Here is a 52,648-nt window from a genome sequence, read left to right on the forward strand (position 1 = left end):
GCCGGTGTTCGGATTGATTTGACTGCAAAAGAATTTGCACTTTTGCATTTATTATCCAAACGGGTCGGACAAGTTTTGTCCCGGCCGTTGATTGCATCGCAAGTCTGGGACATGAATTTTGACAGCGACACGAACGTGGTGGATGTCGCGGTACGCCGTCTACGTGCAAAAATTGACGACCCCTTCGAGGTCAAACTGATCCATACGATTCGGAGTATGGGCTATGTGTTAGAAGATAGGCAATGAAGATCAAGAACTGGTCTCTCACAACTCAGCTGGGGGCGCTCTTCGCCTGCATCTCGGCAATTGTATTTTCAGCCTTAGGCATCTATCTCTATCAAGCACTCGCAGCACAGCTCCAGGCACGGGATGATGCAGACCTTGTTGACCGTATTGTGTTCATAAGGCATATGCTTGAGGAAACACCGAGTGTAGAATCGATTCGTGTGGATCCACACCGCTTTTTAGATGCGGTCGATTTGCATGGCGGCTTTTTGCTCGTTATGCAGGCACAAAACGGTGAAGAATTAACCCGCAATACCAGTGAACGTTCATTTATGCATGCCAATGGCGCTGTGCCGGCTGAGACGATGCCAGAGCCATCTCATGTACGTGCTGCGCCAGGGCATAGCGAACCCAACCTAAGGGCCATCGCAGCGCTAGGTACTGTTGGTTCGACAGGTTCCGTGGTGCAAATCACGCTCGCCCGGAGCGAAGAGAGTCGCGCAGCTGTTCTATCTGCATACAAGTTAAAAGTTCTTGCTTCAGGCTTCTTTGGTGCTGTGCTAACAGCCCTACTGGGGTTTCTGCTTGTGCGTCGCGCGTTGCACAAAGTGAAGCTCTTCGCGCAGCAAGCTCAGCAAGTCAGCGCGCACAATTTGGAAGTGCGCTTGCATGCAAAATCAGCCCCGAAGGAATTCCAGATACTGGCTGATTCGTTCAATGAGGTGCTTGACCGCTTGCAAAATAGCTTTAATAACCTTTCCCGGTTCGCAGATGACCTGGCACATGATTTGCGTACGCCGCTCAACAATCTGATGGTGCAAACAGAAGTTGCCCTGTCTCACCCCAGAGAATCGGAGGAATATCAAAACCTGCTCTCATCTAACTACGAGGAGTTTGGCCGTCTAGCTAGAATGGTGGAAAGTATATTATTTTTGGCACGGGCTGACCATGACCAAGTTTTGCTAGCAACTGAACAGCTTGACATGGATGTTGAGCTGACGCGAATCGCCGAGTATTTTGAAGGGCCGGCATCCGACGCCGGGATATCAATCATCGTCATTGCCACTGGTAAAGTGCTTGCTGATGGACTCCTACTTCGCCGCGCGGTGAGCAACCTTGTATCGAACGCCATTCGGTACACCCAAAAGGGTGAAACCATCACGCTCAAGGCGATAGCTGACGACGACGGGGCCGTGGTTTCCGTTTCCAATCCTGGCCCAGGCATCATGCAGGAACACCTGCCGCGGCTGTTTGACCGATTCTACCGTTCCGATAAATCGAGGTCCAGTACGTCAGCCTCCGCTGGCTTGGGTCTTTCAATCGTCAAATCGATCATGACGCTTCACCATGGCCGCGCCAGCGTCATGAGTGAGCTTAGTGGAGTTACTCAATTCACGCTTTTTTTTCCTGACACGACACCACCGAACGAAACAGTTAAGCGCTGAAAATGGATTTTCGAGGACAGAAATCTTGTGCTCAGTGGTTAGCTACCCGAGCTGCAGTTCCCAGTACCCCACATCAATCCACTGATCAAATTTACGGCCAACTCGCTTGAACATGGCCACTTTCTCGAATCCCAGGCGTTCGTGCAAGGCGACGCTACCGTCGTTGGGCTGTGCGATGCCGCCGATGACCACTTGTAACTGCCGTTCACGCAAGTCATCGATGAGCGCGCTGTATAGCTGCCGGCCGATGCCCTGGCCCACACACTCGTGCGCCACGTAGACCGTCGATTCGACCGAAAAACGATAGGCGCTACGGGCACGCCAGGGCGTTGCGTATGCGTAGCCGACTATCTCGCTGTCGCGTTCAAAGACGTACCACGGCAACTGCGCACCCACAGAGACGATGCGCTGGGCCATCTCATCGATAGCGACTATCTGCTCTTCAAACGTGATGGTGGAACTGCTGACGTAATGGTTGTAGATCGTGGCGATCGCAGCAGCATCGGTGGTAGTGGCAAGTCGAATCATCAGCGGGATCCATATAGACGTGAAGTGGCAGGAAGCAGCCCGGCCGCAAACTGCGCACGGCGACCAGAAGTGTCATTCTAGCAATAATCCTTCATATGTGGCCTCACGGCGCATTGCGTTGAGTAGGATCGCGCAGGAATGCCGGCGAAGGCCCTGTACCTCCCGAGCGGGCCCGCTCCCGTCCTGCGGCGTCGGCCCACCAGATCAATTGGGAAAAAGTGCGCTCAATATAGGATACCCAACGCGTACTATCGACTTCAGGCGCAAAGCTGCCATCGGCAGAAAAAACAGTATGTGCGGACGGAATATGGATCATGGCCGACACCGGCAAACAGCCCAGCTCGGACAGAAACGTACGCATACCGACCGCTGCCCGCACGCCACCCCACTGCCCTGCCGAATAAGTCACGATGGCGCTGGGCTTGAAGGAAAACAGGGAACTGCCAAAGTGGTTCAGTAAATGCATCAGTGCCGGACTCATTGAATGATTGTACTCAGGACTGACCATCACATACCCATCGGCGCTGGCAATTTCACTGGCCAGATGCTCTAGCGGCAGGGGCGCCCGCCCCTGTGCATAGGAAAAGTGCGGCTTGAACACGTCACCCAGGTCGTAGTCGAGTGGATCGATGAGCTCCACATTGTGGCCATCGCGGCTGCACTGCGCCGCGCAGGCCTTGGCGACGCGTTCGCCCACGCGCGCTGGCAGGGGCGGTGTGCTGGTGCGAATAGAACCGAGAAACACCAGAATTTTCATCTTCATTTTAACCTTTTCAGCCAAAACCTCGGCTATGTCATGGTGCAGTGACGGCCCGAGAAGCGGGCCAACGTGAAAACAGCCTATTTGCTTGGCGTCTCGTGATCCATGGCCGCTTCGGCGAGGACGCGTACTTCGGCCGGCAGGGATTCCTTGCGTTCGCTATAGCGGCTAGTCAGGTAATCCGAGCGATCGCGCACCACCAGGGTGAATTTATATAGCTCCTCCATGACGTCGACCAGGCGGTCGTAGTACGGCGACGGCTTCATTCGGTCGTTGTCGTCGAACTCCTGGTATGCCTTGGCAACGGACGACTGGTTCGGGATGGTCACCATGCGCATCCAGCGGCCTAGTACGCGCAAGCCGTTGACGGCGTTGAACGATTGCGAGCCGCCCGATACTTGCATAACAGCCAGGGTGCGCCCCTGCGTGGGACGCACGCTACCCATTTCCAGCGGCAGCCAGTCGATCTGCGACTTGAACACGCCCGTCACGGCGCCATGGCGTTCCGGGCTGCACCAGACCTGGCCTTCCGACCACAGCGACAAGGCGCGCAATTCCTGTACCTTGGGGTGGTCAGGGCTGACGCTGTCGACCATGGGCAAGCCGTGCGGGTCGAAGACCCGTGTTTCAGCACCGAAGTGCTTCAACAGGCGCTCCGCTTCCAGGGTCAGCAAGCGGCTGAACGAGCGTTCGCGCAGCGAACCATACAGCAGGAGGATACGCGGCGGGTGCGTGGCCACCGTCGGCGGCGTAAGTTTATCCAGGGTCGGCGTATCGAGGTGCGCGGCGCTGATGTTGGGCAAGTGATCAGTGAGCTTATGCATGTGGCACCACCCGCTTTCCTTGTGCATCGATGACCGCCTCGCCATCTTCTTTGACAAACCCGCCCAGCTGCGGCAAAGGAAGAATGTCGAGCACGACCTCCGATGGGCGGCACAGTCGCACGCCGAGCGGCGTGACCACGAAGGGACGATTGATGAGGATGGGATGTGCCAGCATGGCGTCCAACAGGTTCTCGTCGCTGATTTGGGTTTGGTCGAGGCCCTGTTCCAGGTAAGGCGTCCCCTTCTGACGAATGGCCTCACGCACACTCAAGCCAGCACGGGCAATCAAATCGGCTAGGGTCTCGCGGGTTGGCGGTTGCTGCAGGTATTCGATGACCTGCGGCTCGACACCAGTATTGCGGATCAACGCCAAGGTGTTGCGCGAGGTACCACAGGCTGGATTGTGATAAATAGTGATATCCATAATAGATCCTTTGGTTAAAAACTGAGGCGCAGTGCCAGCGCCGCCAGGGTCACCAGCAACACAGGCAAGGTGAGGACGATGCCGACGCGGAAGTAGTAGCCCCAGGAGATGTGAATCTTCTTACTGTCGAGAACATGCAGCCACAACAGGGTCGCCAGGCTGCCGATCGGGGTAATTTTCGGCCCCAGGTCACTGCCAATGACATTGGCATAAATCATCGCCTCGCGCACGGCGCCTTGCGCCGAGGTCGGATCGATCGACAAGGCGCCGATTAGCACCGTCGGCATATTATTCATGATCGAGGACAGGACCGCCGTCAGCATACCAGTGCCCATGGCCGCGCCCCACACGCCATATTGGGCAAAATAATTGAACACGCCAGTCAGGTAGCCGGTCAGCCCCGCATTGCGCAAGCCGTAGACGACCAGGTACATGCCCAGCGAGAAAACGACAATCTGCCATGGTGCATTACGGATGACTTCACGCGTAGGAATTACGTGGCCTTTGGCAGCGACAGCCAGCAACAGCACGGCGCCGACGGCGGCCACGACACTGATCGGCACGCCCAGGCTCTCCAGCCAGAAAAAGCCGATCAAGAGCAGCGCCAGGACCAGCCAGCCAGCCTTGAAGGTCGCCATGTCGCGGATCGCGGCGCCGGGGCGTTTGAGCTGGGAGACGTCATAGTCTTGCGGGATGTCCTTGCGGAAAAACCACATCAGAGCAAGCAGGGTCGCTATCACTGCCACCGCGTTGACCGGTACCATCACAGCCGCATACTCGGCAAAGCCGATCTTGAAATAGTCGGCCGAAACGATATTGACCAGGTTCGACACCACCAGCGGCAGACTGGCCGTGTCGGCGATAAAGCCGGCCGCCATCACGAACGCCAAGGTCGCCTTGGCTGAAAACTTCAGTTCCAGCAGCATGGCGATCACGATAGGTGTCAGTATCAGCGCGGCACCATCGTTGGCAAACAACGCAGCGAAAGCGGCACCCAGCAGGACCAGCAAGACGAACAACTTGCGGCCGCTGCCACCGCCCCAACGTGCCACGTGCAGCGCGGCCCACTCGAAGAAGCCGGCCTTGTCGAGCAGCAGGCTGATGATGATGACGGCGATAAACGTGCCGGTGGCATTCCAGACGATGTGCCAGACGACGGGAATGTCCGACAGCTGGATGACGCCAGCCAGCAGCGCGACGCCAGCGCCGATGGCCGCGCTCCAGCCAATACCCAGGCCACGCGGCTGCCAGATAACCAGTACCAGAGTCGCCAAGAAAATCAGGAAAGCAGTCAACATACGCGTGCCTCCTTGGGGACTGCCGGGGCAAAGACACTGGAAATGTTGTCGAGTTCAGCTTTCAGGCGTACCGGGTCATGCCGCAGTTGCTCTAGCGGCAAGGCGAAGAAAGCCTCGATGCGTGCGCGCAGAATGCCATACGTCACCCGGAAAGCAGCGTCCTTTTCTGCGTCCGTCCCCGTGACATGGCCGGGATCGTCTACACCCCAGTGGCTTCTAAGCACTGGGCCCAGGTAGGCCGGGCACGTCTCGCCAGCGGCGCTGGCACACACGGTGATGACGATATCGGGCACGGAAGGCAGAGCGTCCCAGGACTTGCTGTAATACCCCAGGGTCGATATCTGCTCTTTGGCCAGCAACGCCAGTGCTCCTGGGTGCAGCGCCCCGGCCGGATGACTGCCTGCGCTCAGCGCATGCCAGCCTGCCGGCGCCAGGTGATTAAATGTGGCTTCAGCCAGGATAGAGCGGCATGAGTTGCCGGTACACAAAAAAAGAACGTTCATGATGTTATCGAAAAATAGTGAAAATTAAGGCATGCCCGTCATCTACGGGCATGCCGGGGCGCACGTCCGCTAGACGGCGCTTTGGCCGATTGCTTTGATCTCATGCTGGATCGCATTTTTTTCTAACATGTGCAGCGGCAAGCTGACGAAGACGTTCATTCGGGTCATTATCTGACGGAACACCTTGTGAAATACCGCGCGCTTTTCTTCGTCGGTACCGGTGGCTGCAGCCGGGTCTTCAAAGCCCCAGTGCGCCGAGAGCGGATGGCCTGGCCAGTAAGGGCAGACCTCGCCGGCGGCGTTGTCGCACACAGTAATGATGAAATCCATGTGCGGTGCGTCTGCGGTACCGAATTCATCCCAACTCTTGCTGCGCAGTTTGTCGAGCGGATAGCCGGTCGCTTCAATTTGCTCAATGGCGAATGGGTTGACGCTACCGCCCGGGTGGCTGCCAGCCGAAAATCCGCGGAAGCGGCCTTTTCCCATGGTAGAGACAAGCGCTTCTGCCATCACGCTACGGGCTGAGTTGCCGGTACAGAGGAACAACACGTTGTACACTTTTTCGGTCATGACGACTCCTTTAATCACTGCGTTGGTGGGGGGGGCGATTCAATTTGTACGTTTGGATTCATGCGGCATCACAGGCTGCGCCTTGCGCAGTAGTGCAAGGCGCGCCGCCGCAGCAGTTTTCGGTCAAAAATCCGATCAGGGCATTCATGCTGTCGATATGCGCGGCGTAGATGACAAAGCGTCCATCTTGGCGCGGCACGATCAGGTCCGCGTGCACCAGTTCCTTCAAGTGAAATGACAGGGAAGATGGCGGGATGCCCAGCTGTTCGGCAATCTTCGTTGCCGCCATCCCTTGCGGTCCGGTCTGGACAAGCAAGCGAAAGATGGCCAGGCGTGACTCCTGGGCCAGTGCCGCCAACGCAGCGATGACATTTTTAGTTTCCATGTGCACTCCTTTTAATTTCATAATTCCATAATTCCATAATAATCGAAATATGAAATTAATGTAAACCTATTTTTATGCGCGTCTATGATTCACCTTGGTACGGAACTCTTGTCGTCCGGGTCTCCTCCAGACGTATCGACATACCAATTAGCTGAATCTTCGTACTCAGTGGCAGAGGTGTGTGTCTCTCAGCAAGTTGGAAACTTTGGTATCGCACGTATCTGGCGACAAACGACTTATCGAGAGGTAATAAGCTGCTCAATCAAATGGCGGTAGCAAAGGCGATTGGCTGATAGCGCTTAAAGCGAATGCTTGGCGGCTGCAACGACGGCATGCCTATCTTCACACTCGACCTACTCTTGATAAACCATTGCTGCGCCTAGCATGTTGCCGCAAGAAAGTCGCGGTTCCACTTCGAACCTACTACCTTAATCAAATTATTAAGGTTTCTGTAATGTAAATGTAATGTTTCCGTCATTCGGGTGTGCGGGTCACCTACGTAGAATAGCTTCATCGGATCCGCAACCTCATTCACCCGCACCTGAAAAATAAGGACATCCCAATGAAATCCCTCAAAGCAAACATCATCGTCGTTTTCGCTGTCATCGCGCTCAGCCCCCTCGCCGCGATGGCACACCAAGGCGAAATGCACTCGAATCCTGCGTTTGGCAGTGCTGCTCCGGCGCCGGCCGCCACGCGCACTATCACGATTTCATCGACTACGAAGTATGTGAATGTCGCCCAGGGCGACGTCGTCAAGTTTGATGTGGATGGTAAGACGTTCACTTGGCAGTTCGATACACTGCGAGCCAATTCGAGCTTTGACTTTTCGGCAATTGCGCCGTCTGGCGTGAATACCCACGGCGTACGTGTGTATGTGGCACCTAACCCGACCTACGCCAACTAACTACATGTACGTCCGCCAGTGTACTGCTGGCTCATGAAGTTACTGAGATTTGCGGGACGACCAGTGCAGATGAAAGATGACCCATTGATCGCCCTGTTTTTCGAGCAAAGCTGTTTCTGTGCCGAGTAAGTGCACATTTTTGCCCTGGAATTGTCCTGTGGTCTCTGTTTCCTGCATCACGACGGCCAGGTTTCCGTCAATACGTTCGTTTTGTTTTAGGACTTTGCTTTTAGTGGCCTTAGCAAAGGCGGTATCGGCTGGCAGGTGATGGCCAGCGTATTCATCACGTGAACGTTCAACATGCCCAGATTCGTAAATTTTAATTTCCGGGCTAAGCAAAGTGCTCGCCTGCTCGGACTTGCCGCTGGCGAGTGCTTCGTGAAATGCAGCAACAGTTTCAGTTGGTGTGGCGGCGTATAAGGGAAGACTGAATATGGAAATAGCAAGAAGGGAAGTCAGTTGGCGCACGAGGTCTCCAGTGTTTTTGTTTATATGATGAATTGCAGTGGTGGAATTAAATCAGCGGGCGGTGATTGTGGCAAGGTGGAAGTGAAAATACTCTGGCAAACTGAAATTCGCTTGACCTTCCGTTCATTGGAAGGTGTAGCGTGAGGAAGCAATTTCATTTCGGGTGGTTCGGGAAATGTACAAGCAACTCGGTTGACCATCACAGGGAAGATACTGCAGATGAATTTCATGCTGACGCACATTGTAAGCAACCTGGCCCAGGTAAGGTGCAGGACAGCGTACGCCTTGCTTTACCTTTGGAGGCAACGCCATGGAGCTGACAATGGTCATTACTCGTTCCTCGCGCCCCTTGAGCTCCCTTCACACCACTTTCCCCGCCGCTTGCTGAAATCATGCACTGGCGTTCGCCTCATATCGTGCTGTATCCACCCAATTACCAGTCAATTTTGAAAGAGAATCATGCAACGCTTCCACTTATTGCTTCTGGCAACGGTTAGCTTCTCGCCGGTTGTCTATGCACAATCCGCTCAGCCCGCTAGCACCACTGCGGCGGTGACAGATGCCAATGCCACGGTGCCGCCGCTGAAATATGTCTCTGCTTTTGCTGATGTTAAGCCGATTGGGGAGCCCCAAACATCTCCAGATAGGGCCTGGATTCAGGCAAATCAAGAAGTCATCAGTGGCTCTCAGCATGGCACTCAGGGGGACATGTCGATGGAAATGGCGCCCGGTACAAAAGGCCAGGAAAACCCCAAGCCGCCTTCGGCGAGCGATCCGCACAAGGGCCATCAAATGAACATGAAAGGCAAATAGCATGAAGCGATTATCGTTGCCGACACCCAATCGGGTAGCCACTGTATTCGGCGTGGTATTTCTTGCAGGTTGTGCCAGCTTTTCACCGGATGGTGGCTTAAATGATGTCTCTCGGCTAACGCAAGAGCGGATTGGGCAAGTCAAGCCCTTCACGAAAGAGACTCTGAAAGACAGCCAGCAGTCCAATACACAGGTGCAGTCCTTGCTGTCCGCACCACTTACGCCTGAATCTGCTGTCCAGATTGCGCTGCTCAATAATGCAGCCCTGAAGGTCTCCTTCGCTGAATTGGGGGTCTCGGAGGCTGAGTTTGTACAAGCTGGACGGATGCGCAATCCAAGTTTTAGTTTTGGCCGCGTCAGCGGCGGTGGCGACGCTGAAATCGATCGCAGTGTGATGTTTGATATTGCGGGCCTGCTGACGCTGCCCACGCGTCGCCGCATTGAGCAAGGACGCTTTGAGCAAGCCAAGTTGCTAACAGCTGCTCAGGCTGTGCAGTTGGCGGCAGAAACCCGTCGGGCATATTTTATGGCCGTTGCGGCGGCCCAATCGGCCGCTTTCGCGGAGCAAGTGCGTGGTGCCGCCGAGGCATCATCGCAACTCGCCGACAGCATGACCAAGGTTGGAAACTGGAGCACACTTGATCAGGCCCGTGAGCGTGCGTTTTACCAAGATGCGTTGACACAATTAGCGAGGACCAGGCATGAAGCAACAGCCACGCGCGAACAGCTCATTCGCCTCCTGGGCCTGTGGGGAGAGCAGCAAAATTTCGTCCTGCCGGACCGATTGCCTCCTCTGCCGGAAAGGCCGCAGGAAATGAACAATGCGGAAGCACAGGCAATGTCGCAACGCCTCGATATGCTGTCGGCCCGCCGCGAAACCGAAGCGACGGCCGCGGCACTTGGCTTAACAAAGGCAACTGGCTTCATCAACGTTTTTGATGCCGGCTACGCCAATAAGAGTACGACAGGCTTGCCACGCGAGAACGGCTACCAGATTTCCCTTGAATTACCGATCTTCGATTGGGGTGGCGCCAAGGTCGCACGGGCGGAAGCGCTTTATATGCAGTCCGTCCATCGCACCACCGACACCGCCGTGCGGGCGCGCTCAGAGGTGCGTGAGGCCTACTCCGCATACCGCACTAGCTATGACATCGCCCGTCATTATCGCGACGATGTTGTGCCGCTGCGGAAAAAAATATCCGACGAGGTTCTGCTTCGCTACAACGGGATGCTTGCCAGCGTATTCGAATTGCTGGCGGACTCGCGCGAGCAACTGGTGAGCGTGAATACCGCCATCGAAACCCAGCGCGACTTTTGGATAGCGGAAACCAAACTTCAATCCGCCATCAACGGTGGAAGTACGAACGATACAAGGGCCATGCCATGATTTCACGTAGAGACTTTTTCAGAGGTGCCGGTGCTGTAGCGGTGAGTGCCGTTGCCGTTAGCAAGGCTGGTGCCGCGTCATTGCCTGAGGCGATGTTGATGGACAATGCCAAGACACACATTCCCCCGGGGCCCCCCACTGGACGGCCCTACAATCCGGTCGTGACCCTGAACGGCTGGTCATTGCCATGGCGCATGAAAAATGGCGTAAAGGAATTCCATCTGGTGGCCGAACCCGTGGTGCGTGAACTTGCACCAGGAATGAAAGCCAACCTGTGGGGCTATAACGGTCAATCCCCAGGTCCGACAATTGAAGTGGTCGAAGGTGACCGTGTGCGTATTTTCGTGACCAACAAGTTACCTGAGCACACCAGTGTTCATTGGCATGGCCAGCGACTGCCGAACGGCATGGATGGCGTCACGGGCCTCAATCAACCAGGTATCGCTCCTGGAAAGACTTTCGTCTACGAATTCGAGGCCAAACGGCCAGGTACGTTTATGTACCATCCCCACGCCGACGAGATGGCCCAAATGGCGATGGGGATGATGGGCTTCTGGGTGACCCATCCAAAGGATCCTTCGCTCCATGCGGTGGACCGCGATTTCGTCTTCCTGCTCAACGCGTACGACGTAGAGCCGGGAAGCTATACGCCGAAGATCAACACCATGCTGGACTTCAACCTGTGGACATTCAATAGCCGCGTCTTCCCCGGCATTGATTCATTGCCGGTGCGCCAAGGTGACAAGGTACGTATCCGTGTCGGTAACCTGACGATGACGAATCATCCTATTCACATTCATGGCCATGAATTTTTCGTTACTGGTACGGATGGCGGCTGGACTCCACCAGCGTCGCGCTGGCCTGAAGTCACCACCGATGTCGCCGTTGGACAAATGCGCGCCATCGAGTTCGTCGCTACCGACCTGGGTGACTGGGCACTTCACTGCCATAAATCCCACCATACCATGAATGCAATGGGCCACTCGGTACCGACAATGATTGGCGTCAACCATCGCGGGGTTGCAGAGAAAATTAACAAAATCGTTCCTGAATATATGGTGATGGGCGACAAGGGCGGCTCCATGGGAGGCATGGAAATGCCTTTGCCCGACAACACTTTACCGATGATGTCGGGCGAGGGTCCGTTCGGTGGGGTTGAGATGGGGGGCATGTTTACCGTCTTGAAGGTGCGCAAGGACCAGAAGCGCGGCGACTACTCCGATCCTGGCTGGTACAAGCATCCGGCCGGAACCGTAGCATACGAGTGGACGGGCGCCCTTCCTGAGCCAGAACGTGCAACTAACGCTGGGGGGCAGTCGATGCCAACGATGAATAAACCCAATATTGAAGTTACTGTTCGTAAACCGACCGGACATAGCGGTCACTAATTTTTTAACTGAAAGGAAACATCATGAAAAACCTGCACAAAGTTGTATTGGCAACCTTGATTGGCCTGTCTTCCGTGGCAACCACCTCCGTGGCGTTCGCCCAGCAGCTGAGCGCCTCCGCGACGCAAGACGCGATGAGCGAAGGGGAAATTAAGAAAGTGGATAAGGACGCCGGCAAGCTGACCATCAAGCATGGTGAGCTGAAGAACCTGGGCATGCCAGGGATGACCATGATGTTCAAAGTCAAAGAGCCGTCAATGCTCGACAAGGTCAAACAAGGGGACAAAGTACGTTTCGTCGTGGAAAAAGTTGGTGGCGCACTCACGGTCACCTCCATCGAGGCAGTAAAGTAAATTTAACAACGAAAGTAGAAGATGAAGACCCTGCGGAACATTATTCTTGCCACGTCCATATTGGCGGCAACGCTGGCTACCCCATTTGCATTGGCACATGCGAGCTTGAAGAGCTCCAATCCCGAGGCGGGTGCCTCCCTGGCAGTTGCACCGAAAGAGATTGCGCTGACCTTCAACGAGAAGGTGGAAGAAGCCTTTAGCACGATCGTTCTGGCCGATGGCGAAGGCAAAACCGTCGCTGCAAACAAGGCAAAGGTCGATGCCGCAAATCCAGCCATCTTACGCTTGGAAGTAGCAACATTGAACGCTGGCGCCTATACCGTGACCTGGGCGGTTGCCGGACACGACGGACATCGTCGCAAAGGCGACTTTAAGTTCACGGTGAAATAATTGGATGCAGTCTCGCTGTTGCAAGTCAGTTCAGCTTTACTTCTGAACCTCGGCTTTACCTGGCTCGTCGGATCATGGTTTGCACGTTACTGGATGCGTTCCAGTGGCGTTGATCATGATCATTTCGAGCCCGCGCTGCGCAAACTTGACTTGATGGCGGCGGCAATCAGCACGGTTGCCAGTGCATCAGCACTATTGAGCGCGACGGCGGTCATGGGAGGTGTCGGCCTGCGCGAAGCGTGCCCGATGTTCTGGATGATGGTGTCTACAACCGACTACGGACATGCAGGCTGCGCCATTATTGTGGCGATGCTTGTTCTCTTTTTTGTGCGATTAGCTGGCGGAGTCGGCCGCAGCAGCGATATTGCAGTCGTTCTACTTTTGGCTGTTTTTTCTGTAACAAGGGCGTCCATGGGGCATGCGGGAGAGGAAGGCTTCTGGACTATTCCGCTAGCGGTTGAAGCGATTCATTTTTTTGCCATCGGCCTATGGACTGGTGCGGTGATGGTTACCGGCTGGTTTGTTCTTCATGAGGCGCGGGTACGGAAATTTGATACGGGTAGCACAGATCAGTACCTCGAACTGATGTCCCAGGCAGCAATGCTTGCAGTAGTTGCCATTGCCGCCACTGGTATTTACAGCGCCTGGCACCGTGTGGGGAGCTCAGAGCATCTTGTTCATACCACCTATGGCATCACCTTGCTGGTCAAAGTTGCAATGGTCCTCCTGGCTATCGCCTTGGGCGGCTACAACAAATTTCTTGGACTGCCTGCCGCCTCCCGCTCCTTGCGCGGCGTCACTCTGGTGAGAGTCGTTTTACAAGTGGAAACCTTGCTACTGCTCGGTGCACTGTTTGCGGCGGCAATTCTTACCACTCAACAACCACCTACCGCGATGTAATGCCGCGACGGTTTTCTACAAGGGAGTACGATATGAAAAAGATGACCTTAAATGCAATTGCAGTAATGTTACTGGCCAGCTTGAGCACTTTCAGCAATGCTGCGGTACCGGATAGCAGCCCAGTAGCACATAGTGGCCACCAGCATGGCGCAAATGAGCAGAGCGCATCTCTTGTGGGCAAGGCGGGCGACCCGAAAAAAGTGACGCGTACCGTCACTGTCGATATGAACGACAGCATGCGCTTTAGCCCAGCGTCTATTGCCGTGAAACGGGGCGAGATCATTCGCTTTGTCGTCAACAATTCCGGCAAGATCAAGCATGAAATGGTCATTGGTTCTGAGAGCGAGTTAAAAGAACATGCCCAACAAATGGCAAAGTTTCCGGAGATGGAGCATGCGGAACCCAATCAAGTGACCGTGACGCCTGGAAAATCGGGAACCATCGTTTGGCAGTTCGACAAAGCCGGCAAAGTGGAGTTTGCTTGCTTACAACCCGGTCACTTTGAGGCCGGCATGAAGGGGCTGGTAGTAGTCTCCGCCAAGTAGATGACTTCGTTCGGCGGGAATGTTCAATTCCCGCCATTGTCACCATAGCTGGTTCCACCGTAGGCAAAGAAACAGGCGAATCTGCCCAAGGAGTGATTCATGAGTAGAACTGACGCCGAGCATCATGCGCACGAGCATCATCACGACACCCATAGCAAGACCGGGCCTGGCAATACGATGAAGACAGGGGAAGAAAAACCATTCATCGATCCTGTATGCGGCATGCGCGTTGGCGCAAATCCCGAGCAAGAAATCACCTACAAAAGTATGGTCTACCACTTCTGTAGCGGGAAATGCATGGCAAAGTTCAACGCAGCGCCAGATTCCTTCATCGATAGAGCGAATGCGGCGCCCAGCCCCGAGCACTCGCCACAGCAGGGAGCGGTCTACACCTGCCCCATGCACCCCGAGATACGCCAGCCTGCACCGGGAACTTGCCCCATTTGCGGCATGTCGCTCGAACCTGAAATGCCGACGCTAGATGAGGCGGAAAATCCGGAGTTAGTCGATTTTCGCCACCGTTTCTGGTGGACGCTGCCTATGACCCTGGTGGTGTTCCTGTTGGCGATGTTTGGACATGTGTTCCTTGAAATGGGGCTGCCAGGCCAGAACTGGATTGAATTTGCATTAAGCACACCTGTCGTACTGTGGGCCGGCTGGCCATTTTTCACGCGCTGGGCGCAATCGCTGGCACGCATGAGCCCGAATATGTGGACTTTGATTGGTTTTGGCGTAATGGCTGCTTATGGCTATAGTGTCGTCGCCACCATCGCACCGGGCCTCTTCCCACTTACCTTTGCTGCACATGGCCGCATAGGCGTCTATTTTGAAGCAGCGGCAGTCATTGTTTCGCTCACGCTTCTGGGACAGATACTTGAGCTGCGCGCACGTTCCCAAACTTCCGCCGCAATCAAATCCTTACTTGGTCTCGCTCCAAAGACGGCTCGACGCATTCAGGACGATGGCGTCGAGGATGACATCCCGCTCACGCACGTCCACGTTGGCGACAAACTCCGTGTCCGACCTGGTGAGAAGGTGCCAGTGGATGGCGTAGTGCTTGATGGCGAGAGCTCGCTCGATGAGTCAATGCTGACTGGCGAGCCCTTACCTGTGACAAAGCGTCCCGGAGACACGTTGATTGGCGCAACGATCAATACCAGTGGGAGCCTGATTATGCGTGCCGACAAAATCGGCAGCGACACGATGTTGTCTCAAATCGTACAAATGGTCGCGCTGGCGCAGCGCTCCCGCGCGCCTATGCAGCGACTCGCCGATAGTGTCGCAGGCTATTTCGTGATCGTGGTCGTGGCCATAGCGCTACTGACCTTCGTGTTATGGGGAATGTACGGCCCTGAACCGAGCTGGGTCTTTGGTTTTGTAAACGCCGTTGCAGTGCTGATCATTGCTTGCCCATGTGCATTGGGGTTAGCCACGCCGATGTCCATTATGGCTGCCACTGGCCGCGCCGCCACCCAGGGCGTGCTCTTTCGGGATGCTGCGGCAATAGAAGACCTCAAGAAGGTCGACACACTGATTGTCGACAAGACGGGCACCCTCACTGAGGGTAAGCCTTCCTTTAACAGCGTGGTCGCAGCGCCTGGATTCAAGGACGAAGACGTCCTGCAAATGGCGGCGAGCATAGACCAGGGCAGCGAACATCCTTTAGCGCACGCGATCGTCAACGAAGCTAACAGGCGAGCACTGGTGCTAACCAAATCTGACAGTTTTGAGTCCGCCAGCGGTATTGGCGTACGCGGCACGCTTGGCGGGGTACACATCGCACTGGGCAACACCGCGCTGATGGATGCTGACAAAGTCGATTGGCGGCCGCTTGCTGAGGTCGCTGAACGCCTGCGGACAGAAGGTGCTAGCGTCATGTATCTATCCTCTGACGGCGTTTTGGCTGGACTGATTGCGGTGTCGGATCCCATCAAGGCAACGACGCATGAGGCCATAGAGGGCTTGCGCGCTGACGGGCTGACCGTGATTATGGCTACTGGCGATGGTGTCACTACCGCACGGTCCGTGGCCGAAAGGCTAGGCATCGCGGAGTTTTACGGCGAGGTAAAACCACAGGACAAATTGGCCTTGGTAGAAAAACTGCAAAAGCAAGGCAAGGTGGTCGCGATGGCCGGTGATGGAATCAATGATGCCCCCGCACTGGCAAAGGCTAACGTTGGCATTGCCATGGGTACCGGAACAGACGTGGCCATCAATAGCGCTCACGTAGCACTAGTAAAAGGAGATCTGCGTGGGATTGCTCTTGCCCGGCGAATCTCAGTCGATACTGTGCGCAATATGTGGCAAAACCTGGGCTTCGCCTTTATCTACAATGCATTGGGAATTCCCCTGGCTGCCGGCGTGCTGTATCCATTTACTGGCCAATTGCTATCGCCGATGATCGCCGCGTTAGCGATGAGCCTGAGTTCCGTGTCTGTCATTACCAATGCACTTCGGTTACGCGGCACCGGCCGGCCTTAACCTTTGACTATACCTAACACCTTCTTGCCCGCGTTGTAACCCTTGCTATCAGCCATGTCGATCGATCCGTTTGGGGGGTAACCCATCGCGCAGCCCCCTCTACGACTCCGGTCCTTGCCGCGCGGCGCTAGCGCCGTCGCTGGGGCAGCGTTCGCACGAGACGAAGCAATGACCGTTCCAGCCGCGCATCATCTCCGTCGCGCTGCGCGAAGACCTCCAACGCACGCAACAAATGCTCAGCAATGGCAAGATCCTGCTCGCGGCATGCACGCTCGAAAACCGCCGATACTTCATCTTCGAGCGTACGCTTCATAGGGCTCATGTCGTCCTCCATCGCGCAGTCAGTACCTATCCTGCGCCCCAACCGGCCAATGCCGGAATGACAAATAAATAGGCGTTGAACATATATCTCCACGCTCTGTGGTCGCGAGCCAATGCGCACATAAAAACGGAAGTCGGAACCCGCCCATTGTGCCAGTGACTCCACTGCGGTAACGACATAATTCTTAATCGTACTTGGAAAATCGATGACAACCCGGACGGTGGCGACCGCTCCTGATGGCATATGCCATCAGGAGCGATCGCATCCAGACTTCAGAATCGCGTTACTTCTTCATCATTTCCTGACAATCCTTCATCATTTGATCCATTTTTTCGTGCATTTTCGGATCCATTTGATGATCCGTTTTTGGGGCCATCTGGTGATCCATTCCAGCTTGCGGGGCTTTATTGGCCTCTCGCATCATTTGCGCCTGTTTGGCCTTGCGCCCTTGTTCAATCAGTTGCCAGTCGGGACCGGCGAAGGCGGGAAATGCAGTGCTAAGAGTGCTGATACAGAGCAGCGTAAGTAGTAATTTTTTCATGATAATTCCTCAGTAAACCAGTTTGATGTACGTGTCTTCATCCTCGTCATCACGTGGCTAATTCAACCACCGACAATACAAAAACCGCAGTGCAACTACGGGAACTTCTGAAATGTCAGAAAAAAATCTCCCGCTATCCGTTTGCGAAACATAACGCATCGTGACTGGGGTAGCACCCGGATCCAGGTTGTCGCCGCTTGCTTTTTGCACGGCAAAAGGTGGACCGATACAGCACATGGCACAGGGCTGGCAATTCGTCATGGTCATTGGCTGCGCGATCGCTGCAGATGCGCGCAGGTCAATTTGTAGTGGAAGCGCCTGCACATGGCTGCGCCAGAGAAAGCCGAGCAACACAGCCGCGCACTTCACGAAAAACACGAAATGCTTAGTCGAGCGGTATGTGCCAAACAGTCTCATGACGGCTAAGCCTCCTCTGCCAATGCGGGGCTAGCTGCGCGAATCTGACGCCGACGTAGCAGCAGATAAACCGCAGGGACCACAAACATGGACAACAGCGGCGCGGTGATCATGCCGCCCACCATCGGCGCGGCGATGCGCTGCATGACCTCCGACCCGGTACCGGTGCCCAGCATAATCGGCACCAGGCCGGCGATAATGACCGCTACCGTCATCGCCTTGGGGCGCACGCGCAAGACCGCACCCTCACGAATTGCATCGAGCAAATCGGACTCACTAGCGTTACCGTTCGCCAAACGTTCGTCCCAGGCATGTTTCAAATAGAGCAGCATGATGACGCCGAATTCGGCCGAGACGCCCGCCAACGCAATGAAGCCAACGCCGCCGGCGACCGACAGGTGATAGTCAAGCAGCCACAACAGCCAGATGCCACCGGCCAGCGCGAACGGCAGCGTTGCCATGATCAAGGCCGCTTCATCGAAGCGCTTGAAGGTCAGATAAAGCAGCACGAAAATAATGAGCAAAGTCGCTGGCACGACGATTTTGAGTTTTTCGGTGGCACGCTCTAAATATTCGAACTGCCCCGACCATGCAATGGAGTAACCCGCCGGCAATTTGACTTCCTTGGTCACGACTTGCTGCATGTCGTGCACGGTCGAGCTCAAGTCACGATCGCGAATGTCGACATACACCCAGCCTGACAGTCGGGCATTCTCACTCTTGAGCATCGGCGGTCCGTCGTCAATGCGGATCGCAGCGACATCACCCAGCCGGATTTGCGCACCGCGCTCTGTCAGCACCGGCAACTGGCGCAGCTTCTCGACTGAGTCGCGCACCTCGCGTGGATAGCGCACATTGATCGGGAAACGCTGCAATCCTTCGACAGTTTCACCGATATTGTCTCCGCCGATCGCCGCCGACACCACGCTTTGCACGTCTGCAATATTCAAACCGTAGCGGGCAGCCGCGTCGCGATCGATGTTGACGTCGATGTACCGTCCGCCGTTCAGGCGCTCGGCCAGCGCTGAGGAAACACCCGGTACTTTTTTGACTGCGCGTTCTATTTCACCTGTAATGCGGTCGATTTCCTGCAAGCTAACGCCTGCGACCTTGACGCCGACCGGGCTTTTGATACCGGTGGCCAGCATATCGATCCGGTTGCGGATCGGCGGTACCCAGATGTTGGACAGCCCCGGCACCTTGACGATGCGGTCCAGTTCCTGCACCAGTTTGTCTGGCGTCATGCCGGCGCGCCACTGATCGCGCGGCTTGAACTGGATCATGGTTTCAAACATTTCCAGCGGGGCCGGATCAGTGGCGCTCTCGGCACGACCGGCTTTGCCGAAGACGCTTTGTACTTCGGGCAACGTCTTGATCAGCCGGTCGGTCTGCTGCAACAACTGCGCGACCTTGCCGGCCGACAGACCGGGCAACGCCGACGGCATGTATAGCACATCGCCTTCATCCAGAGGCGGCATGAATTCGCCGCCGAGGCGGCTCATGGGCCAGATCGTGATGGCCGCTACCAGCGCCGCCGCCAGCAAAGTCAGCTTCGGGAAACGCAGCACGACATCGAGCAAGGGGCGGTATAGCGTGATCAGGAAGCGATTGAGGGGATTCTTTTGTTCATCAGGAATCCGGCCGCGGATCAGATAGCCCATTAAAATGGGAATCAGTGTCACCGCCAAGCCAGCCGCCGCCGCCATCGCATACGTCTTGGTAAAGGCCAGCGGCGAAAACAGGCGCCCCTCCTGTGCTTCCAGGGTGAACACGGGAATGAACGAGAGAACGATGATCAAAAGCGAAAAGAACAGTGCTGGCCCGACCTCAGCCGCAGCGTCGCCAATGACACGCCAGTGCTCATTGCCCTTCAGCTGTTTACCCGGATGGGCGTGATTCCAGCCTTCAATATGCTTATGGGCATTCTCGATCATCACCACGGCGGCATCGACCATCGCACCGACGGCAATGGCGATACCGCCCAGCGACATGATATTGGCGTTGACTCCCTGATAATACATGACGATAAAAGCGATCAGGATACCAATCGGCAACGTGATGATGGCCACCAACGCCGAGCGCAAGTGAAACAGGAATAGCGCGCAAACCACAGCGACGACAATGAATTCCTCGATCAGCTTTTCTTTCAGGTTGCTCACGGCGCGCTTGATCAAGCTCGACCTATCGTAGGTCGGGACGATCTCGACGCCTGGCGGCAGGCTCGCTTTTAGCTTTTCCAGCTTGACCTTGACGGCATCGATGGTTTCCAGCGCATTTTTCCCGGAACGCATGATGATCACGCCGCCAGCAACTTCGCCCTCGCCATTCAATTCGGCAATTCCACGCCGCATTTCCGGCCCGATCTGGATGCGCGCGACATCGCTCAGCCGCACCGATACGCCAGCGTCAGTCGTCATCAAGGCAATCTTGCGGAAGTCGTCCAGCGACTTTAGATAACCAGAGGCCCGTACCATGTATTCTGCCTCGCCCAATTCCAGCACGGAACCGCCAGTTTCCTGATTGGCTTTCTGCACGGCATCAATGATTTTGCCGTGCGGGATGTTAAAGGCGCGCATCTTATCCGGATCGAGCACGATCTGGTACTGGCGCACCATGCCGCCTATGCTGGCCACTTCCGAGACGTTGGGCACCGCTTTCAACTCATACTTGAGAAACCAGTCCTGCAAGGCGCGCAATTGCGACAAATCGGTCTTGCCGCTACGGTCGACCAGCGCATATTCATAGACCCAGCCGACGCCAGTCGCATCTGGTCCAAGCGCGGTCTTTGCCTGCGGTGGCAGGCGTGACTGCACCTGGTTCAGATATTCCAGCACCCGTGATCGCGCCCAGTATGGATCGGTACCGTCTTCAAACAGAATGTAGACGAAGGAGTCACCGAAAAACGAGTATCCGCGCACCGTCTTGGCGCCCGGCACTGACAGCATGGTGGTGGTCAGTGGATACGTTACTTGGTTCTCGACGATTTGTGGCGCCTGCCCCGGATAGCTGGTGCGGATAATAACCTGCACGTCCGACAGGTCGGGAATCGCGTCGAGAGGCGTGCGCGCCAGTGACCATATGCCCCAGGCGGTAATGAAAACAGTCGCCAACAAGACCAAAAAACGGTTGCCGATAGACCAGCGAATCAGTTTTGCGATCATTTCGCAACTCCCGCGTGTGCCTTCATGCCATCCATGGGTTTGTTCTCGGTTTTAGGTACACCTGAGGTTGGCGCAATGGCCACGATCTCAAAGCTGCCATCTTCGCCTTGCTTGATGTCGAAGGCGACTCGGTCACCTATGCCGATATTGCGCGGCAACCCCTTGAAAGGTACTTTGAAGCCCATCGTCATCGCCCCCCACTGCAGCGACGTGATAGGGCCATGCGAGATGGTGATCTCATCCTTGCCGATCTGTTCGACCGTGCCTACCCCATGGTGGCGCGAGGGTACCTTGTCTGCCTCCGAGGATTGTGTATCACTCATGCGTGTCGTCGTTCCTTTCAAACTGGCCTCGGAATCGATCAGGAACTGCGCCGAGACGACCACTTTCTGGCCGGCGGACAGGCCCTTGCGGATTTCGGTGAGACCATTGCCTTCGCTGCCGAGCTCCACATCGACGGGCATAAACTTGCCGCCCTCCTGGGCAAGCATGACAACGCTGCGTGTACCAGTCTGGATTACTGCCTCCGATGGCACCAGCAAAACATCGGCGCGACTGTTTGACGCGAAGGTCAGTGTGGCAAACATGCCGGGCAACAGCTGAGCGCCGGGGTTAGACAGCTCCACACGGGCTTTCAGGGTTCGCGTCGCCACATTAACTTCCGGCAAAATGGCATTCACCTTGCCCTTGAAAATACTTCCGGGTAGCGCTTGCACACGCGCTTCGACGGCGTCACCGGGGCGAACCTTTGCCGCCACGCTCTCGGGCACTTCCGCGTTGACCCATACTGTCGCGTGCCCATTGATGCGAAACAGGGGCGCACCAGCGGAGACGGTCATTCCTTCGCGGGCGCCTAGCTCTGCGATCACACCACTGATGGGCGCTGAGACCGTCAGGCGAGGATGGACCTTTCCACTCGATTCGATGAGCCGGATTTGCCCCTCATTCATACCAACTAGTCGCATGCGCTGGCGGGCGGCATCGACCAGGGATGCTGTCTCATTGCCTTGCATACGACGGCTCGCCAGATAGTCTTCTTGTGCCGCGATCCAATCAGGAATATACAAATCAGCCAAGGGTTGCCCCTTTTTCACCGGATCGAGCAGGGCACGCGCATACAGTCGCTCTACAAATCCACCGCTGCGCGCCTGCACCAGTGCCACGTCACGCTCGTCATAGGTGACGTTACCGACGGCAACCAAGCCGGCGGACATCCTTCCGGATGTGACGAGCGCTGTGCGCACTCCCAGGTTTTGCTGGACCCGCGGGCTGATCGTGACATTACTGTCCTCACCATCTCCCCCAGCATAGACGGGTACCAGCGGCATATCCATGAACGGTGACTTGCCAGGTTTGTCAAACTTCTGGCCCGGTACCATGGGGTCATGCCAATATAATGGTTTCTTGTTGACAGCACTCCCGGCGACTGCTGCGTTGCCGGATGACGCCTTGACGTCACCTGTAGATACTGCCTCATGTGCTTGTCGTACACCAAACTGGTAACCGGCATAACCGACCGCTGCAAGGGATCCCGCAAGTACCAGGACGAGTAATTTCTTATTGTTCATTTGAATTCCTGCTGGCTATGTACTGCGGAAATCTGCGCGATTGCGGTGTCGGGAAAGAGGAAGCGAAGCTGTGCCCAAAACTGTGCTGTATTCATCTGCAGCTGCAGTAACTGAACGTGCATGTCAGCACTGTTACGCCTGGCAGCGAGCACCTCGGCCAATGAGGCTTTACCGCCACGATAGGAGGCCAGGACCGCCAGACTTCGCTCGTCGGCAAGTGGCAATAGCTGGAGCGCGTAGCGCTCGCTACGTTCTTGGCCACTCCTCCATTCGATGAGCAAGGCTCGGATGTTTGCGGCATCTTCTCGCAGCAGTTCGTCGCGTTCGCTCCTGGCCTGTTCGACCAAGGCGAGTTTGGAGCTTAGCTCGCGATCCTGCCGGTTCTTGCGATCCCACTGCAATGGCAGGGACAGGCCGATGGAGACCATGTTTGAATAGGCCGCACCGCGCTGCTGGAAGGCGAACTCGATACTCCAGTCCGGGCGTCGGTTCGCTTGCGCCAGATTGACGTCCGCCTGGGCGGCTTCTTCCTGCCGATTCAACACCATGACCTGCGGGCGGTGCACCAGTTCAGTGTCGAGAACAACCGGGTCCAGAGGGATGGTGCCCAGGTCGGGCATGCCAGCCTCGGCAAGCTCGCCGCTGCTGCCGGTCCAACGCGCCAGCATGTTTTTTGCCGTATTGAGGTCACGTTCCACCTGGCTGACTCGGTCCTCGATGGTTAGCAAGGCGGAACGCGCTGCCAGCACCTCGGCCTGGCTACCACGCCCACCCCGGTAGGCAGCAGCAGCAGCGTCTATTTCCTGGCGAGCAAAGGCCACTTGCTCTGTTAGTACAACTGATATTTTTCGTGTGTAGTAGACGTTGAGCCAGGAGATCGCCGTATCACGTTGAATCGTGGCGAGCATGGCATCTTTTTGCGCCTGCGCCTTGTCGGCTTCGCGCTCAAGGCGAGCTGAACGCCAGCGCAATTTATCGGAGCGTGTCAATTCCTGCGAAATGCCGATGCGCCGCATCGTCATAAAATCCCCGCTCAAGCTAAAGCGATCGGTGCCACTTAAGGGCACATTATCGATACCGACCTTGAGAGTGGGATCGGGGCGCTGCGCCACTGCTACCGCCATTTCGTGTGCGGCGACAGTTGCCTGGTCCTGCGCATGAAGTTGGCGCGAGCGGGCGACAGCCTGCTGCAGCGCCTCGGTGAAGGTGACTGGCTGGGGGGCCGCGCGCGCATCATGAACGAAGGCCAGCAGCGGAACAGTAAGGGCGAGAGTTAACGCCGTCTTCATGAATGGGTGAAGGCGGACGACGCGTGCATGCGTATGCACGGTGTACGGGATTGACATGGCAGCTCCAGAATGCGATGGGAAGCAACGCCTTGTCGAACCCGACAAGGCGATGGCGATCTAGGCAGTCTGGAGTGTTAAATACGGAAACAGCAATGGCGGATAGCGATAGGCGGTGCCGTTGGCCTCGCCAAGGTAATGAGCAAAGGAGGTTTGGCTGTATACACTACGGGAGTGTCATAAATAGCTAACGTCAGAAGCAGGACAACAGGTACGAAAGATGGGTGGTCGGCGACAGGCGTCTTGTCCAGCGACTGCCTGGACGCATCCCCCACAGCATAAATTTGACACAACGTCGACTGATCAGTGTCCATGCCGGCGCAGTCTGTCATCGCGGGCATCGCAGACACCCCAACGCCTGCGGATATAACGGAACTACCGACTCCCATCGGTACGCCAGGGCATAGGTATGAAGCGACCGCATGCTGCATGAACAGCATGCTAAGTATCGCGACAAGAGCCGTGAACAATCGCACTGTGCGGGAGGTCTTCATAAACTATCTATACGGATGATATTCGTAGCCTAGGTTGTATCAAACCAACTGTCAAGCTATTGCTATGCTGTCACTTGACCGTGAGCAAGTACGGATCCGAATGGCAGATATTATCACTATACGCATTACCATAATGGGAAGGTCAATCAAAGACATATGCTTTACGTTTAATTGCTTGACAAAAAACTTGCAATCGATGCACCATTTCCAGCAATTCCTTCGCTGGACCGGTGTCGACTGATTTCAATGACGAATATCCATGAAACGGCTTATCCACGCCTGAAACAAGAGTTCACTGAGCAGGAGCTCGGGGCGATCTACACGCCTTCGCGCGCACAAATTGACCATATCTTCACTCTGTATCGCCAAGCATCGCATCGTACTTTTTTGCTGATCCAACTTATGCTGTTGCAAAGGCTTGGTTATTTCGTCCCCTTGTCGAGCGTCCCGTCTATCGTGGTGCGGCATATCTGCGAACATAGCGGTCTGCGCGTTCCGGCAAAACGGGCGCTGGCGCAATATGATCAGTCCGGTAGCAAGACAACACACCAGCGCCGTCTGCGCGGGTACGTGGGGATCCGGGTGATGGACTCGTCCGATGAATACTGGCTGGAAGATCAGGCCCTGCAGGCTGCCCATACCAAGCAGGAGCTACCCGACATTATCAATGTCCTGATTGAAGAGTTGGTCCAGCGTCGCCTGGAACTGCCTGGATTCACCTACTTGTTCAGGCTGGCTCGCCAGTCCCGTACCAGCGTCAATGACGGCATCTATAAGGTGGTGGCTGGCCGATTGCCAACTTGCGTGGTCGAGCGTTTTGAACACATGCTCACTGCGGGTGAGAACCTGCGCATATGGGATAGCCTCAAACGCGAGCCGAAGCAGCCCAATGTGCGTGCGGTGACGGATTTCCTGGCCCACATTGACACCATGATCGCGCTGGCGCAGGATCTGCCCAATACCGAGGCCATCGCCGCAACCAAGCGTGAACAACTCGTTTTGGAGGCGCGTGCCCTGGATGTGGCGGAAATGCGGCGGATCAAGCCACTCAAGCGCCACACCCTCATCGTGCTGCTGATTCAAAGCCAGTTGCAAAAGGCAATGGACGATATCGCCGAAATCTTCATCAAGACCATCCGCAGCTTGCATAACGGTGCCGAGGAACGGTTGCGGCAATATCACCTGCAGCACGCCGAACAGATTGAGCGTTTGATCGGACAGTTCCGCGAAGTGCTGACCGTCCTGAGCGACGAGGGCAGCGACGAGGAGCGCGTCGCTAGGGTCGAGCAATCCCTCGACGGGGATCTGGGGGCATGGATCACTGAATGCGACGAGCACATGGCATATGCTGGCAATAACTATTATCCGTTCATGCTGGTCGGGTATGTTGGCAAGCGCAGCCTGCTCTTCAAGTGCCTCGAAGCGCTCAGCCTGAAATCCAGCTCCCAGGATCAGAGCCTGCTGGCGGCGATCGCCATCATCCAAAAGCATCGCTCCAGCCACAAGGAACAACTGCCAGCGGCAGAAGGTGCGCTACCTGAATTGGCACTGGACTGGATGTCCGATAAGTGGCGCAAGCTGGTTTTTGGCCGAGTCGCAGCCGATGCCCCAGCGAGCGTGCATCGCAAGTATTTCGAACTTGCCGTGATGACGCAAGTCATGGATGAACTCAAGTCGGGCGATCTGTACGTCGAGCATAGCGGCGACTACGATGATTATCGCAACCACCTGGTGGACTGGGAGCAATACGAGCGTGAAGTGAAAGCCTATGGTGAACTGGTAGGGCTGTCGGTGGAAGCTCCGGCGTTTGTCGCGCAATTGCGCGACAAACTCGGCAGTCTAGCGCGCGACGTTGACAGCCGATTCCCGCAAAATAGCCTTGCCGATATCGACGAGAGCGGCATTGTGATCCGTCGCATGGAGCGTCCGAAGCCGCCGCCCGAACTTGACGCCATCGAGCAGATGGTCACCAATGAAATGGATCCGGTGAGCATCCTTGATGTGTTGACCGAGACTGAAAAATGGTTGGACTTGCATAAACTCTTCGGTCCGTTGTCCGGCTTCGAGGCCAAAGTAGACGATCCGCGCAAGCGCTTTATCACTACGTTGTTTTGCTATGGTTGTAACTTGGGCGCCACGCAGACCGCACGCTCGATCAAGGGCCTGAGCCGCAAGCAGGTGGCCTGGCTCAATCTCAAGCATGTCACCGAGCAGCGCCTGGACAAGGCGATCGTCAAGGTGATCAATGCATACAACCGCTTCGCATTGCCACGTTATTGGGGATCGGGAAAGAGCGCGTCGGCCGACGGTACCAAATGGAACATTTACGAGGCTAACCTGCTTTCCGAATACCATATCCGCTACGGTGGATACGGCGGCATTGGCTACTACCATGTGTCCGACAAGTACATCGCGTTGTTCAGTCACTTTATTCCATGCGGCGTCTATGAGGCGGTTTACATCCTCGATGGGCTAATCAACAACCAGTCGGACATCCAGCCAGATACGCTGCACGGCGATACCCAGGCCCAAAGCACGCCTGTCTTTGGCCTGGCTTCGCTGCTGGGTATCGACCTGATGCCGCGCATCCGCAATATCAAAGATCTGGTGTTCTTCAAGGCGGACAAGGCCGACCAGTATGACAATATTGGTAGCCTGTTCCGTGGATCGATCGACTGGGAACTGATCGCGCGTCATATGAAGGACATGCTGCGCGTCGTTATTTCCATCAAAGCGGGCAAGATTGCGCCATCGACGATCCTGCGCCGCCTAGGGACCGCTAGCCGCAAGAACAAGCTCTACTACGCGTTCCGCGAGCTCGGTAGGGTACATCGGACAATGTTCCTGCTCAAGTACATCAACGACGCAGAATTGCGTCGTACCATCCATGCAGCAACCAACAAGAGCGAGGAATTCAACGGCTTCATCAAATGGTTGTTTTTTGGGGGCGAAGGCATCATTGCCGAAAACGTTCGGCACGAACAGCGCAAGGTTATCAAGTACAACCAGCTCGTTGCGAACATGGTCATCCTGCACAATGTCCATGAGATGACGCGGCTCCTCAAGACAATACAGGCAAAGGGATATGTGCTAACGGAGGAGGTGCTTCGCGGCTTAGCGCCATATCGGAAAGGGCACATCAACCGATTCGGCGAATATATGCTGGACCTTGAACGCGAGGTAGCCCCGATGAATTATAAAGTCGAATTTACCAAATAAATCAATTGGTTAGGTCGTTTTTTGCGAAAAAAACTGCAATCCCGGCCGGCCCTCTCTTCGGCGGCACGCTGGCCGCCTGCGGCGGCAGCGACGGCGCCGGTGCAGGCGCAAGCCGGCTGCTGGCCGCCTCGACGGAAGCGGTCGCCTGCTATACGCCATGGAACAGCGCCACGGCCTACAACGGCGGCGGCAAGGCCAGCTACAACAACGTCAATTACACGGCCAACTGGTGGACGCAAGGCAATAACCCGTCGACCAGCAGCGGCGGCGCCGGCAGCGGCCAGCCATGGACGGCAGTGGGAGACTGCGGCACGCCGACACCGACTCCTACCCCAACCCCGACACCAACGCCAACACCCACCCCGACACCGACACCAACGCCAACACCCACCCCGACACCCACCCCGACACCAACGCCAACACCGACGCCGACACCCACCGGCCTGGCGAAACACGCGCTGATCGGCTACTGGCACAACTTCACCAACCCCAGCGGCGCCACGTATCCGATCAGCCAGGTCAGCGACGACTGGGACGTGATCGTCGTCTCGTTCGGCGACAACGCGGGCGGCGGCAATGTCAGCCTGACCATCGATCCGGGCGCGGGCACGGAAGCGCAATTCATCGCCGACGTGGCCGCCAAGCGGGCGAAAGGCAAGAAAGTCATCCTGTCGCTGGGCGGGCAAAACGGTTCCGTTTCCGTCGGCAGCACGGCCGAAGCGACGAATTTCACCAACAGCCTGTACGCCATCATCACCAAATACGGTTTCGACGGCATCGACCTGGACCTGGAAAACGGCGTGGCGCAAGGCGCGGCCATCCAGACCTATCTGCCGATCGCCGTGAAAAACCTGAAAGCCAAGGTCGGCAGCAGCTTTTACCTGTCGATGGCGCCGGAATGGGTGTACGTGGAAGGGGGCTACACGAGCTACGGCAGCATCTGGGGCGCCTACATTCCCATCATCAACGCCTTGCGCAGCGAGCTGACGGTGCTGCACCCGCAGTACTACAACAATGGCGACATCTACACGCCGTACGCCACGGGCGCCATCAAGGCCGGTTCGGCCGACCAGCTGGTGGCCACGGCGCGCATGCTGATCGAAGGCTTTAATTATGGCGGCAACACCTTCGCCGGCCTGCGTCCGGACCAGGTGGGCTTCGGCGTGCCGTCGGGCCGCAGCTCGGCCGGCTCGGGCTTCACGACGAACGCCGACGTCAGCAACGCCCTCAATTGCCTGACGCGCATGCTCAATTGCGGCACCATCAAGCCGCTGCAGGCGTATCCGGACTTCCGCGGCGTGATGACGTGGTCGATCAACTGGGACCGCTACGATGGCTATAACTTCTCCGTGCCGACGAAGACCGTGCTGAAAACCTTGCCGTAAGGGGCATTGCCCGACTGCGCATGCGGGCTTGGCCGCTCACATGCGCAGCAGCGCCGCACCCAGCACGCGCATCTGCAGCGCGATGCCCAGGCGCAGCGCCTCCCCTCCCCCGTGCGCGTGCTTGATGCCATCGATGGCGGCCACCAGCAAGGCGGCCACTTGCGCCGCAGTCGCGTCCACCCGGCGCAGCGCGATATCGCCCGCCGCTTCGGCCTGTTCCAGCGCACCGGCCAGCGACGCCGCCAAGGTCGCCCGCGCCGTCAAGGTGACGTCGGCCGCCAGGGTCATGTTAGCGTCGAACAACTCCTGCCCATGGGCGCTCGCCGCAATTTCCGCCATCAAGCCTTGCTGGAACGCCAGCAGCGCCGTTTCGATGCGCGTGAACACGGGGCCGGATTCGGCCAGTGCGGCCGCCACTTGCGCCATGACGGTGGCATGGGCACGTGCGGAGCCGGCGCGGAACACGTCTTCCTTATTCTTGAAGTGCAAATACAGCGCCGCGCGCGACATGCCGGCCGCCTGCGCGATGTCGAGCATGGACGTCTTGCGGTAGCCGTAGCGGCAAAACACGGCCAGGGCCGCATCGAGGATCTGCTGGCTTTTAGGGGTATCGATCATCATGCAGGCATGTTGACACTATGGTCATATAGTGTCAACATGACTTTTTGACAAAAACCGTCAAAGTGTCAATCACCTACCCGAACAGGACTGCCATGCACGATTTCAATGCCGCACTGACTGAAGAACAGCAGATGGATCTGCTGCGCCACACGGAGCGCAGCCGCGTGCGCGCCCTCGTGGCCGCCGATACGCAGGCGGCGCGCGCCCTGCATGCCGATGACTTCCAGCTGATCACGCCCATCGGCAGCATGCTGTCGCGGGAACACTACCTGGGCGCCATCGCCTCCGGCCACATGCGCTATCTGAGCTGGGAGCCGGAAGCGATCAGCGTGCGCCTGTACGGCACGGCCGCCGTTCTGCGTTACCAGGCGCAGCTGGAAATCGTCTTCGCTGGCCACGCCGTGCCGCGCGCCCGCTACTGGCATATGGACAGCTATGAGTGGCGCGATGGACGCTGGCAAGCCGTCTGGTCGCAGGCGACGGCGGTTGCCTGAACTGGCGCTCGCATCATTGCGAATGGATGTCTTTCCTATGATAGTTTTAAACTATGAATTCGGTTGAAATATTTCACTTCCTTTTGTAAATGAGAATCGTTACTATCTAACTCAAGGATAAGCGAATTCAACGGAAAGGAGCGTCCCTTGTTCACAGCCATCAAAACATTCAGCCAGGTGTGCACGCACATGTCGATCGCCTTCGGCCTCGCCTATTTGCTGACGGGTTCGCTGGCACTCGGTGGCCTGGCCGCCATCATCGAACCGATCATCAATGTCGCCCTGCTGCCCTGGCATGAAAAAGCCTGGCACGCGATCCGCCGCCGCCATGCGGCCAGCCGGCTGGGCCTGGCCGCCCTGGCCGGCGAAAAACTGAGCCAGACGGCCCTGCACATGGGCGTGGCCTTCGGCGTCATGTACTGGGCCACGGGTTCCATGGCCTTCGGCGGCTTGCTGGCCGTGGTCGAGCCGATCTGCAACGTGATCGTGCTGCCCTTCCACGACCGCTTGTGGGAAAAAGTCCGCTTTCGCCTGGAAAACCGGGGTGCTGCGCGGCTCGCGGCGCTGTAATCGCCCTTCTTAATTACCCGCCCACACGGGCGGCCGCCTTGGCCCCCACGGCGCCGCCCGCTCCAGCTGGCCCGCCAGGCGCAGCAAGGTTCCATCGTTTCCATATCCGGCCATGAACTGCATGCCGATCGGCAAGCCATCATTGGACATGGTCAGCGGCACGGACATGGCCGGCAAGCCCGCCACATTGGCCAGCGGCGTGTACGGCGAATGCTCGAACAGGCGCGCCGTCCAGCCCAGCCCGTCGAGCTGTTCCTCCTTTTCTCCATAGCGTCCCAGCGGCCACGGCACATCCGGCAGGGTGGGCGTCAGCACGACGTCATACTGGCCGAACAGGGCGCCGGCCTGGCGCGTGACGGTATTGCGCACGTCGAGCGCGGCGACGACATCGACGGCCGACACCGTCTGCCCATACCGGTAGCAGGCCAAAGTGGCTGGTTCCAGCGTATCGAGCGACGCGGTGCGCCCGCTTTCCTGCGCCAGGCCGTCTATCCACGGCACCAGGTTGGCGCACCAGATACCGGCATTGGCGTGCACGAAGGCTGGCCACGACACGCCCAGCGCAGGCGGCACCTCTTCCACGTGGTGGCCCAGGCTTTCCAGCAGGCGCACGGTGTCTTGCAGCGCGGCATCGACGGCAGGCACGGGACGGGCGCCATTGCAGGCCGCGCGCTGCACGCCGATGCGCAGCTTGCCCGGCGCCACGCTTACCTGCGACAGCCAGCTGTGGCCGGGCGCAGAGGTCACATAGGGTTCGCCCGGCATGATTGCCTGCACGCAGTCGAGCAAGGCGGCGCTGTCGCGCACGGTGCGGCTCACGCCCAGCTGCACGCCCAGGCCGCTGAAGATTTCGTCCATGGCGGGGCCGTTCGATACGCGTCCCCGGCTGGGCTTGAAGCCGAACAGGCCCGTCGAGGCGGCCGGCACGCGGATGGAACCGGCCGCGTCCGTCGCATGGGCCAGCGGCACGATGCCGGCCGCCACGGCCGCCGCCGCGCCGCCGCTGGAGCCGCCCGCGCTCAGGCTGACGTTCCACGGGTTGCGCGTGGCGCCATATAAAACGGGTTCCGTGGTGGTGGCAAAGGCCATTTCCGGCGTGCTTGTGCGGCCGAAGGTCGCCAATCCCGCCTTGCGGAACTGCGTCATCAGGTGGGAGTCCAGCGCGGCGACATGGCCGGCGCCCAGGCGGCTGCCCGCTTCGCTGCGCCGGCCCGCCATGGTGACGGCCACATCCTTGATCAGGAATGGCACGCCGGCGAACGGCGCCGCGTGGTCGATGGCAGTCAGATCGGCCGGCCACAGCTCGACGACGGCATTGATCTGCGGGTTGACGGCGGCGCAGGCGCGCTGGGCCGCGTCGTGCAATTCGGCGGCGGACACGGCGCCCTGGCGCAGCAGCTGGGCCAGTCCGAGTCCATCAAAGCTTGTATATTCATGGAGTTGCATCAGTTAGTTCCTGTAAAAGGTGAAGAATAGAAGTCACAGGAACCACTGTAGGGCTTGCGCTATCATAGTGGAAATGAATAGTTGATATACAAGGTATAGCCATGGACAATTTGCGCAAGCTGGATTTGAACCTGCTGCTGACCCTGAACGCGCTGCTGATCGAGCGCAACGTCACGCGGGCGGCCGCGCGGCTGCACCTGAGCCAGCCGTCCGTCAGCGTGCAGCTGGGCAAGTTGCGCGCCGCCTTCGACGATCCGCTGCTCTTGCCCGGTCCGCGCGGCATGCTGCCCACGGCGCGGGCGCTGGCCCTGCTGGCGCCCTTGCAAGCCGTGCTGGCCCAGCTGGAACAGGTCTTGCAGCCGGAAGCGGCCTTCGATCCGGCCACGGCCCAGGTGCGCTGGAATCTGGCGGCCGCCGACGCCGCCGAATATGCGATTTTGCTGCCCATGCTGCCCGGCCTGCGCGCGCAGGCGCCCCTGTCGCGCATGGCCGTGTTCGAAGCCGTGCCGGCGCGCATGGCGCAGGACCTGGAAAACGGCCAGGTCGACCTGGGTTTCCTGGCGCAGGAAGAAGCGCCGCCCGGCTTGCGCCACCGCACCTTGTTTACGGAGCACTACGTGCTGGCGGGCCGCCACGGCCATCCGCTGCTGCAATCGCCGCCCGGCCTCGACCGGTTCTGCGCGCTGGAATTCATCGTCGTCTCGCCCAACGGCGGCGGCTTCCGCAGCAAGGTCGATACGGCGCTGGAACAGCTGGGGCGCACGCGCCAGGTGGTGCTGTCCGTGCCGCATTTCCTGATCGTCCCGCCCTTGCTGGAAGCGTCCGACATGGTGGCCCTGCTGCCGTCGCGCCTGCTGAAGAATGCGCTGGGCGCGCTGCGCACGTGGGAGCCGCCCGTCGCCCTGCCCGATTACGAGATGGCCATGGTCTGGCACGAGCGCATGCACCTGGACTCGGCGCACCGCTGGCTGCGCGAGCGCATCCTGGCCAGCTTGCAGGCGCCCCTACACGATTTTCCGCTATAAAACACTAGGGAAGATTACCTAGTTGTTCGAAAGAAATTCCCAATGTTCGCCGTGGTGAGGACTGCGTAAGCTGGCGCGGAATAATAAAGGGTCACCATGAACGCCATTTCCATCCCCCACCGCGGCGCGCGCCGTCTTCCCGTTTCATCCTTTTCGATCACTTCCTGGCTGGCGGCAGTGCTGCTGGGCATGCTGGTCTTCAGTGCCGGCGCCTGGGCCGCGCCCGCCAACACCCCCGCAGCCTCGGCCGAGCTGATCAAGCGCGGCGAATACGTCGCCCGCCTGGGCGACTGCGTGGCTTGCCACACGAGTCCGAACGGCGCCGCCATGGCCGGCGGCCTGGAACTGAAAACGCCGTTCGGCACCATCTACAGCACGAATATCACGCCCGACGCGAAGACGGGACTGGGCACCTACACGTTTGCCCAGTTCGACCGCGCCATGCGCAAGGGCGTGGCGGCGGACGGCCACAACCTGTATCCGGCCATGCCCTACCCTTCCTACGCGAAGATCACGCCCGACGACATGCAGGCGCTGTACGCCTATCTGCAGCGGGGCGTGGCGCCCGTGGCGCAGCAAAACCGCGAAACGGACATGAAATGGCCGTTCAGCATGCGCTGGGGCTTGTCGCTGTGGAATGCCGTCTTCCTCGACGACGCACCGTTCAAGCCCGACAGCGCCAAGTCGGCCCAGTGGAACCGGGGCAGCTACCTGGCGCAAGGCCTCGGCCATTGCGGCTCCTGCCACACGCCGCGCGGCGTGGCTTTCCAGGAAAAGACCATGGGCCAGGAGGGCGGCAGCGGCAAGCTCTACCTGTCCGGTTTTACGTTTGACGGCTGGCATGCGGTGAACCTGCGCAATCTGTGGACGCCGGGCGACATCGTGCAACTGCTGAAAACGGGCCGCAACAGCTTCGGCACGGCGGCCGGCAGCATGACGGAAGTCATCACGCACAGCACGCAATACTTCACGGATGCCGACCTCGACGCGCTGGCGCAGTACCTGCACGGCTTGCCGGCCAGGGAGGGCGCGGCCGTGCCGCCGAAGAAAACGGCGCCCGTCGTGGCCGCCAGCAACGATGCGCTGTACAACACGCGCGGCGGCCTGGGCTACCTGCAGTTCTGCGCCACGTGCCACCGTCGCGACGGCCGTGGCGTGGACAACATCTTCCCGCCGCTGGCGCAGAACGACTCGGTGCAGTCGAAGGACGCCACCACGGTCATCCATATCGCGCTGACGGGCTGGCAGTCGGCCGTCACGCAGCACTCGCCCCGCTCGTTCGGCATGCCCGCGTATGACCGCCTGTCGGACACGGAACTGGCGGAAATCCTCACTTTCGTGCGCGGCAAGTGGGGCAATCAGGGCGCGCCCGTCACGCCCGCGCAGATCGCCAAGGTGCGCAAGGAGCTCAAGCTCAAGGCGCCGGACGCGGGCGGCTTCGTCACGCCCCGCTTCGCCGCCCTGACGGCCGAGCCGAATGCCAGCCAATTGATCCACGGCATGCAGCTGATGACGGAAACACGCGCCCGCCTGCCGCAAAACGTGGGCAACGACCTCAATTGCAGCAGCTGCCACCTGAATGGCGGCACGGTGGCCGGCGGTTCGCCCTTCCTCGGCATTTCCGCCTTCTTCCCGTCGGAAGCGCCGCGCGCCGGCAAGGTCATCAGCCTGGGCGAGCGCATCAACGGCTGCTTCCGCCGCTCCATGCACGGCAAGCCGCTGCCCGTGGACGGCCCCGACCTGCAGGCGATGGTCGCCTATATCGACTGGATGAAGGGCGCCACGCAGGCCGGCGACAAGGTGGCGGGACGCGGCGTGGCGAAGATCGACCGTAACCTGCTCCCCGATCCCGTGCATGGCAAAAAAGTATATGCCGAGCAATGCGCCGTCTGCCACGGCGCGAATGGCGAAGGCATCCGTGGCGCCAACGGCGTCGTCGCCTTCCCGCCGCTGTGGGGCGAGCGTTCCTTCAATATCGGCGCCGGCATGGCCCGCACCTATACGGCGGCCGGCTTCGTCAAGGCCAACATGGTGATGGGGCATGGCCAGAAATTCCCGCTGGGACAAGGCAACCTGTCCGACCAGGACGCCGTCGACGTGGCCGAATATTTTACGCACATGCCCCGTCCTGACTTCCCCGACAAGGTCAAGGACTGGCCCAAGGGCGGCAAGCCCAAGGATGCGCGCTACTGAGGCGTGAATTTCCCGGGCGGCGCCCTGTCGGACGCCGCCCGCCTGTGATACGCTGCTGCCTACATTACACAGGAGCGACGCATGCACACCGACAGCGGCCGCGCGGACGCCGTCCGCCAGCAGGCGGCCCCATCCGACACCTGGCTGGGCAAGCTGGGCCCCGGCCTGATCACGGGCGCGGCCGATGACGACCCCAGCGGCATCGCCACGTATTCGCAGGCGGGCGCCCAGTTCGGCTTCGGCATGCTGTGGACGGTGTGCCTGACGTTTCCCCTGATGCTAGGTATCCAGGTCATCAGCGCCAAGATCGGCCGGGTCAGCGGCCATGGCCTGGCGACGAACATCCGCCGCCACTATCCGAAATCGCTGCTGTACGCCATCGTCGGCTTGCTGCTGCTGGCCAATGTCATCAATATCGCCGCCGACGTGGCCGCCATGGGCGACGCCCTGACCCTGATCATCGGCGGCCCCACGCATGTGTACGCCGTCGGTTTCGGGCTGCTGTCGCTGCTGCTGCAAGTCCTTATTCCGTATCAACAGTACGTGCGCATCCTGAAATGGCTGACCCTGGGCTTGCTCGCCTATGTGGCCACCGTGCTCACCGTGCACGTGCCCTGGGGCGAAGTGGCGCTGCGCACCGTCTGGCCCCAGTTCGCCTGGTCGGCCGCCTCGGTCACCATGATCGTGGCCGTGTTCGGCACGACGATCAGCCCCTATTTATTCTTTTGGCAAGCGTCGCAGGAGGTGGAAGACTTGCAGGCCGATGCCAGCGCGCAAGCCTTGCGCCGCGCGCCCGAGCAGGCGCCACGGCAGTTCCAGCGCATCAAGATGGACACGGCCATCGGCATGGGTTTTTCCAACCTGGTGGCGTTTTTCATCATGCTGACGACGGCCGTGACCCTGGGCGCGCAAGGCATCACGCATATCGACACCTCCGCCCAGGCCGCTTCCGCCCTGCGTCCCATTGCCGGCGAATTCGCCTTCGCCCTGTTCAGCCTGGGCATCATCGGCACGGGCTTGCTGGCCATCCCCGTGCTGGCCGGTTCGGCCGCCTACGCCATGGCGGGCGCCTTTCACTGGAAAAACAGCCTGGAACTGGCGCCCCGGGCCGCCAAGAAGTTCTACGGCATCATCGTCACGGCCACCGTCATCGGCGCGGCCCTGTGCTTTTCGCCGCTCGACCCCATCAAGGCCCTGTACTGGAGCGCCGTCATCAACGGCGTCATTTCCGTGCCCATCATGGCCCTGATGATGGTGATGGCCTCGCGCCCCGCCATCATGGGCACGCTCACCATTTCGCGCCGCCTGCGGGCGCTGGGCTGGCTGGCTACCGTCGTCATGGCAACGGCCGTGCTGGCCATGTTTGCCACCATGGCGCTTTGACGCCTACGCCGCCTTCGGCTTGAGCATGCCTTCGACGATGCCCAGCACGGCCTGGCGCGGCAGCATGCGCGGCAGCCAGGCCAGCAGGCGGTTGGGCCGGCCCGCCACGTGGCTGCTGCGGCCCCGGTCCAGCGCCAGCAGCGCTTCATCGACGACGTCCTGCGGCGCCATGCGCTTGCCCACGGCCGCCTCGGGCGCGGCCACCACGTCAAAGAAGGCTGTTTCCGTGGCGCCAGGGCACAGGGCCAGCACGCGCACGCCGCGCCGGCGGTTTTCCGCCCACAAGGCTTCCGAGAACGACAGCACGAAAGCCTTGCTGGCGCCGTAGACGGCCATGTAGGGATCGGGCTGCAGGGCCGCCGTGGACGCCACGTTGATGACGGCGCCCCGCCCCAGCGCCAGCATGTGCGGCAAGGCGCAGTGCGTCAACTCCATGAGGGCCGTGCAATTGACGGTGATTTCAGCCGCCTGGCGCGCCAGATCGATGCCCTCGAACCGTCCATGCGTGGCGAAACCCGCGTTATTGACCAGCACGTCGGGCGGCATGCCCAGCGCGCAGGCCTGCGCATAAGCTTCCCTGGCGGCGCCGGGCAGGCTCAGGTCGGCAACCAGCGCGTGGGCGCGGATGCCGTGACGTTGGGAAAGTTCGCTGGCCAGGCTGTCGAGCACGGCGCCCGAGCGGGCCAGCAGCAGCAAATGCGCGCCGCGTGCGGCCAGGGTTTCCGCAAAGACGCGGCCGATGCCGGACGAGGCGCCCGTGATCAGCACGGTCTGCTTGGTGTAATTGAAAGCGGTCATGGCAGCGGTGTGGAGTGAATGAGGTTTTCACTGTAAACTGTGGTCTTTAGTCCACGGTCAAGGGGAATCGATGCGCATCGGAGAAATCACCCGCCTGACGGGCGTCAGCAAGGACACCGTGCGCTTCTACGAGCGCCAGGGGCTGCTGGACGAGGCGCCGCAGCCGGGCCTGACGAACAACTATAAAGAGTACTCGGCGCAGGCACTGCGGCGCATCGAGCTGATCGGCCACGCCAAGGCGCTGGGCTTTACCCTGAAGGAAATCGCCGAAGTCATTGCCGTATGGCAGGAAAACGCCCTCGATGCGGCCACCAAGCGGGCCATGCTGGAAACGAAGATCGCGCAGATCGACGACAAGGCCCGCTCGATGGCCGTGCTGCGCGCGGGACTCGTCGATGCGCTGGCCAAGGTGGAGACGGGCTGCGACGATGGCGTGGCGGCCGCAGGACATTTACAAGGATAATCCATGACTTATTACACGCAGTACCGCCACCTGGCGCTCGAGGGCGCCAAGCCTGCCCCCACGGCGCAGCAGCTCGCCGCCATCGAAACCCTGCTGGAAGCGAAGTTGCCGCCCGCCTATCTTGCTTTCCTGCAAGCGGCCAACGGCGCCTGGTTCGACTACACGACGGATGTGCCGGACGGCAAGGGCGGCGTGGAAAAAATGGGGTTCAATACCTTTTTCAGCGCGGACGAAGGTGATTTCTGCGATGAAACCTTGGTGGGCGAAATCCGCGCCGCGCGCCAGCATGCGGGCATGCCCGTGAAAATCCTGCCCTTCGCCCGCGATGGCGGCAATTCCATGCTCTACCTGGACCTGACGGACGAAGGCGGCGGCCGCGTGCTGGCCTATGTGCAGGAGTTGCCGGACTGGACAGGCAAGCGCGCCCACGGCCTGATGGAACTCGCGCCCTCGTTCGACGCCTGGCTCGACAGCCTGTATATCGACCGCGACACGGTGCTCGATGAACTCGAACACAGCGTTTCCGAGCCCTCGCACCTGGATGCGATGGCGCAGTGGCTCGACATCGGCATGCCCGCCTGGCGCCGCGATGCGGGCATCGCCGCCTTGTTTGCGCTGAAACAAGTCGAACTGTGCGCCAAGGAACAGGACTAGTCCTACCGGGAGCATCGAAAGTGTCCTATGGGTGTGCGCGGGCTGCCGGCTTAACATGGTCTTCAGCTTGCAGAAAACCCCACCCTTGAAAGGATTTCCCATGCGTATCTCCACCACCAGTTCCCGTACCGCGTCCCTGAAAAGCGTGGCCATCGGCGCCGCCGTGGCCTTATTGAGCGGCATCGCCATCAACAGCATCGCCGCCGCCGCGCCTGGCGCGTATGACAAGCAATTCCTTGGCAAGGCGGCCGATGCGGGCAGCACGGAAATTGCCGCCAGCAAAGTGGCGCAAAGCAAGAGCAGCAATGGGGACGTGAAGAAATTCGCCGATGCCATGGTCACCGAGCACACGAAGGTGGCCGATGAACTGAAACAGCTGGCCAGCAGCAAGCAGATCGAGGTCAGCGACCGGCCCGGCAAGAAGCAGCAGGCGCTGATCGACAAGCTGGGCCGCCTGGAAGGCGCGCAGTTCGACAAGGACTATGCGGCCAGCATCGGCGTGGCCGCGCACACGGATGCCGTGAAACTGTTCACGGACGCCAGCCAGAAGGCCAGCGATCCCGACATCAAGGCCTTTGCCGCGAAGACCTTGCCAGCGCTGCGACATCACCTGGAAATGGCCCAGGCCTTGCAGGCGGCATTGGCAAAATAGACGGCCACGCGGGGAATACTTGTCGCACGTGCTGTACGGCAAGTATTCCCGCTCTTGGCATACAATGCTGCAATTCCGTTTCTGGCTCCGCCATGACCTCATGCAGCTCCTCAAGAAAACCGGCCTGATCGCCGCCGCCCTCCTGTTCGCCATTCTGCTGGCAGCCTGGCTATTCATCAAGGTGGCGGCGGCGCGCAACGCCACCGTGTATGCCCAGCAATGGAACGATCAGCGCACGTGCGTGATCAAGACCTACGTGCCCCATTATGGCGACGGCGTGCCGCAGAACATCGTGCGCGCGCTCAGCACGTCCACGTTTTTCCGCGTCTACCACAAGGATGGCACCTTGCTGGAAAGCACGGAATGGGTGCTGGACATGCATGAAGACGGCATCCTCGACCATGCGCGCTGGGGCCAGAACCAGACCCGCGCCATCTATCCGACGGACATGGGCGACGAAGGCTGGACCTTGCCCGCATGCGCGTGAACGGCGAGCGGCCATGCAAAAAATGAAACAGAAGGGACTGCGCGGCCCCTGGAGCGACGCCCTCTACCTTCCCACGCTGCACCACTTCCTCGGCCCCTTCGACGTGTACGACCGCGAAGAAACCCTGGGCGTGGAGCTGGACGCCTGGGACATGAACGACCCGGCGCAGCGCGCGGCCCTGATACGGCGCGACATCAGCTCGCAATACAAGGAACTGAGCTACCGCCACCGCCACGCGCTGGTGGCCGTGCTGGCGCAGGCGCTGCAAGATCCGCACTATGATTTCCAGGCCATCCTCGAGCATGATCCCGAAAGCACGCACGCCCTGCCCGCCCGCTGGGATGAGATGGCCGACCCGCGCGCCTTTTTCGCCGATATCTACCGGCTGGTGCAGCAAGACTGGCACGAGGACCTGGCGCGCGCGGCGGCGGAAGACCCGTCCGACTGGTAGTTGCGGCGCTTGCGCCACACTATCGCCACGATAGCCTGGGGCCGTACTTTGCCTCTATAAACCTGGTCGCGGCAAGTGGCGCGCCGTGTTGCAAAAACGCCCCACTCAAAAAAAATCTGTTGCACCAGCGCATGCCCGCCGGCATCGCGCTACCATGCACCGACGGCACTGCGCCAGCCGCCGTTTCACCGCACCGGTTCCCCACCGGCTTTCCTCTGCCGCACTTTGAAGGAGACTGTCATGCCCAAGTTCGCCCCCGCCCTTTGCCTGTCGCTCATCGTTGCAGCAGCTGCGCTGCCCTGTGCCGCCGGCGCTGCCGAAGGCGGCGCCACGCGCGCCGACGCCGAAGCCATGGTCAAGAAAGGCGTGGCCTACATCAAGAGCGCGGGCGACGCCAAGGCGTATGGCGAAATCACGGCCAAGGCGCCGCAATTCATCCTGCACGACCTGTATCTGGTCGTCTACAAGCTCGACGGCACGGTGGTTGCCCACGGCGCCAACCAGAAAATGGTGGGCAAGAACTTGATCGAACTCAAGGATATCGACGGCAAGGCCTTCGTCAAGGAGAGAGTCGAGCTGGCCAAGAGCAAGGGCACCTTCTGGCAGGAATACAAGTTCACGAATCCCGAAAACAAGAAGATCGAACCGAAGGCCATGTACTGCGAAAAGCTGGCCGACACCGTCGTCTGCGGCGGCATCTACCTGTAGCCAGCCGCCGCGCCGCCAGCGCCGGGATGGTTTTCCGCTCTCTTGACGATATGGGCTACGATGAAAATCGCACACAAGATGTTGATCGTTCCGGTGGTCGCGCTGGCTTGCCTGCTGGCCATGGGCGCCTTGTCCTATTTCGCCATGCAGCAGAACGAAAGCCGCATGCGCGAACTGAAAGACGTCACCCTGGCGGCGGAACGGCTTGCCAACCAGCAAGCCATTGCCCTGGGCCAGGTGCATGCCGACGTATATGCGAAGATCGCCATCGCCGCCAGCCTGTCGGATGAGCAATTCAAGCAATTCGGCGCCCAGACGGACGCAGCTGAACGCCATCGCGCAGGGCTTGACGGAACTGAGGAAGTTTTCCGGCGCCGCCACGGAAGCGGCCCAGGCATTGCCGGCCATCGAGCGCTACCGGTCCAGCGTGGCGCAGGCGCTGGACCTGGCCTCGATGGACCCGAATACGGGCGTGGCCGCGATGCAAAATGCCGCCACCCACTATCAGCAGGTGCGCGGCCAGTTGCGCCAGGTGCTGCAGAACCTCGACCACCGCACGGCCGACGCGCTGCAGGAAACCAAGCATGCGGGCCAGCGCGCGGGCTGGCTGTCGCTGGGTACCATGGCCATCGGCTTTGCCCTGCTGGCCCTGATCGCCACCTGGGTGGCGCGTTCCGTCGTGCGCCCCATCGACGAGGCGTGCCGCGCCGCTGAAAGCCTGGCCGCCGGCGACCTGACCACGCGCATCGACGCCCGGGGCGACGACGAGGTGGGCAAGCTGTCGCGCGCCCTGGCCACCGTGCTGAAGAACTGGAACACGGTCTTGGGCGACATACGCCAGGCCGGCTCCACGATCACGACGGAAGCGAGCGAAATCGCGCTGGGCAATGCGGACTTGTCGGCCCGCACGGAGGCGCAAGCCAATTCCCTGCAAGAAACGGCGTCGTCCATGCATGCCCTGACGGACACCGTGCGCGAAAACGCCAGCCACGCGCACCAGGCCAACCAGATGGTGCTGTCGACGTCGAACGTGGCCCTGGAGGGCGGGCGCGTCGTGGGCCAGGTGGTCGAGACGATGGGCTCGATCAAGGCCAGTTCCGGGCGCATCGTCGACATCATCGCCGTCATCGACGGCATTGCCTTCCAGACCAATATCCTCGCCCTGAACGCGGCCGTGGAAGCGGCGCGCGCGGGAGAACAGGGGCGCGGCTTTGCCGTCGTCGCCACGGAAGTGCGGGGCCTGGCGCAGCGCTCGGCCACGGCGGCGCGCGAAATCAAGCAGCTGATCGAGGATTCCGTTGCCAGGATAGAAACGGGTAGCGAACTGGCCGACAGCGCCGGGCGCACCATGGGAGACATCGTCGCCTCCGTGCAGCAGGTGACGGAAATCATGAACGACATCACGGCGGCCAGCCAGCGCCAGAGCAAGGGCATCGAGGAAGTCAACAATGCCATCACGGAAATGGACGAATTGACCCAGCGCAATGCCACCCTCGTCGAGCAATCGGCCGCCGCCGCGCAAAGCATGCAGGACCAGGCGCATGACTTGTTGCGCGTGGTCGACGCCTTCCGCCTGGGCGATGGCGGCCCGCCGCTGCTGCCCCGTTAGCGCGGCGGCTGCATGGCCGCTGCCGCGCAGTCGAGCATGCGCTTGCCTGCCGCCACCAGCGCCGGATCGTCCTCGTCCTGCAGCAGCGTCCCGACGACGCTCTGGTCGGCAACGCTGCCCTGCATGGCGGCCAGGCGTGCCACGCGGTCTTGCGTGGCACCATCGCCAAGGGTGCGGACACTGAACAAGCTGTACAGGCCGGCGATTTCGTGTTGCTGCAGCCATTGCATCAATTGCACCAGGCGCGCCTGCTCCACATAGCTCAGCTCGCTCACCTTGCGCTCCGCCAGCGCCTCATACACTTCCAGGCGTGCCATCCAGTTGCCCTGTGCGGCGGCCGCAAGCAGCTGGTCCCAGGCGGCACCGGCGTGCGGCACGGGCCGCGGCTGCAGCTGATAGGCCAGCACGGCTTGCTGCTGCGGCAATGCGCCGTAGGCCGTGGGCGCCTTGCAGACGAACTGACGCGCATCGGGCCCGCCTTGCCGCAAGCCGCTGGCGATATGCCGCTCTATCTTGTCGCCGATGGACAGCAGGCGCCTGGCGTGTTCCTGCACGGACCACTGGGGTGGCAATTTGCCCAGCCAGGCCAGCGCATCGTCGTTGGCCCGCACCGCCAACTCGTAGGCTATCGCCTTGGCCTGTTGATCTTTCTCTCTGGCCAGTTTTTCCGCATCCTGTCTGATATCGTATTGGCTGGCGCTTTGCTTGAGTTTCAGGCACGCCTGGAAAGCGGCAGGCGCTTCTTGCCAGCAGCGAGCCGGCACCGCGAACGTCCAGCGCATGCTGACCGTTTCCAGCACATACGTCGCTTCACCCTCTTCTGCCTTGAGATAGGCCCGGCCGTCCGCCTTGGTCACGCCTTTTGTCAGTTGCTTGCCGCCCGCCGTGCTCCAGGTGTACGGGTCATCGTCTTGCGGCACGCCGGGGGCGGCGTACAAGGTCAGGTAGTGGCCGGCGGCGGCAGGAATATCTGCCGCATGGCACAGCGGCGACAGCAGGGACAAGGTGAATAAAGCTCTTGCAGGTATCAGTTTCAGCATGCATCAATGGATGGGAGGAAGTTCGGTATGGCAGGCGCAGTCGTGGCCGCTGGCCGCCTCGGACAGGTTTTGCAAAATGGCGCAGTCTTGCGACGGCTGCGGCTGGTCGCACTGGTGGCGCAGGGTCACCAGCTGCTGCTGCAGGGTTTGCAAATTCGCCATCTGCTCGGCGATGCGCAGGATATGGTGGTCGAGCAACTCATTGACGCTCTGGCAGCCTTCGGCCGGGTTGTTCTTAAATTCCAGCAAGGCGCGGATATCGGTCAGGCCGATCTGCAAGGAGCGGCAATGGCGGATGAATTGCAGCCGCTCCTGGTGCTCTTCCCGGTATTCGCGGTAGCCGGCGCTGTTGCGGCCCGGTTCCTGCAGCAAGCCCGCCTTTTCATAGTAACGCACGGTTTCCACGTCACAATCTGTCCGTTTGGCCAGTTCTCCGATACGCATGGCATCCTCTTTTCATTCCAGCTTGCAAATTCCGCTTGACCCTGTAGCGGCTACAGGGTTTCTAATGGAAGCATACACGAAACCGGAAGGACGAATGCGATGCCGCACGATAGCCACGATCATACCCACGAGCACGAGCACGAGCACGACCATAAGCATGCGCCTGCGCCCAAGGCGGCCAGTTGCTGCTCCAGCCAGCATGCGTGCTCGTCCACGCCTGCGGCCGCCGCGGCGCCTATGCTGCCCAGCAAGGCCATCGCCGGCGCGCAGACGGTGCAATACCGCATCGTCAACATGGATTGCCCCACGGAAGAACGCTTGATCCGCAACAAGCTGGCCAACATGGCGGGTGTCGTGGGCCTCGATTTCAACCTGATGAACCGCGTGCTCGACGTGCACCACACGCTGGCCTCGCTGGCCACCGTGGAAGCGGCCCTGCACGGCATCGGCATGCAGGCCGTACAGATGGAAACGGGTACGGCCGCCGCGCGCGACCCGGATGAAGGCAGCCTCTCGGGCCTGCAGAAGGGCTTGCTGGTGGTGTCCGGCCTGGCGGCGGCGGGCGCCGAAGCGCTGGCGTGGACCACGCATGAAGACAGTTCGCCCCTCGTCATCGCCCTGGCCCTGCTGTCGATCGCCACGGGCGGCTGGCCGACCCTGAAAAAGGGCTGGATCGCCCTGAAAACGTTCACCCTGAACATCAACTTCCTGATGAGCCTGGCGGTCTTCGGCGCCATCGCCATCGGCCAGTGGCCGGAAGCGGCCATGGTCATCTTCCTGTTCGCCATTGCCGAGCTGATCGAAGGCTTGTCCCTGAACCGTGCGCGCAACGCCGTGCACAGCCTGATGCAGCTGGCACCCGATACGGCCACCGTCGCCGACGCCAGCGGCGCCTGGCAGCAAGTATCCGTCGCCACCGTGGCTATCGGCGCGACCATGCGCGTGAAACCGGGCGAGCGCATCGCCCTCGATGGCATCGTCGCCAGCGGCGCGTCGTCCGTCAACCAGGCGCCGATCACCGGTGAAAGCATGCCGGTGGACAAGGCCGTGGGCGACGTCGTGTATGCGGGCACCATCAATGAACGGGGCTTGCTCGACGTCACCGTCACGGCCAACAGCGGCAACAGCACCCTGGCGAAGATCGTCAAGGTGATCGAGGAAACGCAGGGCAAGCAGGCGCCCACGCAGCGCTTCGTCGACAACTTCGCCCGCTACTACACGCCCGCCGTGGTCGTGTTCGCCATCCTCGTGGCCGTGCTGCCGCCCTTGCTGCTGGGCCAGCCCTTCATGGCCTGGGTGTACAAGGCCTTGGTGATGCTGGTGATCGCCTGCCCGTGCGCGCTCGTCATTTCCACGCCCGTCACGGTCGTCAGCGGCCTGACGGCGGCCGCGCGGCGCGGCATTCTGGTGAAAGGCGGGCAATTCCTGGAAACGGGTTATCGGATCAAGGCCATTGCCGTCGACAAGACGGGCACCCTGACCATGGGCAAGCCGGCCGTGACCGATGTCGTGGTGCTCGATGGCAGCGACCGCGACGCCATCCTGCTGCTGGCCGCCAGCCTGGACGCCAATTCCGCCCACCCGCTGGCCGCCGCCATCGTCAAGGCGGGTCCGCCCGCCAGCAGCCACTTGCCAGTGACCCAGTTTGCCGCCCTGCATGGGCGCGGCGTGCGCGGCAGCATGGCCGGCCAGACGTATTACCTGGGCAATGCCCGCCTGATGGCGGAGCTCAATGTGCTGACGCCGGCACTGCAAGCGACCCTGGCCGGACTGGAACAGCTCGCCTATACGGCCATGGTGCTGGCCACGCCAGCGGGCGCGCTGGGCGTGATCGCCGTGGCCGACGTGCTGCGTCCGACGGCGGCGTCCGCCATCGCCAGACTGAATGCGCTGGGCGTGACCACCGTGATGCTGACGGGAGACAACCTGCTGACGGCGCAGCGCATCGGCGATGAAGTCGGCGTCAGCGTGGTCAAGGCGGAATTGTTGCCGGAAAACAAACTCGATGAAATCAAGGCCTTGCAGCAGCAGTTCGGCGTGGTGGCCATGCTGGGCGACGGCGTCAACGACGCCCCGGCCCTGGCGCAGGCGGACATCGGCTTCGCCATGGGTGCGGCCGGCAGCGACACGGCCATCGAAACGGCGGACGTGGCCCTGATGGACGATGAACTGGGCAAGTTGCCTGAATTCATCAGCCTGAGCCAGCGCACGCGCAGCATCCTCGTGCAGAACATCAGCTTTGCCATCGGCATCAAGGCCGTGTTCTTCGGCCTGGCGCTGGCCGGCATGGCGACCCTGTGGATGGCCGTGTTCGCCGACGTGGGCGCCAGCCTGCTGGTGGTGGCCAATGGCTTGCGCCTGCTGCGCAATAACAAGCAAGCGTAGTCCTCCGCAGAAATATTTCCATCTGGACAATTGCTGTAAAAAACGCTACTTTGGCGGCTGATCTCCACCTTCGCCAAAGTAGCCGATGACCTTACTGCCCCGCCTGTCCCTGCTGGCCACCTTGCTGGCAGGCGCTTCCCTGCACGCCGAACCGATGTTCTTCACGCCCTGCTCCGATACGGCCGCTCCGGGAAGCCTGTGCTCGGGCTTGAACGTGCCCGGCCACTACGATGCCCAGGGCCGCGCCGTCGGCGAGGCGGACGCCATGCATGTCTTCGTGCGCAAGTTTGCCGCCGACGTGCCTGCCGGCAAACCCGCCAAGGGCACGCTGTGGCTGGTGGCGGGCGGCCCCGGCGAATCGGGCGCCTCGTTCTACAGCCTGCTGCCCACCCTGCGCCGCAGCTTTCCCGGCTTTGAATTCCTGATCCCCGACCATCGGGGCACGGGCCACTCGTCGCGCCTGTGCAAGGTGGAGGAATCGGAACAGAGTCCCGGCGGACGCGCGCTGGCCGGCGCCGAATGGGCCAGCTGCTTCAAGGGCATCAATCTGATGCCGGAATACGCGGCGCAATTTTCCATCACCACGGCCGCGCGCGACTTGAAAGCCTTGATCGAGGGCGAGCGGACCAAGCGCAAGCAGCCGCCCGTGTATGTATACAGTGTGTCGTACGGCACGCAGCTGGTCTTGCGCACCTTGCAGCTGGGGCCGCTGCCCGTCCAGGGCGTGATTTTCGACTCGCTGGTGCCGCCGCAGACGGATGCGCGCTGGGACTTGAGCCAGCGTTCGCACGTGGTCAACCAGGTCGGCCTGCAGGTGCTGGCCCGCTGCGACGCGGATGCAGCTTGCCATGCGACACTGGGCGAGCCGGCCGAAGCCTTGTACCGCCGCGTGCTGGACAAGACGCAAGCCGATCCCGCCCTGCTGGCGAAGATCCCCGGCAAGAACCTGAAAAACTTCCTGGGCAGCATGCTCGACGTGCCGGCCGCCCGCGCCCGCATCCCGTCCCTGCTGCGCGACCTGGACCAGGGCAAGGATGGCGAACTGGCCGCCGTGCGCGCCACGTTGACGGATGCTGCGGCCAGCCTGGGCAGCTATCCCCAGTCGCCGCTGTCGATTCCGCTGGTCAGCATCATCAGCAATTCGGAAAACAATCTGCAGCCCTCCTTGCGCCCCGACTGGACGGCCGCCGACCTCGACCGCGAAGAGGCGGACTTGCTGTTGACCAGTCCCCTGCCCCGCATCCTGCTGGGCGGCGGCTTGCCCACCTACCCGCGCGACGCCTATTTCGGCGCCCTGCCGGCAAAAGTGCCGCCCACCCTCGTGCTGCAGGGAACGCTGGACCCGAAGACGCCGTACGCGGGTGCGCAGGCGCAAGTGCAGGCCTTGACGCAGCGCAAGGCGGGCAAGGTGGCGCTGGTCACCGTGCACAACGCCCCGCATTTCATCCTGTGGACAGCGCCCGCCTGTTTCGAGCAGGCCAGCACCCGCTTTCTTGCCGGCAAGCCGGCACAGGATTGCACGCTGTAGTTCCCGCCAACCAGATACAGGAAGACGATATGCGCATCACAGGCCTGGCATTGCTGCTGTTAACTTGTTGCGGCGCGGCGCAGGCGGCGCCCGCCTCGCCGTCCATCTGCGCCTCGCCCGCGCAAGCCGTGCGCGAACAGGGCTACGTGCCCATCAATGGCATCGGGCAATGGATCACGGTCACGGGCGCCGCTTGCGGCAATCCCGTGATCCTGTTCATCCATGGCGGCCCCGGCAATGCCTTGAGTCCGTTTGCGGACGCCATCTTTGCCGGCTGGTAACAGAATTACACCCTGGTGCAGTGGGACCAGCGCGGCGCGGGCATGACGTATGCGAAACAGCGCCCGACGGACGACGTGCCCTTGACGGTGGAACAGATGCGCGACGACGGCATCGCCGTGGCCCGCTATCTGCAGGAGCACCTGGGCAAGGACAAGGTCATTTTGATGGGCAGTTCCTGGGGTTCGATCCTGGGCGTGCACATGGCCAAGGTGCGCCCCGACCTGTTCCACGCGTATATCGGCACGGCGCAAGTGGTCAATGCGCGCGACAACGAGGCCGGCATGTACCGGCAAGTGCTTGCGCTGGCGCAAGCAGCGAACGATGCGCCCACGCTGGACAAGCTGGCGGCGCTGGGTCCGCCGCCCTGGACCGATCCCCGCAACTTCGGCATCCTGCGCCGCTTCGACCGCAAATATGAGGGATTGGCAACGGATGCGCCGCCAAAACACTGGTGGCAGCCGGCGCCGTTCTACGCCACGCCGCAAGCGCTGGCCGATGCCGAGGCGGCCGATGATTACTCGTACATCCAGTTCATCGGCTTGCGCGGCGACGGCATGTTCTCAGGCGTGAACCTGCCCGCGCTGGGCACGCGCTTCGACTTGCCCGTGTTCTTCATCATGGGCGAAGCGGACCTGCTGACCTCGCCCGCCATCGCGCGCACGTATTTCGACAGCATCACGGCGCCCGTCAAGAGTTTTACCCTGGTAAAACGGGCCGGACACGACCCCAACCAGGCCGTGCTGGACGCCCAATGGACGGTCTTGCGCGACAAGGTGGCGCCGCTGCTCAAGTAGCACGCCCGGCGGGGCGCTTTCACGGCCGAGCGTCCTGGTCGATCTGCGCCGCGAGCCGGCGCTCGAAGTCCATCAGTTCCGCCGCATTGAGGTCGGAAATGAGCCGGTATTCCATGCCGGAGCGGCTCCAGCGTATCAGGTGATAGCCCTGCCTGACGGTCAGGCGCGGCGGCGCATCGCGCTGCGCCTGGCCGGGCCACACATACAGGTTCAGCACATGCTGGTGCCGGCGGTACGCGAGCGCGGCGACGGGACGCTGTTTGATGTAGTCGAGGCGCCCGCCGACCAAGGGAAAACCGGCTTGCGCCAGGTCAACCACGGGCGGTGAAAAGTCGAGCTTGCCGCTGAACCATGGCTTGACCGTGTGCTGGTCGGACGAGGCCACGTCGGCCAGGTGATCGGGCATCAGCGAACGGAAATGGCTGGCCACGATCTCCTGGTCCAGCCGTTCCGCCTCCGATGGCACGGACAGATACAGCGCCAGGGTGACGGCAAACGCCGCCGTGCTGGCGCCTGCCACGCCAAGACTGATCCATGTCCACGGCAGCCGCGCCCATTTCCGGCCGCGCGGGCTTGCCGTCACCTCTTTCGCCCTGTCGCCCTCTTCCAGCAGCGCCTGGCGCAGGCGCTGCCGCAGGGCCGGCGGCGCGGCATGGCGCTGGCCATGCTGGCGCACCGCCGCGCGCAAGTCCAGCAGCTGCTCGCAGGCTTGCGCGCACTCCGGGCAATGGGCCATGTGCTGCGTCAATTGCCAGGCAGCCAGTGCGTCGAGCTCGCCATCGGCAAAGGCGGACATCCTGTCGCGTGATTCCGTGCACTCCATTTCATTTCTCATCGGTGTGTTGTTTCAGGTATATCAACAGCAGCTTGCGCCCCCGCGCCAGGCGCGACATCACCGTGCCGACGGGAATGCCGACGATGTCCGCGATTTCCTTGTAGGACAGATCGTCGAGCTCCTTGAGCACCAGCACTTCCCTGAACTGGCGCGGCAGTGCTTCCAGCGCCCGGTTGATGGCCTCCTTGGCGTCATGCGCGGCCAGGATGTGTTCAGGGCTCGTGCCGCAGCCGTCCTCATCATGGCCGTGTATCTCCTCGTCAAAGCCGATGTCATCGCGCTGCGCCCGGCTGTCGCGCAGCGACGTGTAATACGTGTTGCGCACGATGGTCAGCAGCCAGGCGCGCGCGCCGCTGGCGTCACCATGGTAGCCGTCCATGAAGCGGCAGGCGCGCAGCAAGGCCGCCTGCACCAGGTCCTGCGCATCCTGGTCGTTGCGCGTGAGCCATCGTGCCAGGTTGTAGGCAGCGTCCAGGTGAGGCAAGGCCATTTTTTCAAAGGACCTGGTTTTATCGACGTCACTCAAAGCAACACCCGTCCGCCTGTCTATCGTCTCTGCCAATAAGACTCGCCTTGCCTGCCTTTTATTCCCGGAACCGGGCCTTTTTTTGCCACGCCAAAAAAAGACCGGCTTTTGCGGGAATATTTTCAGCGTCTTCGGAGTTATAGCACTTGCGGGCCCCGATTGCATCGGGGCCGTGCCGGATACCTGCCTATGGAAGGGTCTTGACCATGACATACCCCTGCTTCATCGCTGGCCTGGCCGCCATGCTGATGGTGGCCGGCGGCGCGGCCTGCGCCGGCGACGCCATGCACGGCCAGGCGCTCTATCAAAGCATGTGCATGTCCTGCCACTCGATCGCCTACAACGGCGTGGGGCCGGCGCACAAGGGCGTGTTCGGACGCAAGGCCGGCAGCGCCGCCGACTACGGCTACTCGCCTGCAGTGAAATCGTCCGCCATCGTGTGGGGCGAGAAAACGCTCGATCTATGGCTGACGAACCCGGAAAAACTGATTCCCGGCCAAAAAATGGGCTATATGGTGCCGTCCGCGCAAGACCGCGCCGACCTGATCGCGTATCTGCGGCAGGAATCCGCGCGGGCCAGCCCGGCCACGGCCGCCAAATAGCGCTTCTTTGCCACCGGCATCGACTGAAACAAGGAGAGAATCATGATGGACCGCAGAAGTTTCATGAAACTGACCGCCGTCGGCGGCGGCGCCGTGTTCATGTCCGGACTGTATGGATACGCGCAAGCGGCAGCGGCCGGCAAGATGGCCGTCCCCTACGACGATTTCTACTTCGTCCAGCTGTCCGACGTGCACTGGGGTTTCGCGGGCGACGCCAATCCCGACGCCCGCAACACCTTCCGCAAGGCCGTCGCCACCGTGAATGCGCTGGAGGTGCATCCCGACTTCATCATCTTCACGGGCGACCTGACGCACACGACGGACGACCCGGAGGAGCGCCGCCGGCGCATGGCCGAGTTCAAGGGCATTGCGGCGGGATTGAAAGTGAAAAGCGTGCATTTCATCCCCGGCGAGCACGATGCCTCGCTCGACAATGGCGCCGCCTTCAAGGAAAACTTCGGGCCGTCCAGTTACACGTTCGAGCACAAGGGCGTGCATTTCATCGCGCTCGATAATGTTTCCGACCCCGGCGCGCGCATCGGCGACGCCCAGCTGGAGTGGCTCAAGAGCGACCTGGAGCAGCAGGCAAAGGACGCGCGCATCGTCGTCTTCACCCACCGTCCCCTGTTCGACCTGGTCCCCAAATGGGACTGGGCCACGCGCGACGGCGACAAGGCGATCGCCCTGTTAATGCCGTACAGCAACGTGACGGTGTTCTACGGCCATATCCACCAGGAACATCACCACATGACAGGGCAAATCGCGCACCACGCGGCCAAGTCGCTGATTTTCCCCCTGCCGGCGCCCGGCTCGCAGGAAAAGCGCACGCCGCTGCCGTGGGACCCGGCCGCGCCGAACAAGGGCCTCGGCTTTCGCGAAGTGCAAGCGCAGGCGGGGAATGACTACCGGCTCACGGAATTTCCCGTCACGAGGACGTAAGCCATGGACCGCGCCAGAAGACAGTTATGTGCCAGGCTCGCCTGTGGCATCGGTGCGCTGCTGACGCTGGCCGCCATCGACGCCCGGGGCGTCAAGGAAGTTATCGCAAAGGAAAGAGTCATCGCCATCGAGGCGAGGAAATTCATCTACACGCCGAATGAAATCACCGTAAAAAAGGATGAAACCGTCGTGCTGGCGTTCACCGCGGTCGATTTCATCCATGGTTTTTTCATCCCGGACATGCACATCCGCGCCGACCTGAAGCCGGGCCAGGTCACCGAAGTGCGGCTGACGCCCGGCCAGGCCGGTGAATACGCCTTCTTGTGCGACAATTTTTGCGGCAGCGGCCATGAGGAAATGAATGGGAAGATCATTGTCACGGAGTAAGGTGGACGAACCATAAAGTTCGACGCAAGCCCGCCATGAGGCAAGCGAATTCGACGCGCCGTGCGTGCAAGCGTGTCAGACACCATTGCGCGTCGAAGCTTGCCGAGGCCATGGTCGCAGCATTTGACGCAGGCTGCGATTTCCTGAGCTTATACGAGCGGCCGCTGTCGCCCCAAAGCGGCCGTACAATTGAAATGATAGCAGGCAAAGCTCAGTGCTTACGACGCCAGTCAAGGTATTCAAACTCGCTGTCGTCCCTGTCCAATTCAACGCGGTAGTAGGAAC

General features: G+C 60.2%; 54 protein-coding genes (1 of these 54 cut by a window edge). 32 read left to right on the forward strand and 22 right to left on the reverse strand.

The window, feature by feature from the left end; all coding sequences use genetic code 11:
* Nucleotides 1–246: the end of a heavy metal response regulator transcription factor gene (locus BXA07_RS14800; protein WP_076568658.1), read on the forward strand. It extends 426 nt beyond the left edge of the window; only the last 246 of its 672 coding nucleotides appear in the window; its start codon lies beyond the left edge, outside the window; it ends in the stop codon at nt 244–246.
* Nucleotides 243–1,670 (forward strand): heavy metal sensor histidine kinase, encoded by a 1,428-nt coding sequence (locus BXA07_RS14805; protein WP_076568659.1) that lies wholly within the window; start codon nt 243–245, stop codon nt 1,668–1,670. Before BXA07_RS14800 ends, BXA07_RS14805 begins: the two co-directional genes overlap by 4 nt.
* 42 nt (nt 1,671–1,712) lie before the next feature.
* Here the strand turns inward: BXA07_RS14805 and BXA07_RS14810 are convergent, their stop codons facing one another.
* From BXA07_RS14810 to BXA07_RS14845, 8 genes are all read right to left on the reverse strand, one after another.
* A complete protein-coding gene (locus BXA07_RS14810; RefSeq protein WP_076568660.1) occupies nt 1,713–2,198 on the reverse strand; it encodes an arsinothricin resistance N-acetyltransferase ArsN1 family B in 486 nt (161 codons plus the stop codon).
* A gap of 103 nt (nt 2,199–2,301) precedes the next feature.
* Entirely contained in the window at nt 2,302–2,961 is a 660-nt protein-coding gene (locus BXA07_RS14815) for an NADPH-dependent FMN reductase (RefSeq protein WP_212592301.1), read from the reverse strand.
* A 77-nt stretch (nt 2,962–3,038) separates the two neighbouring features.
* Complete coding sequence (arsH, locus tag BXA07_RS14820) at nt 3,039–3,782, reverse strand: arsenical resistance protein ArsH (RefSeq protein ID WP_076568661.1); 744 nt, start codon at nt 3,780–3,782, stop codon at nt 3,039–3,041.
* Nucleotides 3,775–4,206: an arsenate reductase (glutaredoxin) gene (gene arsC / locus BXA07_RS14825; protein ID WP_076568662.1), complete on the reverse strand. Its 432-nt coding sequence runs from the start codon at nt 4,204–4,206 to the stop codon at nt 3,775–3,777. Before arsC ends, arsH begins: the two co-directional genes overlap by 8 nt.
* Before the next feature lie 14 nt (nt 4,207–4,220).
* Nucleotides 4,221–5,504 (reverse strand): arsenic transporter, encoded by a 1,284-nt coding sequence (locus BXA07_RS14830; RefSeq protein ID WP_076568663.1) that lies wholly within the window; start codon nt 5,502–5,504, stop codon nt 4,221–4,223.
* The gene (locus BXA07_RS14835) at nt 5,498–6,007 is read right to left on the reverse strand and encodes an arsenate reductase ArsC (RefSeq protein WP_076568664.1); all 510 of its coding nucleotides are present in this window, start codon (nt 6,005–6,007) and stop codon (nt 5,498–5,500) included. The genes BXA07_RS14830 and BXA07_RS14835 overlap by 7 nt, the downstream gene beginning before the upstream one ends.
* Before the next feature lie 69 nt (nt 6,008–6,076).
* On the reverse strand, nt 6,077–6,577 hold the full coding sequence (locus tag BXA07_RS14840) for an arsenate reductase ArsC (protein WP_076568665.1): 501 nt from the start codon (nt 6,575–6,577) through the stop codon (nt 6,077–6,079).
* A 58-nt stretch (nt 6,578–6,635) separates the two neighbouring features.
* Nucleotides 6,636–6,962: an ArsR/SmtB family transcription factor gene (locus tag BXA07_RS14845; RefSeq protein ID WP_070289040.1), complete on the reverse strand. Its 327-nt coding sequence runs from the start codon at nt 6,960–6,962 to the stop codon at nt 6,636–6,638.
* A 562-nt stretch (nt 6,963–7,524) separates the two neighbouring features.
* Here BXA07_RS14845 and BXA07_RS14850 point away from each other — a divergent pair.
* A complete protein-coding gene (locus tag BXA07_RS14850; protein ID WP_083708263.1) occupies nt 7,525–7,869 on the forward strand; it encodes a CzcE family metal-binding protein in 345 nt (114 codons plus the stop codon).
* 39 nt (nt 7,870–7,908) lie between these two features.
* On the opposite strand, the gene BXA07_RS14855 is transcribed toward BXA07_RS14850, so the two are convergent.
* On the reverse strand, nt 7,909–8,337 hold the full coding sequence (locus tag BXA07_RS14855) for a YybH family protein (protein WP_083708265.1): 429 nt from the start codon (nt 8,335–8,337) through the stop codon (nt 7,909–7,911).
* A 459-nt stretch (nt 8,338–8,796) separates the two neighbouring features.
* Between BXA07_RS14855 and BXA07_RS14860 the strand changes: the two genes are divergently transcribed.
* The 8 genes from BXA07_RS14860 to BXA07_RS14895 all read left to right on the forward strand — a co-directional run bounded on the left by BXA07_RS14860 (nt 8,797) and on the right by BXA07_RS14895 (nt 16,594).
* Entirely contained in the window at nt 8,797–9,150 is a 354-nt protein-coding gene (locus BXA07_RS14860) for a hypothetical protein (RefSeq protein WP_076568666.1), read from the forward strand.
* Between the two features lies 1 nt (nt 9,151).
* Complete coding sequence (locus BXA07_RS14865) at nt 9,152–10,537, forward strand: TolC family protein (protein WP_076568667.1); 1,386 nt, start codon at nt 9,152–9,154, stop codon at nt 10,535–10,537.
* Nucleotides 10,534–11,925 (forward strand): multicopper oxidase family protein, encoded by a 1,392-nt coding sequence (locus BXA07_RS14870; protein WP_076568668.1) that lies wholly within the window; start codon nt 10,534–10,536, stop codon nt 11,923–11,925. The genes BXA07_RS14865 and BXA07_RS14870 overlap by 4 nt, the downstream gene beginning before the upstream one ends.
* 23 nt (nt 11,926–11,948) lie before the next feature.
* Nucleotides 11,949–12,278 (forward strand): copper-binding protein, encoded by a 330-nt coding sequence (locus tag BXA07_RS14875; RefSeq protein WP_076568669.1) that lies wholly within the window; start codon nt 11,949–11,951, stop codon nt 12,276–12,278.
* Nucleotides 12,279–12,299: 21 nt separating this feature from the next.
* Complete coding sequence (locus tag BXA07_RS14880; protein WP_076568670.1) at nt 12,300–12,668, forward strand: copper resistance CopC family protein; 369 nt, start codon at nt 12,300–12,302, stop codon at nt 12,666–12,668.
* Nucleotides 12,669–13,568 (forward strand): copper resistance D family protein, encoded by a 900-nt coding sequence (locus BXA07_RS14885; protein ID WP_076568671.1) that lies wholly within the window; start codon nt 12,669–12,671, stop codon nt 13,566–13,568.
* A gap of 32 nt (nt 13,569–13,600) precedes the next feature.
* Nucleotides 13,601–14,113 carry a cupredoxin domain-containing protein gene (locus BXA07_RS14890; RefSeq protein WP_076568727.1) on the forward strand — a complete coding sequence of 171 codons (513 nt, stop codon included), beginning with the start codon at nt 13,601–13,603 and terminating at the stop codon, nt 14,111–14,113.
* A gap of 99 nt (nt 14,114–14,212) precedes the next feature.
* A complete protein-coding gene (locus BXA07_RS14895) occupies nt 14,213–16,594 on the forward strand; it encodes a heavy metal translocating P-type ATPase (RefSeq protein WP_083708266.1) in 2,382 nt (793 codons plus the stop codon).
* Nucleotides 16,595–16,721: 127 nt separating this feature from the next.
* Here the strand turns inward: BXA07_RS14895 and BXA07_RS14900 are convergent, their stop codons facing one another.
* The 6 genes from BXA07_RS14900 to BXA07_RS14920 all read right to left on the reverse strand — a co-directional run bounded on the left by BXA07_RS14900 (nt 16,722) and on the right by BXA07_RS14920 (nt 23,949).
* On the reverse strand, nt 16,722–16,916 hold the full coding sequence (locus tag BXA07_RS14900) for a hypothetical protein (RefSeq protein WP_139335584.1): 195 nt from the start codon (nt 16,914–16,916) through the stop codon (nt 16,722–16,724).
* A 283-nt stretch (nt 16,917–17,199) separates the two neighbouring features.
* Entirely contained in the window at nt 17,200–17,457 is a 258-nt protein-coding gene (locus tag BXA07_RS14905) for a hypothetical protein (protein ID WP_076568674.1), read from the reverse strand.
* 57 nt (nt 17,458–17,514) lie between these two features.
* Complete coding sequence (locus BXA07_RS30200) at nt 17,515–17,874, reverse strand: hypothetical protein (protein ID WP_139335585.1); 360 nt, start codon at nt 17,872–17,874, stop codon at nt 17,515–17,517.
* Between the two features lie 5 nt (nt 17,875–17,879).
* Complete coding sequence (locus tag BXA07_RS14910) at nt 17,880–21,035, reverse strand: efflux RND transporter permease subunit (RefSeq protein WP_076568675.1); 3,156 nt, start codon at nt 21,033–21,035, stop codon at nt 17,880–17,882.
* A complete protein-coding gene (locus BXA07_RS14915; protein ID WP_076568676.1) occupies nt 21,032–22,603 on the reverse strand; it encodes an efflux RND transporter periplasmic adaptor subunit in 1,572 nt (523 codons plus the stop codon). The genes BXA07_RS14910 and BXA07_RS14915 overlap by 4 nt, the downstream gene beginning before the upstream one ends.
* Nucleotides 22,600–23,949, reverse strand: coding sequence for a TolC family protein (locus tag BXA07_RS14920; protein ID WP_244556281.1), 1,350 nt, complete (start codon nt 23,947–23,949; stop codon nt 22,600–22,602). Before BXA07_RS14920 ends, BXA07_RS14915 begins: the two co-directional genes overlap by 4 nt.
* 740 nt (nt 23,950–24,689) lie before the next feature.
* Between BXA07_RS14920 and BXA07_RS14930 the strand changes: the two genes are divergently transcribed.
* Nucleotides 24,690–27,662 carry a Tn3 family transposase gene (locus tag BXA07_RS14930; RefSeq protein ID WP_076568678.1) on the forward strand — a complete coding sequence of 991 codons (2,973 nt, stop codon included), beginning with the start codon at nt 24,690–24,692 and terminating at the stop codon, nt 27,660–27,662.
* Between the two features lie 5 nt (nt 27,663–27,667).
* Nucleotides 27,668–29,047 carry a chitinase gene (locus tag BXA07_RS14935; protein WP_244556282.1) on the forward strand — a complete coding sequence of 460 codons (1,380 nt, stop codon included), beginning with the start codon at nt 27,668–27,670 and terminating at the stop codon, nt 29,045–29,047.
* A 36-nt stretch (nt 29,048–29,083) separates the two neighbouring features.
* On the opposite strand, the gene BXA07_RS14940 is transcribed toward BXA07_RS14935, so the two are convergent.
* On the reverse strand, nt 29,084–29,668 hold the full coding sequence (locus tag BXA07_RS14940; protein ID WP_076568679.1) for a TetR/AcrR family transcriptional regulator: 585 nt from the start codon (nt 29,666–29,668) through the stop codon (nt 29,084–29,086).
* A gap of 92 nt (nt 29,669–29,760) precedes the next feature.
* Between BXA07_RS14940 and BXA07_RS14945 the strand changes: the two genes are divergently transcribed.
* Nucleotides 29,761–30,162 (forward strand): nuclear transport factor 2 family protein, encoded by a 402-nt coding sequence (locus BXA07_RS14945; protein WP_076568680.1) that lies wholly within the window; start codon nt 29,761–29,763, stop codon nt 30,160–30,162.
* Between the two features lie 147 nt (nt 30,163–30,309).
* The gene (locus BXA07_RS14950) at nt 30,310–30,732 is read left to right on the forward strand and encodes a DUF2061 domain-containing protein (protein WP_076568681.1); all 423 of its coding nucleotides are present in this window, start codon (nt 30,310–30,312) and stop codon (nt 30,730–30,732) included.
* Between the two features lie 9 nt (nt 30,733–30,741).
* Here BXA07_RS14950 and BXA07_RS14955 read toward each other — a convergent pair whose 3' ends face one another.
* Nucleotides 30,742–32,178: an amidase gene (locus BXA07_RS14955; protein ID WP_076568682.1), complete on the reverse strand. Its 1,437-nt coding sequence runs from the start codon at nt 32,176–32,178 to the stop codon at nt 30,742–30,744.
* Nucleotides 32,179–32,279: 101 nt separating this feature from the next.
* On the opposite strand from BXA07_RS14955, the gene BXA07_RS14960 reads away from it, so the two are divergent.
* The 3 genes from BXA07_RS14960 (at nt 32,280) to BXA07_RS14970 (ending at nt 36,779) form a co-directional block, all read left to right on the forward strand.
* Nucleotides 32,280–33,203, forward strand: a complete 924-nt coding sequence (locus BXA07_RS14960) for a LysR family transcriptional regulator (protein ID WP_076568683.1) — start codon at nt 32,280–32,282, stop codon at nt 33,201–33,203.
* Between the two features lie 189 nt (nt 33,204–33,392).
* Nucleotides 33,393–35,396, forward strand: coding sequence for a c-type cytochrome (locus BXA07_RS14965; RefSeq protein ID WP_139335591.1), 2,004 nt, complete (start codon nt 33,393–33,395; stop codon nt 35,394–35,396).
* 81 nt (nt 35,397–35,477) lie between these two features.
* Complete coding sequence (locus BXA07_RS14970) at nt 35,478–36,779, forward strand: NRAMP family divalent metal transporter (protein WP_076568685.1); 1,302 nt, start codon at nt 35,478–35,480, stop codon at nt 36,777–36,779.
* A 3-nt stretch (nt 36,780–36,782) separates the two neighbouring features.
* On the opposite strand, the gene BXA07_RS14975 is transcribed toward BXA07_RS14970, so the two are convergent.
* Nucleotides 36,783–37,577 carry an SDR family NAD(P)-dependent oxidoreductase gene (locus tag BXA07_RS14975; protein ID WP_076568686.1) on the reverse strand — a complete coding sequence of 265 codons (795 nt, stop codon included), beginning with the start codon at nt 37,575–37,577 and terminating at the stop codon, nt 36,783–36,785.
* 70 nt (nt 37,578–37,647) lie between these two features.
* Here BXA07_RS14975 and BXA07_RS14980 point away from each other — a divergent pair, with 70 nt between their 5' ends.
* From BXA07_RS14980 to BXA07_RS31620, 7 genes are all read left to right on the forward strand, one after another.
* Entirely contained in the window at nt 37,648–38,040 is a 393-nt protein-coding gene (locus BXA07_RS14980) for a MerR family transcriptional regulator (RefSeq protein ID WP_076568687.1), read from the forward strand.
* A gap of 3 nt (nt 38,041–38,043) precedes the next feature.
* Entirely contained in the window at nt 38,044–38,694 is a 651-nt protein-coding gene (locus BXA07_RS14985) for an SMI1/KNR4 family protein (protein ID WP_076568688.1), read from the forward strand.
* Nucleotides 38,695–38,794: 100 nt separating this feature from the next.
* Nucleotides 38,795–39,346: a DUF4142 domain-containing protein gene (locus BXA07_RS14990; RefSeq protein ID WP_076568689.1), complete on the forward strand. Its 552-nt coding sequence runs from the start codon at nt 38,795–38,797 to the stop codon at nt 39,344–39,346.
* A gap of 100 nt (nt 39,347–39,446) precedes the next feature.
* On the forward strand, nt 39,447–39,833 hold the full coding sequence (locus BXA07_RS14995) for a hypothetical protein (RefSeq protein WP_076568730.1): 387 nt from the start codon (nt 39,447–39,449) through the stop codon (nt 39,831–39,833).
* 13 nt (nt 39,834–39,846) lie between these two features.
* Nucleotides 39,847–40,284: a hypothetical protein gene (locus tag BXA07_RS15000; protein ID WP_212592302.1), complete on the forward strand. Its 438-nt coding sequence runs from the start codon at nt 39,847–39,849 to the stop codon at nt 40,282–40,284.
* Between the two features lie 240 nt (nt 40,285–40,524).
* Nucleotides 40,525–40,992, forward strand: a complete 468-nt coding sequence (locus BXA07_RS15005) for a cache domain-containing protein (RefSeq protein ID WP_076568691.1) — start codon at nt 40,525–40,527, stop codon at nt 40,990–40,992.
* A gap of 286 nt (nt 40,993–41,278) precedes the next feature.
* Nucleotides 41,279–42,601, forward strand: coding sequence for a methyl-accepting chemotaxis protein (locus BXA07_RS31620; RefSeq protein WP_076568692.1), 1,323 nt, complete (start codon nt 41,279–41,281; stop codon nt 42,599–42,601).
* Here the strand turns inward: BXA07_RS31620 and BXA07_RS15015 are convergent.
* Nucleotides 42,598–43,641 (reverse strand): hypothetical protein, encoded by a 1,044-nt coding sequence (locus tag BXA07_RS15015; RefSeq protein WP_139335586.1) that lies wholly within the window; start codon nt 43,639–43,641, stop codon nt 42,598–42,600. The genes BXA07_RS31620 and BXA07_RS15015 overlap by 4 nt on opposite strands.
* Nucleotides 43,642–43,644: 3 nt before the next feature.
* Nucleotides 43,645–44,085, reverse strand: a complete 441-nt coding sequence (gene cadR, locus BXA07_RS15020; protein WP_076568694.1) for a Cd(II)/Pb(II)-responsive transcriptional regulator — start codon at nt 44,083–44,085, stop codon at nt 43,645–43,647.
* 99 nt (nt 44,086–44,184) lie between these two features.
* Between cadR and BXA07_RS15025 the strand changes: the two genes are divergently transcribed.
* From BXA07_RS15025 to BXA07_RS15035, 4 genes are all read left to right on the forward strand, one after another.
* Nucleotides 44,185–46,470 (forward strand): heavy metal translocating P-type ATPase, encoded by a 2,286-nt coding sequence (locus tag BXA07_RS15025; protein ID WP_076568695.1) that lies wholly within the window; start codon nt 44,185–44,187, stop codon nt 46,468–46,470.
* Nucleotides 46,471–46,555: 85 nt separating this feature from the next.
* Nucleotides 46,556–47,998 carry an alpha/beta fold hydrolase gene (locus BXA07_RS15030; protein ID WP_083708269.1) on the forward strand — a complete coding sequence of 481 codons (1,443 nt, stop codon included), beginning with the start codon at nt 46,556–46,558 and terminating at the stop codon, nt 47,996–47,998.
* Between the two features lie 29 nt (nt 47,999–48,027).
* Nucleotides 48,028–48,279 (forward strand): hypothetical protein, encoded by a 252-nt coding sequence (locus BXA07_RS31105; protein WP_212592303.1) that lies wholly within the window; start codon nt 48,028–48,030, stop codon nt 48,277–48,279.
* A 12-nt stretch (nt 48,280–48,291) separates the two neighbouring features.
* The gene (locus tag BXA07_RS15035) at nt 48,292–49,074 is read left to right on the forward strand and encodes an alpha/beta hydrolase (protein WP_348532961.1); all 783 of its coding nucleotides are present in this window, start codon (nt 48,292–48,294) and stop codon (nt 49,072–49,074) included.
* A gap of 19 nt (nt 49,075–49,093) precedes the next feature.
* Here the strand turns inward: BXA07_RS15035 and BXA07_RS15040 are convergent, their stop codons facing one another.
* Nucleotides 49,094–49,909: a zf-HC2 domain-containing protein gene (locus BXA07_RS15040; protein ID WP_076568696.1), complete on the reverse strand. Its 816-nt coding sequence runs from the start codon at nt 49,907–49,909 to the stop codon at nt 49,094–49,096.
* Complete coding sequence (locus BXA07_RS15045) at nt 49,899–50,399, reverse strand: sigma-70 family RNA polymerase sigma factor (protein ID WP_139335587.1); 501 nt, start codon at nt 50,397–50,399, stop codon at nt 49,899–49,901. Before BXA07_RS15045 ends, BXA07_RS15040 begins: the two co-directional genes overlap by 11 nt.
* 242 nt (nt 50,400–50,641) lie before the next feature.
* Between BXA07_RS15045 and BXA07_RS15050 the strand changes: the two genes are divergently transcribed.
* From BXA07_RS15050 to BXA07_RS15060, 3 genes are read left to right on the forward strand one after another with little or no spacing between them, the layout of a single operon-like run.
* On the forward strand, nt 50,642–51,037 hold the full coding sequence (locus BXA07_RS15050) for a c-type cytochrome (RefSeq protein ID WP_244556284.1): 396 nt from the start codon (nt 50,642–50,644) through the stop codon (nt 51,035–51,037).
* A 45-nt stretch (nt 51,038–51,082) separates the two neighbouring features.
* Complete coding sequence (locus BXA07_RS15055; RefSeq protein WP_076568733.1) at nt 51,083–51,976, forward strand: metallophosphoesterase family protein; 894 nt, start codon at nt 51,083–51,085, stop codon at nt 51,974–51,976.
* 3 nt (nt 51,977–51,979) lie between these two features.
* Entirely contained in the window at nt 51,980–52,363 is a 384-nt protein-coding gene (locus BXA07_RS15060; RefSeq protein WP_076568698.1) for a cupredoxin domain-containing protein, read from the forward strand.
* The last annotated feature ends 285 nt before the right edge of the window (nt 52,364–52,648 follow it).

Origin of the sequence: Janthinobacterium sp. TND4EL3 (assembly GCF_900156175.1) — a bacterium.
Taxonomy (GTDB): domain Bacteria; phylum Pseudomonadota; class Gammaproteobacteria; order Burkholderiales; family Burkholderiaceae_D; genus Janthinobacterium.

Coding starts and splice junctions, on each gene's coding strand:
- BXA07_RS14805 (WP_076568659.1), top strand. CDS start 243: ATGAAGATCAAGAACTGGTCTCTCACAACTCAGCTGGGGGCGCTCTTC.
- BXA07_RS14810 (WP_076568660.1), bottom strand. CDS start 2,198: ATGATTCGACTTGCCACTACCACCGATGCTGCTGCGATCGCCACGATC.
- BXA07_RS14815 (WP_212592301.1), bottom strand. CDS start 2,961: ATGAAGATGAAAATTCTGGTGTTTCTCGGTTCTATTCGCACCAGCACA.
- arsH (WP_076568661.1), bottom strand. CDS start 3,782: ATGCATAAGCTCACTGATCACTTGCCCAACATCAGCGCCGCGCACCTC.
- arsC (WP_076568662.1), bottom strand. CDS start 4,206: ATGGATATCACTATTTATCACAATCCAGCCTGTGGTACCTCGCGCAAC.
- BXA07_RS14830 (WP_076568663.1), bottom strand. CDS start 5,504: ATGTTGACTGCTTTCCTGATTTTCTTGGCGACTCTGGTACTGGTTATC.
- BXA07_RS14835 (WP_076568664.1), bottom strand. CDS start 6,007: ATGAACGTTCTTTTTTTGTGTACCGGCAACTCATGCCGCTCTATCCTG.
- BXA07_RS14840 (WP_076568665.1), bottom strand. CDS start 6,577: ATGACCGAAAAAGTGTACAACGTGTTGTTCCTCTGTACCGGCAACTCA.
- BXA07_RS14845 (WP_070289040.1), bottom strand. CDS start 6,962: ATGGAAACTAAAAATGTCATCGCTGCGTTGGCGGCACTGGCCCAGGAG.
- BXA07_RS14850 (WP_083708263.1), top strand. CDS start 7,525: ATGAAATCCCTCAAAGCAAACATCATCGTCGTTTTCGCTGTCATCGCG.
- BXA07_RS14860 (WP_076568666.1), top strand. CDS start 8,797: ATGCAACGCTTCCACTTATTGCTTCTGGCAACGGTTAGCTTCTCGCCG.
- BXA07_RS14865 (WP_076568667.1), top strand. CDS start 9,152: ATGAAGCGATTATCGTTGCCGACACCCAATCGGGTAGCCACTGTATTC.
- BXA07_RS14870 (WP_076568668.1), top strand. CDS start 10,534: ATGATTTCACGTAGAGACTTTTTCAGAGGTGCCGGTGCTGTAGCGGTG.
- BXA07_RS14875 (WP_076568669.1), top strand. CDS start 11,949: ATGAAAAACCTGCACAAAGTTGTATTGGCAACCTTGATTGGCCTGTCT.
- BXA07_RS14880 (WP_076568670.1), top strand. CDS start 12,300: ATGAAGACCCTGCGGAACATTATTCTTGCCACGTCCATATTGGCGGCA.
- BXA07_RS14890 (WP_076568727.1), top strand. CDS start 13,601: ATGAAAAAGATGACCTTAAATGCAATTGCAGTAATGTTACTGGCCAGC.
- BXA07_RS14895 (WP_083708266.1), top strand. CDS start 14,213: ATGAGTAGAACTGACGCCGAGCATCATGCGCACGAGCATCATCACGAC.
- BXA07_RS14900 (WP_139335584.1), bottom strand. CDS start 16,916: ATGAGCCCTATGAAGCGTACGCTCGAAGATGAAGTATCGGCGGTTTTC.
- BXA07_RS14905 (WP_076568674.1), bottom strand. CDS start 17,457: ATGAAAAAATTACTACTTACGCTGCTCTGTATCAGCACTCTTAGCACT.
- BXA07_RS30200 (WP_139335585.1), bottom strand. CDS start 17,874: ATGAGACTGTTTGGCACATACCGCTCGACTAAGCATTTCGTGTTTTTC.
- BXA07_RS14910 (WP_076568675.1), bottom strand. CDS start 21,035: ATGATCGCAAAACTGATTCGCTGGTCTATCGGCAACCGTTTTTTGGTC.
- BXA07_RS14915 (WP_076568676.1), bottom strand. CDS start 22,603: ATGAACAATAAGAAATTACTCGTCCTGGTACTTGCGGGATCCCTTGCA.
- BXA07_RS14920 (WP_244556281.1), bottom strand. CDS start 23,949: ATGTCAATCCCGTACACCGTGCATACGCATGCACGCGTCGTCCGCCTT.
- BXA07_RS14930 (WP_076568678.1), top strand. CDS start 24,690: ATGACGAATATCCATGAAACGGCTTATCCACGCCTGAAACAAGAGTTC.
- BXA07_RS14940 (WP_076568679.1), bottom strand. CDS start 29,668: ATGATGATCGATACCCCTAAAAGCCAGCAGATCCTCGATGCGGCCCTG.
- BXA07_RS14945 (WP_076568680.1), top strand. CDS start 29,761: ATGCACGATTTCAATGCCGCACTGACTGAAGAACAGCAGATGGATCTG.
- BXA07_RS14955 (WP_076568682.1), bottom strand. CDS start 32,178: ATGCAACTCCATGAATATACAAGCTTTGATGGACTCGGACTGGCCCAG.
- BXA07_RS14960 (WP_076568683.1), top strand. CDS start 32,280: ATGGACAATTTGCGCAAGCTGGATTTGAACCTGCTGCTGACCCTGAAC.
- BXA07_RS14965 (WP_139335591.1), top strand. CDS start 33,393: ATGCTGGTCTTCAGTGCCGGCGCCTGGGCCGCGCCCGCCAACACCCCC.
- BXA07_RS14970 (WP_076568685.1), top strand. CDS start 35,478: ATGCACACCGACAGCGGCCGCGCGGACGCCGTCCGCCAGCAGGCGGCC.
- BXA07_RS14975 (WP_076568686.1), bottom strand. CDS start 37,577: ATGACCGCTTTCAATTACACCAAGCAGACCGTGCTGATCACGGGCGCC.
- BXA07_RS14980 (WP_076568687.1), top strand. CDS start 37,648: ATGCGCATCGGAGAAATCACCCGCCTGACGGGCGTCAGCAAGGACACC.
- BXA07_RS14985 (WP_076568688.1), top strand. CDS start 38,044: ATGACTTATTACACGCAGTACCGCCACCTGGCGCTCGAGGGCGCCAAG.
- BXA07_RS14990 (WP_076568689.1), top strand. CDS start 38,795: ATGCGTATCTCCACCACCAGTTCCCGTACCGCGTCCCTGAAAAGCGTG.
- BXA07_RS14995 (WP_076568730.1), top strand. CDS start 39,447: ATGCAGCTCCTCAAGAAAACCGGCCTGATCGCCGCCGCCCTCCTGTTC.
- BXA07_RS15000 (WP_212592302.1), top strand. CDS start 39,847: ATGCAAAAAATGAAACAGAAGGGACTGCGCGGCCCCTGGAGCGACGCC.
- BXA07_RS15005 (WP_076568691.1), top strand. CDS start 40,525: ATGCCCAAGTTCGCCCCCGCCCTTTGCCTGTCGCTCATCGTTGCAGCA.
- BXA07_RS31620 (WP_076568692.1), top strand. CDS start 41,279: ATGAGCAATTCAAGCAATTCGGCGCCCAGACGGACGCAGCTGAACGCC.
- BXA07_RS15015 (WP_139335586.1), bottom strand. CDS start 43,641: ATGCTGAAACTGATACCTGCAAGAGCTTTATTCACCTTGTCCCTGCTG.
- cadR (WP_076568694.1), bottom strand. CDS start 44,085: ATGCGTATCGGAGAACTGGCCAAACGGACAGATTGTGACGTGGAAACC.
- BXA07_RS15025 (WP_076568695.1), top strand. CDS start 44,185: ATGCCGCACGATAGCCACGATCATACCCACGAGCACGAGCACGAGCAC.
- BXA07_RS15030 (WP_083708269.1), top strand. CDS start 46,556: ATGACCTTACTGCCCCGCCTGTCCCTGCTGGCCACCTTGCTGGCAGGC.
- BXA07_RS31105 (WP_212592303.1), top strand. CDS start 48,028: ATGCGCATCACAGGCCTGGCATTGCTGCTGTTAACTTGTTGCGGCGCG.
- BXA07_RS15040 (WP_076568696.1), bottom strand. CDS start 49,909: ATGAGAAATGAAATGGAGTGCACGGAATCACGCGACAGGATGTCCGCC.
- BXA07_RS15045 (WP_139335587.1), bottom strand. CDS start 50,399: ATGGCCTTGCCTCACCTGGACGCTGCCTACAACCTGGCACGATGGCTC.
- BXA07_RS15050 (WP_244556284.1), top strand. CDS start 50,642: ATGACATACCCCTGCTTCATCGCTGGCCTGGCCGCCATGCTGATGGTG.
- BXA07_RS15055 (WP_076568733.1), top strand. CDS start 51,083: ATGGACCGCAGAAGTTTCATGAAACTGACCGCCGTCGGCGGCGGCGCC.
- BXA07_RS15060 (WP_076568698.1), top strand. CDS start 51,980: ATGGACCGCGCCAGAAGACAGTTATGTGCCAGGCTCGCCTGTGGCATC.